Origin of the sequence: Streptomyces sp. NPDC001816, from assembly GCF_042892235.1 — a bacterium.
Classification (GTDB): Bacteria; Actinomycetota; Actinomycetes; order Streptomycetales; family Streptomycetaceae; genus Streptomyces.
In genome coordinates this window covers 114,074-169,717 of sequence record NZ_JBIATY010000011.1, presented here as the reverse complement: position 1 = coordinate 169,717, position 55,644 = coordinate 114,074, and the positions used below count along the sequence as shown (strand labels likewise).

55 protein-coding genes and 2 riboswitches (2 of these 57 only partly in view) are annotated in these 55,644 nt (G+C 71.2%); of the genes, 32 read left to right on the top strand and 23 right to left on the bottom strand.

Going from position 1 to position 55,644, the window contains the following annotated elements; all coding sequences use genetic code 11:
* Positions 1-291 carry the 5' portion of a hypothetical protein gene (locus tag ACFYZZ_RS33090; RefSeq protein WP_389183860.1) on the bottom strand. It extends 111 nt beyond the left edge of the window, so 291 of the gene's 402 nt are visible here — the first part of the coding sequence; its start codon is at positions 289-291; the stop codon falls past the left edge of the window.
* A 146-nt stretch (positions 292-437) separates the two neighbouring features.
* On the opposite strand from ACFYZZ_RS33090, the gene ACFYZZ_RS33085 reads away from it, so the two are divergent.
* The 6 genes from ACFYZZ_RS33085 (at position 438) to ACFYZZ_RS33060 (ending at position 7,535) form a co-directional block, all read left to right on the top strand.
* On the top strand, positions 438-1,058 hold the full coding sequence (locus tag ACFYZZ_RS33085) for a heme-copper oxidase subunit III (protein ID WP_386574347.1): 621 nt from the start codon (positions 438-440) through the stop codon (positions 1,056-1,058).
* A gap of 62 nt (positions 1,059-1,120) precedes the next feature.
* The gene (locus ACFYZZ_RS33080) at positions 1,121-1,933 is read left to right on the top strand and encodes a c-type cytochrome (protein WP_389183858.1); all 813 of its coding nucleotides are present in this window, start codon (positions 1,121-1,123) and stop codon (positions 1,931-1,933) included.
* Positions 1,930-2,988 (top strand): Rieske 2Fe-2S domain-containing protein, encoded by a 1,059-nt coding sequence (locus ACFYZZ_RS33075; protein ID WP_389183855.1) that lies wholly within the window; start codon positions 1,930-1,932, stop codon positions 2,986-2,988. Before ACFYZZ_RS33080 ends, ACFYZZ_RS33075 begins: the two co-directional genes overlap by 4 nt.
* Positions 2,985-4,616 (top strand): cytochrome bc complex cytochrome b subunit, encoded by a 1,632-nt coding sequence (locus tag ACFYZZ_RS33070; protein ID WP_389183852.1) that lies wholly within the window; start codon positions 2,985-2,987, stop codon positions 4,614-4,616. Before ACFYZZ_RS33075 ends, ACFYZZ_RS33070 begins: the two co-directional genes overlap by 4 nt.
* Before the next feature lie 118 nt (positions 4,617-4,734).
* Positions 4,735-5,799, top strand: a complete 1,065-nt coding sequence (gene trpD, locus ACFYZZ_RS33065; RefSeq protein ID WP_386574343.1) for an anthranilate phosphoribosyltransferase — start codon at positions 4,735-4,737, stop codon at positions 5,797-5,799.
* An 87-nt stretch (positions 5,800-5,886) separates the two neighbouring features.
* Positions 5,887-6,003: riboswitch (SAM riboswitch) on the top strand.
* A gap of 158 nt (positions 6,004-6,161) precedes the next feature.
* Positions 6,162-7,535, top strand: a complete 1,374-nt coding sequence (locus ACFYZZ_RS33060) for an aminotransferase class V-fold PLP-dependent enzyme (RefSeq protein ID WP_389183849.1) — start codon at positions 6,162-6,164, stop codon at positions 7,533-7,535.
* A 35-nt stretch (positions 7,536-7,570) separates the two neighbouring features.
* On the opposite strand, the gene ACFYZZ_RS33055 is transcribed toward ACFYZZ_RS33060, so the two are convergent.
* Entirely contained in the window at positions 7,571-7,852 is a 282-nt protein-coding gene (locus tag ACFYZZ_RS33055; protein WP_386574341.1) for an Lrp/AsnC family transcriptional regulator, read from the bottom strand.
* Positions 7,849-8,643, bottom strand: a complete 795-nt coding sequence (locus tag ACFYZZ_RS33050; RefSeq protein ID WP_389183845.1) for a rhomboid family intramembrane serine protease — start codon at positions 8,641-8,643, stop codon at positions 7,849-7,851. Before ACFYZZ_RS33050 ends, ACFYZZ_RS33055 begins: the two co-directional genes overlap by 4 nt.
* Positions 8,644-8,796: 153 nt before the next feature.
* Between ACFYZZ_RS33050 and ACFYZZ_RS33045 the strand changes: the two genes are divergently transcribed.
* The 5 genes from ACFYZZ_RS33045 to ACFYZZ_RS33025 all read left to right on the top strand — a co-directional run bounded on the left by ACFYZZ_RS33045 (position 8,797) and on the right by ACFYZZ_RS33025 (position 14,138).
* The gene (locus ACFYZZ_RS33045; protein WP_145875323.1) at positions 8,797-9,036 is read left to right on the top strand and encodes a hypothetical protein; all 240 of its coding nucleotides are present in this window, start codon (positions 8,797-8,799) and stop codon (positions 9,034-9,036) included.
* Between the two features lie 37 nt (positions 9,037-9,073).
* On the top strand, positions 9,074-10,417 hold the full coding sequence (locus ACFYZZ_RS33040) for an NYN domain-containing protein (RefSeq protein WP_389183842.1): 1,344 nt from the start codon (positions 9,074-9,076) through the stop codon (positions 10,415-10,417).
* Between the two features lie 212 nt (positions 10,418-10,629).
* A complete protein-coding gene (locus ACFYZZ_RS33035; protein ID WP_389183839.1) occupies positions 10,630-11,664 on the top strand; it encodes an NlpC/P60 family protein in 1,035 nt (344 codons plus the stop codon).
* Positions 11,665-11,901: 237 nt separating this feature from the next.
* Positions 11,902-12,915 (top strand): NlpC/P60 family protein, encoded by a 1,014-nt coding sequence (locus tag ACFYZZ_RS33030; RefSeq protein WP_389183836.1) that lies wholly within the window; start codon positions 11,902-11,904, stop codon positions 12,913-12,915.
* Between the two features lie 29 nt (positions 12,916-12,944).
* A complete protein-coding gene (locus tag ACFYZZ_RS33025; RefSeq protein ID WP_389183833.1) occupies positions 12,945-14,138 on the top strand; it encodes a hypothetical protein in 1,194 nt (397 codons plus the stop codon).
* Here the strand turns inward: ACFYZZ_RS33025 and ACFYZZ_RS33020 are convergent.
* Positions 14,126-14,668, bottom strand: a complete 543-nt coding sequence (locus ACFYZZ_RS33020) for a PadR family transcriptional regulator (protein ID WP_389183831.1) — start codon at positions 14,666-14,668, stop codon at positions 14,126-14,128. The genes ACFYZZ_RS33025 and ACFYZZ_RS33020 overlap by 13 nt on opposite strands.
* 90 nt (positions 14,669-14,758) lie before the next feature.
* Between ACFYZZ_RS33020 and ACFYZZ_RS33015 the strand changes: the two genes are divergently transcribed.
* A complete protein-coding gene (locus tag ACFYZZ_RS33015) occupies positions 14,759-16,078 on the top strand; it encodes an MATE family efflux transporter (RefSeq protein ID WP_389183828.1) in 1,320 nt (439 codons plus the stop codon).
* Here the strand turns inward: ACFYZZ_RS33015 and ACFYZZ_RS33010 are convergent.
* On the bottom strand, positions 16,042-17,259 hold the full coding sequence (locus tag ACFYZZ_RS33010) for a glycosyltransferase 87 family protein (RefSeq protein WP_389183825.1): 1,218 nt from the start codon (positions 17,257-17,259) through the stop codon (positions 16,042-16,044). The genes ACFYZZ_RS33015 and ACFYZZ_RS33010 overlap by 37 nt on opposite strands.
* Positions 17,260-17,355: 96 nt before the next feature.
* Between ACFYZZ_RS33010 and ACFYZZ_RS33005 the strand changes: the two genes are divergently transcribed.
* Together ACFYZZ_RS33005 and ACFYZZ_RS33000 are read left to right on the top strand one after the other, a co-directional pair.
* On the top strand, positions 17,356-18,498 hold the full coding sequence (locus ACFYZZ_RS33005; protein ID WP_389183822.1) for a glycosyltransferase family 4 protein: 1,143 nt from the start codon (positions 17,356-17,358) through the stop codon (positions 18,496-18,498).
* Between the two features lie 148 nt (positions 18,499-18,646).
* Positions 18,647-20,284, top strand: coding sequence for a GMC oxidoreductase (locus ACFYZZ_RS33000; RefSeq protein ID WP_389183820.1), 1,638 nt, complete (start codon positions 18,647-18,649; stop codon positions 20,282-20,284).
* Between the two features lie 19 nt (positions 20,285-20,303).
* On the opposite strand, the gene ACFYZZ_RS32995 is transcribed toward ACFYZZ_RS33000, so the two are convergent.
* The gene (locus ACFYZZ_RS32995; RefSeq protein WP_389183818.1) at positions 20,304-22,100 is read right to left on the bottom strand and encodes an AMP-dependent synthetase/ligase; all 1,797 of its coding nucleotides are present in this window, start codon (positions 22,098-22,100) and stop codon (positions 20,304-20,306) included.
* 301 nt (positions 22,101-22,401) lie between these two features.
* Here ACFYZZ_RS32995 and ACFYZZ_RS32990 point away from each other — a divergent pair, with 301 nt between their 5' ends.
* The 6 genes from ACFYZZ_RS32990 to ACFYZZ_RS32965 all read left to right on the top strand — a co-directional run bounded on the left by ACFYZZ_RS32990 (position 22,402) and on the right by ACFYZZ_RS32965 (position 27,622).
* A complete protein-coding gene (locus tag ACFYZZ_RS32990; protein ID WP_389183816.1) occupies positions 22,402-23,199 on the top strand; it encodes a metallophosphoesterase in 798 nt (265 codons plus the stop codon).
* A 136-nt stretch (positions 23,200-23,335) separates the two neighbouring features.
* Positions 23,336-23,776, top strand: coding sequence for an SRPBCC family protein (locus ACFYZZ_RS32985; protein WP_389183815.1), 441 nt, complete (start codon positions 23,336-23,338; stop codon positions 23,774-23,776).
* 242 nt (positions 23,777-24,018) lie between these two features.
* A complete protein-coding gene (locus ACFYZZ_RS32980) occupies positions 24,019-25,191 on the top strand; it encodes an ArsA family ATPase (protein WP_389183812.1) in 1,173 nt (390 codons plus the stop codon).
* Positions 25,192-25,248: 57 nt separating this feature from the next.
* Positions 25,249-25,779 carry a DUF5304 domain-containing protein gene (locus ACFYZZ_RS32975; RefSeq protein WP_389183809.1) on the top strand — a complete coding sequence of 177 codons (531 nt, stop codon included), beginning with the start codon at positions 25,249-25,251 and terminating at the stop codon, positions 25,777-25,779.
* A gap of 66 nt (positions 25,780-25,845) precedes the next feature.
* Entirely contained in the window at positions 25,846-26,799 is a 954-nt protein-coding gene (locus ACFYZZ_RS32970) for an ROK family glucokinase (RefSeq protein WP_386574322.1), read from the top strand.
* A gap of 64 nt (positions 26,800-26,863) precedes the next feature.
* The gene (locus ACFYZZ_RS32965) at positions 26,864-27,622 is read left to right on the top strand and encodes an endonuclease/exonuclease/phosphatase family protein (protein ID WP_389183806.1); all 759 of its coding nucleotides are present in this window, start codon (positions 26,864-26,866) and stop codon (positions 27,620-27,622) included.
* Here the strand turns inward: ACFYZZ_RS32965 and ACFYZZ_RS32960 are convergent, their stop codons facing one another.
* The 4 genes from ACFYZZ_RS32960 to ACFYZZ_RS32945 form a co-directional block, all read right to left on the bottom strand.
* Entirely contained in the window at positions 27,623-28,633 is a 1,011-nt protein-coding gene (locus ACFYZZ_RS32960; RefSeq protein WP_389183803.1) for a CU044_5270 family protein, read from the bottom strand.
* Positions 28,626-29,249 carry an RNA polymerase sigma factor gene (locus tag ACFYZZ_RS32955; protein WP_389183800.1) on the bottom strand — a complete coding sequence of 208 codons (624 nt, stop codon included), beginning with the start codon at positions 29,247-29,249 and terminating at the stop codon, positions 28,626-28,628. The genes ACFYZZ_RS32960 and ACFYZZ_RS32955 overlap by 8 nt, the downstream gene beginning before the upstream one ends.
* A 212-nt stretch (positions 29,250-29,461) precedes the next feature.
* Positions 29,462-30,025: a hypothetical protein gene (locus tag ACFYZZ_RS32950; RefSeq protein ID WP_389183797.1), complete on the bottom strand. Its 564-nt coding sequence runs from the start codon at positions 30,023-30,025 to the stop codon at positions 29,462-29,464.
* Entirely contained in the window at positions 30,018-30,797 is a 780-nt protein-coding gene (locus ACFYZZ_RS32945) for an alpha/beta hydrolase (protein ID WP_389183795.1), read from the bottom strand. Before ACFYZZ_RS32945 ends, ACFYZZ_RS32950 begins: the two co-directional genes overlap by 8 nt.
* A gap of 150 nt (positions 30,798-30,947) precedes the next feature.
* Between ACFYZZ_RS32945 and ACFYZZ_RS32940 the strand changes: the two genes are divergently transcribed.
* The 4 genes from ACFYZZ_RS32940 to ACFYZZ_RS32925 all read left to right on the top strand — a co-directional run bounded on the left by ACFYZZ_RS32940 (position 30,948) and on the right by ACFYZZ_RS32925 (position 34,774).
* Entirely contained in the window at positions 30,948-31,694 is a 747-nt protein-coding gene (locus tag ACFYZZ_RS32940) for a lysophospholipid acyltransferase family protein (protein WP_389184268.1), read from the top strand.
* 30 nt (positions 31,695-31,724) lie between these two features.
* Entirely contained in the window at positions 31,725-32,948 is a 1,224-nt protein-coding gene (macS, locus tag ACFYZZ_RS32935; RefSeq protein WP_389183792.1) for a MacS family sensor histidine kinase, read from the top strand.
* Positions 32,945-33,622 (top strand): response regulator, encoded by a 678-nt coding sequence (locus ACFYZZ_RS32930; RefSeq protein ID WP_386574315.1) that lies wholly within the window; start codon positions 32,945-32,947, stop codon positions 33,620-33,622. Before macS ends, ACFYZZ_RS32930 begins: the two co-directional genes overlap by 4 nt.
* Before the next feature lie 123 nt (positions 33,623-33,745).
* The gene (locus tag ACFYZZ_RS32925; RefSeq protein ID WP_389183790.1) at positions 33,746-34,774 is read left to right on the top strand and encodes a 6-phosphofructokinase; all 1,029 of its coding nucleotides are present in this window, start codon (positions 33,746-33,748) and stop codon (positions 34,772-34,774) included.
* Positions 34,775-34,791: 17 nt separating this feature from the next.
* Here the strand turns inward: ACFYZZ_RS32925 and ACFYZZ_RS32920 are convergent, their stop codons facing one another.
* Together ACFYZZ_RS32920 and ACFYZZ_RS32915 are read right to left on the bottom strand one after the other, a co-directional pair.
* On the bottom strand, positions 34,792-36,663 hold the full coding sequence (locus ACFYZZ_RS32920) for an anthranilate synthase family protein (protein WP_389183787.1): 1,872 nt from the start codon (positions 36,661-36,663) through the stop codon (positions 34,792-34,794).
* A gap of 89 nt (positions 36,664-36,752) precedes the next feature.
* On the bottom strand, positions 36,753-36,809 hold the full coding sequence (locus ACFYZZ_RS32915) for a trp operon leader peptide (protein WP_146468532.1): 57 nt from the start codon (positions 36,807-36,809) through the stop codon (positions 36,753-36,755).
* 105 nt (positions 36,810-36,914) lie between these two features.
* Here ACFYZZ_RS32915 and ACFYZZ_RS32910 point away from each other — a divergent pair, with 105 nt between their 5' ends.
* Positions 36,915-38,267, top strand: coding sequence for a class II 3-deoxy-7-phosphoheptulonate synthase (locus tag ACFYZZ_RS32910; RefSeq protein WP_389183784.1), 1,353 nt, complete (start codon positions 36,915-36,917; stop codon positions 38,265-38,267).
* A gap of 155 nt (positions 38,268-38,422) precedes the next feature.
* On the top strand, positions 38,423-38,665 hold the full coding sequence (locus ACFYZZ_RS32905; protein ID WP_389183782.1) for a bacterioferritin-associated ferredoxin: 243 nt from the start codon (positions 38,423-38,425) through the stop codon (positions 38,663-38,665).
* On the opposite strand, the gene bfr is transcribed toward ACFYZZ_RS32905, so the two are convergent.
* Positions 38,662-39,141, bottom strand: a complete 480-nt coding sequence (gene bfr / locus ACFYZZ_RS32900; RefSeq protein ID WP_389183779.1) for a bacterioferritin — start codon at positions 39,139-39,141, stop codon at positions 38,662-38,664. The two genes, ACFYZZ_RS32905 and bfr, sit on opposite strands and share 4 nt — an antisense overlap.
* 176 nt (positions 39,142-39,317) lie before the next feature.
* Between bfr and ACFYZZ_RS32895 the strand changes: the two genes are divergently transcribed.
* On the top strand, positions 39,318-39,950 hold the full coding sequence (locus tag ACFYZZ_RS32895) for a sulfite oxidase-like oxidoreductase (protein WP_389183778.1): 633 nt from the start codon (positions 39,318-39,320) through the stop codon (positions 39,948-39,950).
* Positions 39,951-39,968: 18 nt separating this feature from the next.
* Here ACFYZZ_RS32895 and ACFYZZ_RS32890 read toward each other — a convergent pair whose 3' ends face one another.
* The 6 genes from ACFYZZ_RS32890 to thiO all read right to left on the bottom strand — a co-directional run bounded on the left by ACFYZZ_RS32890 (position 39,969) and on the right by thiO (position 45,734).
* A complete protein-coding gene (locus ACFYZZ_RS32890) occupies positions 39,969-40,529 on the bottom strand; it encodes a DUF4396 domain-containing protein (protein ID WP_389183776.1) in 561 nt (186 codons plus the stop codon).
* A 63-nt stretch (positions 40,530-40,592) separates the two neighbouring features.
* Positions 40,593-41,498 carry a deoxyribonuclease IV gene (locus ACFYZZ_RS32885; protein WP_389183773.1) on the bottom strand — a complete coding sequence of 302 codons (906 nt, stop codon included), beginning with the start codon at positions 41,496-41,498 and terminating at the stop codon, positions 40,593-40,595.
* Between the two features lie 34 nt (positions 41,499-41,532).
* A complete protein-coding gene (pknB, locus tag ACFYZZ_RS32880; RefSeq protein ID WP_389183770.1) occupies positions 41,533-43,473 on the bottom strand; it encodes a Stk1 family PASTA domain-containing Ser/Thr kinase in 1,941 nt (646 codons plus the stop codon).
* 93 nt (positions 43,474-43,566) lie between these two features.
* Positions 43,567-44,361, bottom strand: coding sequence for a thiazole synthase (locus ACFYZZ_RS32875; protein ID WP_389183767.1), 795 nt, complete (start codon positions 44,359-44,361; stop codon positions 43,567-43,569).
* A gap of 3 nt (positions 44,362-44,364) precedes the next feature.
* The gene (gene thiS / locus ACFYZZ_RS32870) at positions 44,365-44,577 is read right to left on the bottom strand and encodes a sulfur carrier protein ThiS (RefSeq protein ID WP_389183764.1); all 213 of its coding nucleotides are present in this window, start codon (positions 44,575-44,577) and stop codon (positions 44,365-44,367) included.
* Positions 44,574-45,734 (bottom strand): glycine oxidase ThiO, encoded by a 1,161-nt coding sequence (gene thiO, locus ACFYZZ_RS32865; RefSeq protein WP_389183761.1) that lies wholly within the window; start codon positions 45,732-45,734, stop codon positions 44,574-44,576. The genes thiS and thiO overlap by 4 nt, the downstream gene beginning before the upstream one ends.
* Positions 45,732-45,843: riboswitch (TPP riboswitch) on the bottom strand. Its footprint overlaps the gene before it by 3 nt.
* A gap of 205 nt (positions 45,844-46,048) precedes the next feature.
* Here thiO and ACFYZZ_RS32860 point away from each other — a divergent pair.
* From ACFYZZ_RS32860 to ACFYZZ_RS32840, 5 genes are all read left to right on the top strand, one after another.
* On the top strand, positions 46,049-47,281 hold the full coding sequence (locus ACFYZZ_RS32860; protein ID WP_389183758.1) for an NAD(P)/FAD-dependent oxidoreductase: 1,233 nt from the start codon (positions 46,049-46,051) through the stop codon (positions 47,279-47,281).
* Between the two features lie 123 nt (positions 47,282-47,404).
* Positions 47,405-47,770 carry an Rv2175c family DNA-binding protein gene (locus tag ACFYZZ_RS32855; protein WP_094220178.1) on the top strand — a complete coding sequence of 122 codons (366 nt, stop codon included), beginning with the start codon at positions 47,405-47,407 and terminating at the stop codon, positions 47,768-47,770.
* Between the two features lie 90 nt (positions 47,771-47,860).
* Positions 47,861-48,508 (top strand): thiamine phosphate synthase, encoded by a 648-nt coding sequence (gene thiE, locus ACFYZZ_RS32850; protein WP_386574300.1) that lies wholly within the window; start codon positions 47,861-47,863, stop codon positions 48,506-48,508.
* Between the two features lie 126 nt (positions 48,509-48,634).
* Entirely contained in the window at positions 48,635-49,558 is a 924-nt protein-coding gene (gene metF, locus ACFYZZ_RS32845; protein ID WP_389183755.1) for a methylenetetrahydrofolate reductase [NAD(P)H], read from the top strand.
* A gap of 56 nt (positions 49,559-49,614) precedes the next feature.
* The gene (locus ACFYZZ_RS32840; protein WP_389183752.1) at positions 49,615-50,550 is read left to right on the top strand and encodes a hypothetical protein; all 936 of its coding nucleotides are present in this window, start codon (positions 49,615-49,617) and stop codon (positions 50,548-50,550) included.
* A gap of 13 nt (positions 50,551-50,563) precedes the next feature.
* Here the strand turns inward: ACFYZZ_RS32840 and ACFYZZ_RS32835 are convergent, their stop codons facing one another.
* The 4 genes from ACFYZZ_RS32835 to ACFYZZ_RS32820 all read right to left on the bottom strand — a co-directional run.
* On the bottom strand, positions 50,564-52,078 hold the full coding sequence (locus tag ACFYZZ_RS32835) for a phytoene desaturase family protein (RefSeq protein WP_389183750.1): 1,515 nt from the start codon (positions 52,076-52,078) through the stop codon (positions 50,564-50,566).
* A gap of 412 nt (positions 52,079-52,490) precedes the next feature.
* Positions 52,491-53,120, bottom strand: a complete 630-nt coding sequence (locus ACFYZZ_RS32830) for a TetR/AcrR family transcriptional regulator (protein WP_389183747.1) — start codon at positions 53,118-53,120, stop codon at positions 52,491-52,493.
* A gap of 47 nt (positions 53,121-53,167) precedes the next feature.
* Positions 53,168-55,252, bottom strand: coding sequence for a YhgE/Pip family protein (locus ACFYZZ_RS32825; RefSeq protein WP_389183744.1), 2,085 nt, complete (start codon positions 55,250-55,252; stop codon positions 53,168-53,170).
* Positions 55,224-55,644, bottom strand: the final stretch of a protein-coding gene (locus ACFYZZ_RS32820) for an ATP-binding cassette domain-containing protein (protein ID WP_389183741.1). Its footprint extends 425 nt past the window's final position; the window shows 421 of its 846 coding nt (coding positions 426-846); its start codon lies off the right edge, out of view; its stop codon occupies positions 55,224-55,226. The genes ACFYZZ_RS32825 and ACFYZZ_RS32820 overlap by 29 nt, the downstream gene beginning before the upstream one ends.

Genomic DNA, 55,644 nt, shown 5'->3' with positions numbered 1-55,644 from the left:
CCACGCATCCTGAGGCCGCCCCATCAACAGCAGCACAGGCGGGCAGTTGAACACCTCGTCCTTGATCTGCCGGCACACCCCCATGCCCCCCATGGGCACGGCCTCACCGTCGAGCACGCACACGTCGATGCCGCCCTTGGCCAGCTCCCGCAGCACGGCCTCAGGAGTCGCACACTCCACGAACTCGACCTGGGGCACGTCGGGAGCCGGCCTGCGGCCGGAGGCCAACCGCACCTGTTCCCGTGTGTTGGAGTCGTCGCTGTACACCAGCACCGTAGCGGTCGGCTGCATGCTTCCTCCGAGACGTCAGCGTCGTACGGACAGGGCCGTTCGGGGCGGATGTTACTCCCATGAACACCACGTCAACACCGGTTCGGCGGGCAGCAACACTCCGAACGGCACCCCCCGGAGTGAGGGCGGGATAAGCGACCGACATAATGTCGGTCGTGGCGACAGCAACGACAGTAGAAACCGGGCACGCGCACCCGTCGGTCAACCGACCGAACCTCACCAGCGTCGGAACCATCATCTGGCTGAGTTCCGAGCTGATGTTCTTCGCGGCCCTCTTCGCGATGTACTTCACCCTCCGGTCGGTGACCGGACCGGCGTACTGGACGGAGCAGGCACACGCGCTCAACGTGCCCTTCTCCGCGACGAACACCACGATCCTGGTGCTCTCCTCGCTCACCTGCCAGCTCGGCGTGTTCGCCGCCGAGCGCGGGGACGTGAAGAAGCTCCGTGGCTGGTTCATCCTCACCTTCATCATGGGTGCGATCTTCATCGGCGGTCAGATCTACGAGTACACCGAGCTGGTGAAGAAGGACGGGATCTCCCTGTCCTCCGGCCCGTACGGCTCGGTGTTCTACCTGACCACCGGGTTCCACGGCATGCACGTGACGGGCGGTCTCATCGCCTTCCTGTTTGTCCTGGGCCGCACCTACATGGCCAAGAGGTTCACCCACGAGCAGGCGACCGCCGCCATCGTCGTGTCCTACTACTGGCACTTCGTCGATGTGGTCTGGATCGGCCTTTTCGCCACGATCTACCTGATCAAGTAGCCGGGACCGCTCCCGCACATCCAGAAGCATCGACGCAGAAGATCCTGACACCGGGGTAATCCGTGAAAAAGCTCTCCGCACGACGACGCCATCCGCTGGCGGCGGTCGTCGTCCTACTCTTCGCGCTGGCGGCCACTGGGGGGCTGTACGCCGCGTTCGCGCCCGCGAGCAAGGCGCAGGCCGATGAAACCTCCCAGTCCCTGACCATCAAGGAGGGCAAGAGGCTCTACCAGGTCGGCTGCGCCAGCTGCCACGGCACCGGTGGCCAGGGCTCCTCCGACGGCCCGAGCCTGATCGGCGTGGGCGCTGCCGCGGTCGACTTCCAGGTCGCGACCGGCCGTATGCCGGCCGCCACCTCGCAGGGCCCGCAGGTCGTAAAGAAGAAGAACATCTACACCCAGGCCGAGATCGACCAGCTCGCGGCGTACATCGCCTCGCTGGGCGCCGGTCCCGAGGTGCCGACGAAGGAGCAGTACGGCCCTGAGGGTGCGGACATCGCCAAGGGTGGCGAGCTGTTCCGCACCAACTGCGCGCAGTGCCACAACTTCACCGGCAAGGGTGGTGCCCTCACCGAGGGCAAGTTCGCGCCGGACCTGTCGGGCGTCGACCCGAAGCACATCTACGAGGCCATGCAGACGGGCCCGCAGAACATGCCGTCCTTCCCCGACACCACGATGTCGGAGAAGAACAAGAAGGACATCATCGCGTACCTGCACGCGATCAACAGCAGCGAGACGGAGCAGCCGGGCGGCATGGAGCTGGGTGGCCTCGGTCCGGTCACTGAGGGCCTGTTCGCATGGGTCTTCGGCCTCGGTGCGCTGATCGCGGTAGCCGTCTGGGTCGCCGCTCGGACCGCAAAGGCCAAGAAGTCATGAGTAGCCAAGACATTCCAGAAGAGAACCTGCCCGCTGAGCAGGAGCACGCGCACGGCGTCGTGAGCGTCGCGGACGAGAAGAACCCGTTCGCGGACCCGGGGCTGCCGCCCCACGAGCACCGGATCCAGGACATCGACGAGCGGGCCGCCAAGCGGTCCGAGCGCGCCGTCGCCCTGCTGTTCACGGTGTCGATGCTGGCCACCGTCGGCTTCATCGCCGCGTACGTGGCGGTCCCGCAGGACAAGGCGATCTTCGTCTTCCCGCTGGGTCACATCAGCGCGCTGAACTTCGCGCTCGGTCTGACCCTCGGTACGGCGCTGTTCTGCATCGGCGCGGGTGCGGTCCACTGGGCCCGCACCCTGATGTCCGACGTCGAGGTCGCCGACGACCGGCACGCGATCGCCGCCTCTCCCGAGGTCCGTGCGCAGGTCCACGCGGACTTCAAGCAGGGAGCCAAGGAGTCGGCGCTCGGCCGCCGCAAGCTGATCCGCAACACGATGTTCGGTGCGCTGGCCATGGTGCCGCTCTCCGGCGTCATGCTGCTGCGCGACCTCGGCCCGCTGCCCGGCACCTCGCTGCGCCACACGCTGTGGGCCAAGGGCAAGCTGCTCGTCAACATGAACACGAACCAGCCGCTGCGTCCCGAGGACGTCGCCGTCGGTTCGCTGACCTTCGCCAAGCCCGAGGGCCTGGAGGAGGCACAGGAGGACTTCCAGAACGAGATCGCCAAGGCGGCCCTGATGATCGTCCGGCTGCAGCCGGACAACATCAAGGACAAGCGCGAGCTCGAGTGGTCGCACGAGGGCATCGTCGCGTTCTCGAAGATCTGCACCCACGTGGGTTGCCCGATCTCCCTGTACGAGCAGCAGACGCACCACGTGCTGTGCCCGTGCCACCAGTCCACCTTCGACCTCTCCGACGGTGCCCGAGTGATCTTCGGCCCCGCCGGTCACGCCCTGCCGCAGCTCCGCATCGGCGTGAACGACGAGGGTTACCTCGAGGCGCTCGGCGACTTCGAAGAGCCCGTCGGTCCTGCATTCTGGGAGCGCGGATGAGCACCAACGCGAACAACGAGCGACGCGGCAAGGCGCCCGCCGGCGAGCGCGTCGCCGACTGGGCCGACGGACGGCTCGGGATCTACTCCCTGGCCAAGTCCAACATGCGCAAGATCTTCCCCGACCACTGGTCGTTCATGTTGGGCGAAGTCTGCATGTACAGCTTCCTCATCATCATCCTGACCGGTGTCTACCTGACGCTGTTCTTCCACCCGTCGATGAACGAGGTGGAGTACCACGGCAGCTACGTCCCGCTCCAGGGACAGCTGATGTCCGAGGCGTTCAACTCGACCCTGCACATCTCCTTCGACGTGCGCGGTGGTCTGCTCATCCGGCAGATCCACCACTGGGCCGCGCTGATCTTCCTCGCCGGCATGTTCGTGCACATGATGCGCGTGTTCTTCACCGGCGCGTTCCGCAAGCCGCGTGAGATCAACTGGCTGTTCGGCTTCCTGCTGTTCGTCCTGGGCATGTTCACCGGCTTCACCGGTTACTCGCTCCCGGACGACCTGCTCTCCGGCACCGGTGTCCGCTTCACCGAGGGCGCGATCCTGTCGATGCCGATCGTCGGCACCTACATCTCGTTCTTCCTCTTCGGCGGCGAGTTCCCCGGTCACGACTTCGTCGCCCGGTTCTACTCGATCCACATCCTGCTGCTGCCGGGCATCATGCTCGGCCTGATGGTGGGCCACCTGATCCTGGTCTTCTACCACAAGCACACGCAGTTCGCGGGTCCCGGAAAGACGAACAAGAACGTCGTCGGCATGCCGCTGCTGCCGGTGTACATGGCCAAGGCCGGAGGCTTCTTCTTCCTGGTCTTCGGTGTGATCGCGGCCATCGCCGCGGTGACCCAGATCAACCCGATCTGGGCCATGGGCCCCTACCGCCCCGACCAGGTGTCCACCGGCGCCCAGCCCGACTGGTACATGGGCTTCGCCGAGGGTCTGGTCCGCTACATGCCGGGCTGGGAGATCAACTTCTGGGGTCACACGCTCGTCCTGGGCGTGTTCATCCCGCTGGTGCTCTTCGGCCTGGTCCTGGGCGTGATCGCGGTCTACCCGTTCATCGAGTCCTGGGTCACCGGCGACAAGAGCGAGCACCACATCCTGGACCGCCCGCGCAACGCCCCGACGCGTACCGCGTTCGGTGTCGCCTGGATCACCGTGTACATGGTCGGCCTGGTCGGTGGTGGCAACGACCTCATCGCCACCCACTTCAGCCTGTCGATCAACGCCGTGACCTGGTTCGTCCGGATCTCCTTCTTCGCCGGACCGGTCATCGCGTTCATCCTCACCAAGCGGATCTGCCTCGGCCTGCAGCGCCGCGACCGCGACAAGGTGCTGCACGGTCGCGAGACCGGCATCATCAAGCGCCTGCCGCACGGTGAGTTCATCGAGGTGCACGAGCCGCTCAGCCAGGAGCAGCTGCACACCCTCACGGCTCACCACCAGTACGAGCCGGCCGAGATCGGCCCGACGGTCGACGAGAACGGTGTCGAGCGCAAGGTGAAGAAGTCCGAGAAGCTGCGCGCCAAGCTCAGCAACGCCTACTACGGCGAGGACAACCAGATCCCGAAGCCGACCGTCGAGGAGTACAAGGAGATCACGAGCGGCCACGGCCACCACTGATCCCCGCGTCGCCACGCCACGCCGAGGGCCCCGTCCGCAACGCGGACGGGGCCCTTCGCCGTGTCCCGCGCTGGATAGGGTGGGACCACACTGTTCTTCTAGACACCCAGGAGCGGCCATGAGCGCTGTGACCCCCGCTGGAGGCGACACCGCGGCGGGCCGTTCCTGGCCCGCCCTGCTGAACGGGCTGCTGGACGGCCGGGACCTGTCCGCCGACGACACGGCCTGGGCGATGGACCTGATCATGAGCGGCGAGGCGACCGACGCGCAGATCGCCGGGTTCCTGGTGGCCCTGCGGTCCAAGGGCGAGACGGTGGAGGAGATCACCGGACTCGTGCGGACCATGTACGAGCACGCCAACGTGATCGAGGTACCCGGGCCGGCCGTCGACATCGTCGGCACCGGCGGTGACGGCGCCAAGACGGTGAACATCTCCACGATGTCGTCGATCGTCGTCGCCGGCACCGGAGCGAAGGTCGTCAAGCACGGCAACCGCGCCGCGTCCTCCGCCTCCGGGTCCTCCGACGTCCTGGAGAAGCTCGGGATCAACCTGAACCTGACCCCGAAGCGGGTCGCCGAGGTCGCCGAAGAGGCCGGCATCACCATCTGCTTCGCGGTGAAGTTCCACCCGGCGCTGCGTCATGCCGCCGCGGCCCGCGGCCAGTTGGGGATCCGTACGACCTTCAACGTGCTCGGCCCGCTCACCAACCCGGCCAGGGTGCGCGCCCAGGCGGTCGGTGTCGCCGACCCCCGGATGGCGCCGATCGTGGCCGGGGTCCTCGCCGAGCGCGGCAACTCCGCCCTGGTCTTCCGGGGCGACGACGGCCTGGACGAGCTGACGACCACGTCCACCTCCCGGGTGTGGGTGGTCCGGGACGGCAAGGTCACGGAGGAGAGCTTCGACCCGCGGGACGTCGGCATCGACCTCGTCCCCGTGGAGGCCCTGCGCGGCGCCGACGCGTCGTACAACGCGGAGGTCGCCCGCCGCCTGCTGGACGGCGAGCAGGGCCCGGTCCGGGACGCGGTCCTGCTGAACTCGGCGGCCGCCCTGGTGGCCCTCGACCCGACCGAGGCCCCCCTCGCCGAGCAGCTTCGCGCCGGCATGGCCAAGGCGGCCGTGTCGATCGACTCGGGCGAGGCGAAGCGGACGCTGGAGCGGTGGGTGGCGGCCAGCAACAAGTAGCGGGCGGCTGATCGCCGTCGTAGCGGGTGTCCCGGGATCCGGACAGAAGTTGCGCGGCGGCGATCAGCTCGGCTACGTTCCTGAACAGGTCATGAGTGACAGTCATGAGGCCCCGGCCGACTGTCCGGCAACCCTCCGTCCGTGGCGGGGTGCCCCGGGTGAAGACCAGGCCGCAGGCAGTGAGGTCTGCGGCAAGCGCGGACCCCTCGCACACCAGGGGTCCTGGTCGTCGAGGGAGCCTTCTGTGAGCAAGCGAATGCGATAGGGCGTAGAGCCCCGCCTCCGCGTACCCCTTTCACCTTCCCCACGTTCGAGCCGTACGCGCTCACGTGGTTCCGCCTTGCCTCTCACAGGAGCTCGCCATGTCCGTCTTCACCGCTGCCGCCGACCAGTCCGTTTGCCGTGACATTTCGGGGGCTCTGCCTGTTCTGGGCCGTGATGTCACCGTCCCGCTCGTGACCGGCGGCGAAGTCACCTACGCGGCGCTCGACTACGCGGCCAGCGCCCCCGCCCTCCAGCGCGTCTGGGACGACGTGGCGGCCTACGCGCCGTACTACGGCAGCGTCCACCGCGGCGCCGGCTACCTTTCCCAGCTCTCCACCGACCTGTTCGAGAACGCCCGCAGGACGGTCGCCGAGTTCCTCGACTGCCGCGCGGCCGACCAGGTGGTCTTCACCCGCTCGACCACGGACTCCCTGAACCTCCTCGCCGCAGCGCTGCCCGCCGACTGCCAGGTCTTCGTCTTCGAGACCGAGCACCACGCCTCCCTGCTGCCCTGGCGGGACGCCCGCGTCACCTACCTCAACGCCCCGCGCACCCCGCGGCAGGCCGTCGAGACCCTGGAGCGGGCCCTCGCCGACCGCGACCCTTACGGCCCGGCCCTGGTCTGCGTCACCGGTGCCTCCAACGTCACCGGCGAGCTGTGGCCGGTGCGCGAGCTGGCCGCCGCGGCCCACGCGCACGGTGCCCGGATCGTCCTGGACGCCGCCCAGCTGGCCCCGCACCACCCCGTGTCGGTCCAGGACCTCGACGTCGACTGGGTCGCCTTCTCCGGCCACAAGCTGTACGCCCCCTTCGGCTCCGGCGTCCTGGCCGGCCGCGCCGACTGGCTGGTCGCGGCCGAGCCGTACCTCGCGGGCGGCGGCGCCAGCCGCAAGGTGACCCGGCGCGAGGACGGGGGAGTGGCCGTGGAGTGGCACGAGAGCGCCGCCCGCCACGAGGCCGGCTCCCCGAACGTCATCGGCGCCTACTCCATCGCCTCCGCCTGCAAGGCCCTGACGGAGGCCGGCTTCGACACGCTGGTCGCCCGCGAGCAGCACCTGATCGCGAAGGTGCGGGCCGGCCTGGCCGAAGTGCCCGAGGTCCGGGTTCTCTCCCTCTTCGGGGACGACGCCCCGCGGGTCGGCGTGATCAGCTTCGTCGTGGACGGCTGGAACAGCTCCCACTTCGCCGCCGCCCTCTCCGCCGAGTACGGCATCGGCGTCCGCGACGGCCTGTTCTGCGCCCACCCCCTGGTCCGCACCCTCCTCGGCTCCGACCCCCAGGCCCAGGGCGAGTGCGGCGCCCCCGAGGCCACGCCGGGCGAGAAGTCCCTGAACGCGATCCGCGTGAGCTTCGGCGCGGGCACCCCCGACGAGCACGTGGAGCGCTTCGTCACGGCGGTGAAGGAACTGGTGACCGAGGGCGCGAAGTGGACGTACCGCACGGAGGAAGGCCGCTGCGTCCCGGCGGTGTGAGTCTCTGAACGCCTGGTGGGGCGGTCTTCAGCCGATCAGTTGTCCAAGCCGATCGAGAAGGCCGCCTCGAGGTCGTGCTGCGAGTACGTACGGAAGGCGACGTGCGTGTCCGTGGCCTCGACCCCGGGGATCTTGCTGATCCGCCCCGGGATCACGTCGGCCAGATCCTCGTGCTGCCGCACCCGCACCATGGCGATCAGGTCGTACGTACCGGTGACGGAGAAGACCTCGCTCACCGAATCCAGCGAAGCGATCTGCTCCGCGATCTCGGGGATCCGGTCCACGCTGGTCTTGATCAGGACGATCGCGGTGATCACGACGGGTTCTCTCCCTCGGGTGCCGGAGCCGGTGCGCACTTCACTTTAGTCGCCCGCCCGTCTCCCACCGCCACCCTTCCAAAGCCGCCCTTCGGGCCCTCCTTTTTCCGGTACCGCACCCACGCGTAACCGAACCCGACCCCGAAGCCGACCAGGTGCGCGAGGTAGGCCACCCCGGGCCCCTCACCGGAGCGCCCCGCCGCCAGCCACTGCAGCGCTGCCCAGAAGGGCAGCACCACCCAGGCCGGGAAGCGCATCGGCAGGAAGAACAGGAAGGGGAGCAGACTGGTGACACGGGCGCGGGGAAACAGATAGAGGAACGCGCCGAGGACCGCCGAGATCGCCCCGGACGCGCCCACCAGCGACTGCTCGGAGGTGGCGTTGGCGGCCGCGTAGCCCAGCAGGGCCAGGTAGCCGCAGCAGACGTAGAACAGGGTGAACTCCACCCGGCCCATTCGTTCCTCGGTCATCATCCCGAAGACGAAGAGGAAGAGCATGTTGCCGAGCAGATGCACCCAGCTGCCGTGCACGAACAGCGCGGTGACCGGGGTCAGGGCCTCCCGGACGGGCTCCTCGAACAGGTCCGCCGGGACCACGCCCCAGTGCCGGAAGTACGCGCGTTGCGCGGCCGGCAGCGCGTCCGCGGAGCCGTACGCCGGAGTGAGCCCGGAGGCCGGTCCGAGGACGAAGATCAGGGAGCACACGGCGATGAGGGCGTGCGTCATCGGCGCGGGGGTGTCCCGGAGCGCCCTGAGTGTGCGGCCGGCCGTCGTGCTCCAGGCGTTGATCATGACTACAGAGCATGACGTAAGGGGACGCAACCTGACAGACCGCCTCGCCGCCCCGGACGGACGGGCGGTGAGTACCCGCCAGGCCGTAGGGTTACGAGCCACACGCGTCGAGGAGCGGCGCGGACCGACCCGAGAAGGAAGCGAACAGTCACGATGACGGTTCCCCTGCCGACCGCCACGACGCGATGGCGCTGCACCCTCTGTGGCAACCTCACCCGCTTCGATGTGACCCGCTCGTCGAAGGTCGTCGAGTACGTCCACCTCGACCTCGCCGGTGAGCCGACGGTCGAGGAACGCGAGGTGGTCAGTGAGACCATCGACTCGGTCCGCTGTCGCTGGTGCAACGCGGTGGACCAGGTGGAACTCGTGGACAGGCCGGGCGCCGGCTCCTGAGCGGAGCGGGCCCCGTACAGGTATTGGGGTGTGACGGATGGTGGAGACCGCAGGCGGGGGGCCGGGCGACGGCACCGCTGAGGTGCTTGACCGTCCGCTGCCCGACGGCGTGCGCCGACGGGTCGTGCAGATCGTCGCGGACGGGTTCGGCGGCCTGACCGTCGCGGAACTGCCCGCCCAATTGCGGCAGTACGCCCGGTTCGCCCCGAACCGGCGGGCCAAGTTCGCCGGGAACGCGATGGCGGCCGCGCTGGAGACCGATCCGCTCTTCAGGCAGCGGATCGGGGAGAAGTTCAGAGAGGCGCAGCCGGAGCTGTCCGGCGCCCTGGACTCCGGCTCGCCGCCCCCGGCCGCGGACCCGCTCGACGTGGCGGCCGCGGCCTATGTACTGCGCCCGGCGGGCTGGGTGAAGCTGGTCACCGCGGCCGGCGAGGAGGCCCAGCGCGCGGACGCCGAGCGGGCCGACGAGGAGAGCCGGGCCGAGCTGGAGCGGCTGCGCGAGGAGCTGGCCGAGGCCCGGACGCAGACCCGGACCGAGACCGAACGGCTGCGCACCGAACTGGAGTCGGCGAAGAAGGAAGCGGAGTCGCTGCACCGCAAGCTCCGTGCCGCGCTCAGCGACGTCAAGCGCGGCGAGGCCGCGCTGCGCAAGGTCCAGGGCGAGATCGAGGCCGTACGCGCCGAGGGGCAGGCACAGCTGTCGGTCGCCGAGAGCGAGTCCCGCCGGCTCAAGGCCCGCCTGGGCGAGGCCGAGGCCGCGCTGGAGGCCACCCGCCGGGCGGCCCGCGAGGGGCGCAGCGTCGAGGACATGCGGGTACGGCTGCTGCTCGACACCCTGCTGGACGCCACCCAGGGGCTGCGGCGCGAACTCGCGCTGCCTCCGGTCTCCGTGCGCCCGGCCGAGACCGTGGACGCGGTCGAACCGGGACGTATGACCCCGAAGGACATCGCGGCCCGGGCCCTGTCCGAGAACGACCCGGCGATCCTGGACCAGCTGCTCGCGCTGCCGCAGGCCCATCTGGTCGTCGACGGCTACAACGTCACCAAGACCGGTTATCCGCAGATGCCGCTGGAGAAGCAGCGGCTGCGGCTCCTGGGGCAGCTCTCGGCGCTCGCCGCGCAGACCGGTGCCGAGGTGACCTGTGTCTTCGACGGTGCCGAACTGGCCGCGCCGGTGCTGCTCGCGCCGCCGCGCGGGGTGCGGGTGCTGTTCTCCAAGCCGGGCGTCACGGCCGACGAGCTGATCCGCCAGCTGGTGCGCGCGGAGCCGCCGGGCCGTCCGGTCATCGTCGCCTCGACCGACCGGGAGGTGGCCGACGGGGTCGCCAGGGCCGGTGCCCGTCCCGTCGCCTCTGCGGTACTTCTGAAGCGACTGTCCTGAAGGTCCGACACGCATACGCAATGCCCGAATTGGCCCGACTCTCACGCCACGTAGGGTCAATCACGCCTCACTGCATGTGAGTTATGTGCAAAGAATGCATTGCGTCACAGGGTTTTTTGCCGCGAGGATTTGAACTGATCACAGCTGGGTCACTAGGGTCTGGGCTCGAACCTCCGAACGGGTGATCACTCACAAGAAGGAGTTCGTCCTCCGTGGCGTCCCATCGTCGACCCAAGCAGCCGAGTCGCACGCGTGTCACCGTGCTGACCACCGCAGCCGCCGCTGCCGTCGCGCTCAGCGCGAACGCCGCCAATGCCGCCCCGAGCGAGAAGCTCGGCAAGGACGAGGTCAAGGCGAAGGTCGACAAGCTCTACGAGCAGGCGGAGCAGGCCACCGAGAAGTACAACGGGGCCAAGGAGAAGCAGCAGAAGCTGCAGAAGGAAATCTCCACCATCCAGGACAACGTGGCCCGCGGCCAGCAGGAGCTGAACAAGCTCCGCGACGGCCTGGGTTCGCTGGCGACCGCCCAGTACCGCTCCGGTGGCATAGATTCCTCGGTCCAGCTCTTCCTGTCCTCCAACCCGGACGACTTCCTCGACAAGGCCTCCACGCTCGACCAGTTGAGCAGCCAGCAGGTCGAGGCCCTGAAGAAGATTCAGGACAAACAGCGCGAACTCGCCCAGGAGCGGGCCGAGGCCACCGACAAGCTCAAGGACCTCGCCGCCACCCGCACCGAGCTGGGCAACAAGAAGAAGGAAGTCCAGGGCAAGCTCGCCGAGGCCCAGAAGCTGCTCAACACCCTGACCGCCAAGGAGAAGGCCGCGCTCGCCGCCGAGCAGGCGCGCGCCAACCGCTCCTCCACCGAGCGGGTGGACCTCGGCGACGCCCCGCCCGCCTCCGACCGCGCCTCGGCCGCCTTCTCCGCCGCCCAGAGCAAGATCGGCTCGCCGTACGTCTACGGCGCCTCCGGCCCCTCCTCGTTCGACTGCTCGGGCCTGACCTCCTGGGCCTACGCCCAGGCCGGCGTCTCGATTCCGCGCACCTCCGAGGCGCAGGCCAACGCCGGCACGCGCATCTACGACCAAAGCCAGCTCAAGGTCGGCGACCTCGTCATCTTCTACGGCGACTTCCACCACGTCGGCCTGTATGCGGGCAACGGCCAAGTGCTGCACGCTCCGCACACCGGCGCGGTGGTGCGCTACGAGGCGATGAGCAACATGACGTTCGAGTTCGGCGTCCGGATCTGATTCACCCGCGCGACGCTGACTCGGTGGCGCCCGAACGGGCGAATCCGATGAACCGAGACTGACTCCACGCCCCGCCCATGACCTGCGTCAGGGCGGGGCGTCGCGTGTGTGCGCCGCTCGACGCCGTTCGGCGCGGTCCTTCCGCACGGCTACTGTCTGCCGCGATTCCCCGGCGCAGGGGCCTCCCCGTCCCCGGCGCCGGGGAAGCTGTCTCTGTCCGCCAGCAGAAGGACTGCCGTGGGGTCCCATCGCCGCCTTGCACTGTCCGGGTTCAACCGGGGCGCCGGCGTCGCCCTGTGCGTGTTGTCGGCCGCGGCCGCCACGCTCGGCGCCGTACCCGCCCAAGCAGCGCCGCACGGGGACACCCGTGCCGAGGTGGACCGCCTCTACGAGGAGGTCGAGAGGGCGACCCAGGCCTACGACAAGGCCGACGAGCGGGCCGACGTGCTGCGCCGGGAGGTCCGGGACGACCAGGACCACATCGCCCGGCAGCAGCAGCGCATCAACACCCTGCGCGAGCGGCTCGGTTCGCTGGCCGGCGCCCAGTACCGCGCCGGCGGCATCGACCCGGCCGTCGCCCTGCTCTTCTCCGACGACCCCGACGACTACCTGGACAAGGCGGCCACCCTCGACCGCATCGGCGCCCAGCAGGCGGGCCGGCTGCGCGAGTTGAGCGCGGCGATGCGCGAGCTGGCCCAGGAGCGCGCCGAGGCCGCCGGGAAGCTCGCCGCGCTGGAGCAGAGCCGCAGGGCGGTCGCCACGCACAAGCGGACCGTGGAGAAGAAGCTCGCCAGGGCCCAGCAGCTGATCAACTCCCTGCCCGCCGCCGAACGCGCCGCCTACGACCGGGCCTCCCGCTCCGACGGCTCCGACCGCGTCGACCTGTCCGGCGCCGTCGCCCCCGACGCCCGCGCGGCGGCCGCCGTCGCCGCCGCCCGCTCCGCCCTCGGCCGCCCCTACGTGTGGGGCGCGACCGGCCCCTCCGGCTTCGACTGCTCGGGCCTGATGCAGTGGTCGTACGGGCACGCCGGCATCCATCTGCCGCGCACCTCCCAGGAGCAGCGGTACGCCGGCCGGCAGATCCCGCTCTCCCAGGCGCGCCCCGGCGACCTGGTCGTCTACCGCTCCGACGCCAGCCATGTGGCGATGTACGTCGGCAACGGCCAGGTCATCCACGCCCCCTACCCGGGCGCGCCGGTGCGCTACGACCCGGTCGGCATGATGCCCGTCTCCTCGGTCACCCGTCCCTGACCTCCCGCCGCGCACCGTACGATCGGGAAATGGCTGGTCGTAGAAGGGTGTGGCGCGCCGCGGCGGCGGGGCTCTGTCTGCTGCTCGCGGCGCCCCTCGCCGGATGCGGCGGCCGGATGGCGGCCGACCCGGCCACGGCCGAGGTGCAGCAGGTGCTCGACCGGCGCTCCGCGGCCCTGCTCGGGCACGACGAGACGGCGTACGGCAGGACGGGCACCCGGACCGCGTTCGTCCGCCTGCGCGCGCTCCCGCTGGCCGCCTGGGCCTACCGGGTGACCGCCGTGCACGGTGACGGCCCGGGCGCCACCGCCGACGCCGAGCTGCGCTACCGGATCGCCGGCTACGACCGGGCCCCGGTCAGCGTCCGCCGCACCCTCGCGCTCAGCCGCACCGCCGAGGGCAAGTGGTACGTCACCGCCGACAAGCCCGCGCGGAAGGCCGGGGAGCAGCTGTGGGACCAGGGCAGGGTGACCGCCGTCAAGGGCGCGCACAGCCTGGTCCTCGGGGCCGGTCAGAGCGCCGGCGACCTGCGCGCCTACGCGAGGCTCGCCGACCGCGCGGTCCCGGCCGTCTCCCGCGCGTGGGGCACGGACTGGACCCGCCGGGTCGTCGTCCTCGTCCCGCGCACGCTGGAGGGCATGGCGGGGCTGCTCGGCTCGCCCGCCGCCGGCTACCGGGGCATCGCCGCCGTCACCACCGGCGAGGTGGGCGGCGCGGGCAGGGCGCCCGCGGACCGGGTGGTCGTCAACCCGGAGGCGTACGCGATGCTGGGCAGCGTCGGCAAGCAGGTCGTGCTCACCCACGAGACCACCCATGTGGCCACCCGCGCGCACACCGACGCCGCCACCCCGCTGTGGCTCTCCGAGGGGTACGCCGACTGGATCGGCTACCTCGGCACCGGCCGCACCCCCACCGAGGCCGCACCGGAACTGGCCCGCGCGGTCCAGGACGGCAAGGTGCCCGCGAGTCTCCCCGCCGACAAGGACTTCGGCTTCAGCACCGACCCCGCCCGCCTCGCCCAGTCCTACGAGAGCGGCTGGCTCGCCTGCCGGATGATCGCCGACCACTGGGGCGAGGACCGGCTCGGCGCCTTCTACCGGGCCGTCGGCGCCCACCGGACGCGGGCGGGCGCGGTCGAGGAGGCGCTGAAGAAGGTGCTCGGGACCACGCCCAAGGCGTTCACCGCCGAGTGGCGCCAGTACGTGCGCGCTCAGCTGCGCTGACCTGGGACCTGCCCCAGCACCTCGATCGCCTCGCGCAGCCACTCCCGCTCGGCCGTGCCGGTGGCCCGGGCGACCCGCAGCATGCCCTGCCGGAACAGGTCACCCGCCTCCTCCGCGCGGACCGGCTCCCCGTCCCGGTAGAAGAAGCTCGCCGGGGCCTCCAGGAAGTCCAGGCGCCGGCGCAGCACCGCGGCCTGCTCGGCCGGGTCGTCCAGGTGCCGCAGGAAGGCGAGGACGGTGTTGAAGCGGACCTGGTCGGTGATTTCGGCCTGCTTGGGGGTGCGCAGCCGCTCCAGCAGGTCCGCGCGGCCCTTCCCGGTCAGGGACAGCACCCGGCGCGGGGCGGCGCTCGCGCCCTCCTCGGTGCGCTGGTCGAGCTTGCCCGCGGCGACCAGCCGGTTGATGGCCGGGTAGAGGGCGCCGTCGCTGACCGGCCGGACATGCCCGCTCAGCGCCTTGATGCGCTCCTTCAGCTCGTAGCCGTGCAGGGGTTCGTCGGCGAGGAACCCCAGGATCGACAGCTCCAGCACGCGAAATCCTCCTTGCAGTGGACGTGGGACCCATGCTAGCTCTTATCGAGCTACCTCTAAACGAGGTAGCTCGATAAGAGGGGGCTCCTTGTGAACGCACACCGCAGGCAACTCGTCTCGCTCGCCCACCCTGTCTACCTCTCGCTCCTCGCCTCGGTCGCCTCCGGGATCATCAACACCGTCTGGGTCTCCCGGCTCGGCGGCGGTGCCGTGGCCGCCGTCGCCGTCGCGACCAACACCGAGAACGTGCTGCTCGGCATCGCGCTGGTCTTCGCCTCCGGTACGACCGTTCTCGTCGCCCACGCCAGGGGGGCTCGCGATCCCGCCGCCCTGCGGGCCGCGGTGCACGGCGGCCGGGCGCTGTGCGCTCTGGTGACCCCGGTGGTCGTGGTCGGCGGGTTCCTGTTGCGCGAGCCATTGGCCCGCCTGGTCCTCGGCGGCGGTGACCCGGCGGCCCTGCACCTCGCCACCGCCTACTACGCGATCTCCCTGCCGGGCATGGCCGTCTTCTTCGCCCAGCAACTGGTCGACGGCCTTCTCAAGGGCGCCGGCGACACGCGTACCCCGATGCGGCTCGCCCTGCTGTCCAACGGGCTGATCCTGCTCTGCGACCCGGTCCTGATCCATCTCTACGGTGTCCGGGGCGCCGCGGCCTCGACCGTGCTGTGCCGCTGCGTGGCCCTCGCGGCGGGACTGCGCGCGCTCGGCCGCAACGCGCTGCTGCGAACGGCGGGCGGCACCCCTGCCGCCGAGCCGGTACCCGCCCCCCTGCGCCGCACCCTGACCACCGGCCTGCCCATGTCCGCCGACTTCACCGTGCGGCAGGGCGGGGCCCTGGTGCTGGTGGCGATCGTGGCGCGGCTCGGGGTGACGGCGGTGGCCGCCTACTCGATCGCTTACAAGGTCATGTACGTCGCCACCATGGCCTTCTACTCGGTACGGCAGGCCGCCGCCATCCACACCGCGCACACCCGGGGCGCGGGGCAGGACGCGCGCCGGGACATAGGCCGGCAGGCGATGCTCGTGTCCGGGGGCCTCGGCCTGGGCGCCGCCGCCCTGTTCGGCGCCACCGCCCCCTGGATCATGGCCGCTTTCGGCGCCGGGCCCGAGGTCGCCCACCAGGGTGTGCTGTTCCTGCGCTGCGTCGGCCCCTACCTGCTGCTGATGGCCTGCTTCATCGCGCTCGGCGGGGTCTTCGAGGGCAGTGGGGGAGCTCCGGAGCTGCTCCGGGCCACCCTGCTCGGCACCGCCGTCCAACTGCCCCTGGCGTACGCCCTCTCCGGGCTCGGCCTGCCCGGCGTCGGCCTGGCCCTGGCGCTCGCGATGGCCGTGCAGTGCGGGGCGGTGGCGGTGCTGTTCCGGCGGGCCCGCCGTCAGGAGGCCGAGGTCTCCTTCGCGGGAGTCGGCTGAGGGGCCGGTGGGGTCTCGGTGGCCGTGGGGACCGTGGCGCGCCACAGCCGGCGGGCCGCCATGAGCGTGGCGACGACGAGCAGGCCGTTGCGCAGGACGAGCAGCGTGATGCCGTACGTGTCGCTCACGACCACGTGCACGAAGCCGATCGGGAACTCCAGGACCGTCAGCAAGGTCGCGGCGAGGACCATCAGGGCGGGCGCGCCCATGCGGCTCGCCCGGAAGCACAGGCACACGGCGGCCAGGCCGATCAGCCACACCAGGTACTGCGGGCTGATCACCCGGCTGGTGACCGTGAACAGCAGCACCGCCGTCAGGGCCGCGTCCGCGAGCGTGTGCGCCTCGAACCGGGACGCCCGCCGCCGCCACAGCACCAGCCAGCCGATCGCCGCCCCGCTCAGCGCCATCGCGACGTTGCTGACCAGCCCGACGTACGGGCCGACGAACTCGATCGACCCGTAGTTCAGCAGCACCTGCCCCTGCCAGCCGTGGTGCCGGGCCACATGGAAGACCAGGCTGCCCAGCGACTCCACCTCCGTGCCCCGGTCCCGCTGGAAGGTGAGGAAGGCGAAGGCGCCCGGCATGGACACCGCGAACGCCGTCGCGACACCGCACGCGGTCACCGCGGCCGACGCCCACGCCCGCAGCCGGGTGGCGCCGACCAGCAGCAGCGCCGGCCACACCTTCAGCAGCGCCCCGAAACCCACCAGCGCCCCCATCACCCGGGGATGCCGGACCCCCGCGAGCAGGGCCGCGACGGCCACCGCGGTCACCATCAGGTCGTAGCGGGCGTACACCGTCGGGCCGAGCAGGGGCACGCCCACCACCCAGGTCCACACCCCGCGCAGTGAGCGGCCGGGCCGCCGGCCCGCGTGCAGCAGCAGGGCCAGCACGGCCAGGTCGGCCAGGCACACCAGTACGAAGAAGGCGTGCGGGTAGCTCAGGAACGGCAGGGCGGCGGGGGAGAGGATCGCGAGCGCGGCGGCCGGCGGGTACTGCCAGGTCACGTCGGCCAGCGGAAACGTTCCTTGGCGCAGCACCTCGTACCAGCCCTGGTAGATCACCGACACGTCGGTGGTCACGTCGGGGCCCGGGAAGACGTAGACCCCGAAGACGAAGAGCAGTAGCACCAGCCGGGTGGCGCACCAGGTCGCCAGCAGTCCCGCTATCTTCCCGCTCACCCGCACCCCTGTTCGTACACCGACCCCGGTCCGGCCCCATGATTCCCTGCCCACCTGTGCGTGTGCCACGAAGCGCGCCCGGTAGGGTCGGCGACGATGCACAAGACGCTGATCGTGACCAACGACTTTCCGCCCCGGCCGGGCGGCATCCAGGCCTTCCTGCACAACATGGCCCTCCGGCTGGAGCCCGGACGGCTGGTCGTGTACGCCTCCACCTGGAAGCGCGGTCGCGAGGGCGTCGAGGCCACGGCCGCCTTCGACGCCGAGCAGCCCTTCACCGTCGTACGCGACCGTACGACCATGCTGCTGCCCACGCCCGGCGCGACCCGGCGGGCCGTTTCGCTGCTGCGGGAGCACGGCTGCACCTCGGTCTGGTTCGGGGCGGCCGCGCCGCTCGGTCTGATGGCGCCCGCGCTGCGCAGGGCCGGCGCCGAGCGGCTGGTGGCCACCACCCACGGGCACGAGGCCGGCTGGGCCCAGCTGCCCGCCGCCCGGCAGCTGCTGCGCCGGATCGGGGACTCCACGGACACGATCACCTACCTCGGCGAGTACACCCGTTCCCGGATAGCGACCGCGCTGACCCCGGACGCGGCCCGGCGGATGGTGCAGCTGCCGCCCGGCGTCGACGAGAAGACCTTCCACCCCGGCTCGGGCGGCGACGAGGTCCGGGCGCGGCTCGGGCTCACCGACCGGCCGGTGGTCGTGTGCGTCTCCCGGCTGGTGCCGCGCAAGGGCCAGGACACCCTGATCCAGGCCATGCCCCGGATCCTCGCCGCCGAGCCGGACGCCGTGCTGCTCGTCGTCGGCGGCGGCCCCTACGAGCAGGACCTGCGCCGGCTGGCCCGGGAGACCGGCGTCGAGGCCTCGGTCCGCTTCACCGGCGCGGTGCCCTGGTCCGAGCTGCCCGCGCACTACGGCGCCGGCGACGTCTTCGCCATGCCCTGCCGCACCCGCCGCGGCGGCCTGGACGTCGAAGGCCTCGGCATCGTCTACCTGGAGGCCTCCGCCACCGGCCTGCCGGTCGTGGCCGGCGACTCGGGCGGCGCCCCCGACGCCGTACTGGACGGCGAGACGGGCTGGGTCGTCCGCGGCGGCGAGCCCGCCGAGGCCGCGGAGCGCATCATCGCCCTCCTCGCAGACGCGGAACTCCGCGACCGGATGGGCAAGCGGGGCCGCCAGTGGATCGAGGAGAAGTGGCGCTGGGACCTGCTGGCGGAGCGCTTGAAGGACTTGCTCTAGTACAGCCAACCCAGGGGCGCGGGGAACTGCGCGACCAGCCACGGCGGACCCGCACTCGCCGACGATGAGCACCCGTCCTCCCCAGATTGCGCCCCTGCTTACGGCGGAGCCCTTGGCGGAACGGGAAAATCCGCACATGCTGCGGCACATGACAGCAAAACTGATGCAGCGTCAGCTGAGTCGACGTCACATCCTGGGCATGATCGCCCTCCAGACCGCCGCCACGGCAGGTCTCACCCGCATCGGTCTTCAGTCCGCGCAGGCAGCCGAACCGGCCGCCGTCGACAACTCCCCGGCCATCGTCGTCGGTTCGGGCTACGGCGGCGCCGTGGCCGCCCTCCGCCTCGGCCAGGCCGGCATCCGCACCCTCGTCCTGGAGATGGGCCGCCTGTGGAACACCGCCGGCAGCGACGGCAAGGTGTTCTGCTCCACCAGCGCACCCGACCAGCGCTCCATGTGGTTCCGCACCCGCACGGAGGCCCCGCTGGCCACCTTCCTGTGGCTGGACCTCGTCAACAAGGACATCAGCCCCTACCCCGGAGCCCTCGACCGCGTGCACTACGACAACATGTCCGTGTACGTCGGCCGGGGCGTCGGCGGCGGCTCCCTGGTCAACGGCGGGATGGCGGTCACCCCGCTGAAGTCCTACTTCGCCGAGCAGTTCCCGACCGTGGACGCCGAGGAGATGTACGGCACCTACTTCCCGCGCGCCCGCTCCATGCTCGGCGTCAACACCATCGACCCGGCCTGGTTCGAGTCCACGGAGTGGTACCGGTTCACCCGCACCTCCCGGAAGGCCGCCGCCAACGCAGGCCTGAAGACCACCTTCGTGCCGAACGTCTACGACTTCGGCTACATGCAGCGCGAGGCCGCCGGTACGGCCACGAAGTCGGCGCTCGCCGGGGAGGTCATCTACGGCAACAACTACGGCAAGCGCAGCCTCGACAAGACCTACCTGGCCGCCGCCCTCGGCACCGGCAACGTCACCCTCCACACCCTGGAGAAGGTCAGGGCGATCACCAGGGCGGGCGACGGGTCGTACGTCCTGACCGCCGACCGCATCGACACCACCGGCAAGGTCGTGGAGACCAAGCAGTACAGCTGCACGTACCTGTTCCTCGGCGGCGGCAGCCTCGGTACGACCGAACTCCTCGTCCGGGCACGGGAGACGGGCACCCTGCCCGCGCTGAACGCCGGCGTCGGCGCCGGCTGGGGCACCAACGGCAACACCATGCTCGGCCGCGCCAACCACATGTGGGACACCGTCGGCGCCAACCAGGCGACCATGCCCGTCATGGGCATCGACGACTGGGCCAACACCGCCAACCCGGTCTTCGCCGAGATCGCCCCGCTGCCCATGGGGTTCGAGCACTGGATCAGCCTGTACCTGGCGATCACCAAGAACCCCGAGCGGGCGTCGTTCTCGTACGACTCCACGTCCGGGGCGGTGAAGCTCGGCTGGAGCCCGGCCCAGAGCGCCGTGTCGGTCGCCATGGCCAAGAAGCTCTTCGACCGGATCAACGCGGCCAACCTGACCATCTACCGGTACGACCTCTTCGGTTCGACCAGCAAGATCTTCGCGGACGACTTCACCTACCACCCGCTGGGCGGCTGCGTCCTCGGGAAGGCGACCGACGACTACGGCCGGGTCAAGGGGTACCCCAGGCTCTACATCACCGACGGCTCGCTCGTGCCCGGCTCGATCGGTGTGAACCCCTTCGTCACCATCACCGCGCTCGCCGAACGCACGATGGCGCGGGTCCTCGTCGAGGACACCGCGCCATGACGCGTCTTCAGCAGGCGTACTACTTCGCGTAGATCGCCTCGATCTCGTCCGCGTAGTCCTTCGCCACCACGTTCCGCTTGAGCTTCAGCGACGGGGTGAGGTGGCCCGACTCCTCCGTGAACTGGGAGGACAGAATGCGGAACTTCCGCACCGATTCCGCCTTCGACACCGCGGCGTTGCCGTCGTCGACCGCCGCCTGGATCGCCGCCAGCAGATCCGGGTCCTCGCGCAGCGACGCCGCGGTGGAGCCCGCCGGCTTGCCGTGCTCGGCCGCCCAACGGCCCAGGAACTCGTCGTCGATGGTGACCAGCGCGCCCACGAACGGCCGCCCGTCGCCCACCACCATGCACTCCGCGACCAGCGCGTGGGCGCGGATGCGGTCCTCGATCACGGCCGGGGCCACGTTCTTGCCGCCCGCGGTGACGATGATCTCCTTCTTGCGGCCGGTGATCCTGAGGTAACCGTCCTCGTCGAGGGTGCCGACGTCACCGGTGTGGAACCAGCCGTCGGCGAGCGCCTCCGCGGTCGCGCCCGGGTTGTTCCAGTACTCCTTGAACAGGTGCTCGCCGTGCAGCAGCACCTCGCCGTCGTCCGCTATCCGGATCACCGAGCCGGGCAGCGGCTGGCCGACCGTGCCGATCTTCTGCCGGTCCCAGGGGTTGAACGCGGTCGCCGCGCAGGACTCGGTCAGGCCGTAGCCCTCCAGCACCGTGAAGCCGATGCCGCGGAAGAAGTGACCGAGCCGCTCGCCCAGCGGGGCACCGCCGGAGATCGCGTACTCGCCCCGGCCGCCGAGGACCGCGCGCAGCTTGCTGTAGACCAGCCTGTCGAAGACCTTGTGCTTGATCTTCAGGCCGATGGACGGGCCCGACGGGGTGTCCTGCGCCTTGCTGTAGGCGATCGCGGTGTCCGCGGCCTTGTCGAAGATCGCGCCCTTGCCGTCCGCCTGCGCCTTGGCGCGCGCGGAGTTGTACACCTTCTCGAACACGCGCGGGACACCGAGGATCAGCGTCGGCCGGAAGGCGGCCAGCTCGTCGGTGAGGTGCTTGATGTCGGGGACGCAGCCCAGCTTGATCGGCGCCATCATCGGCGCGATCTGCACCAGCCGCCCGAAGACGTGCGCCAGCGGGAGGAAGAGGAGGACCGAGCACTCACCGGTGCGGAACAGCGGACGCAGCCGCTCCACGATGTTGCCGCACTCGGCGAAGAAGCTGCGGTGGGTGAGGACACAGCCCTTGGGCCGCCCGGTCGTGCCGCTCGTGTAGACGATGGTCGCCGGGTCGTCGGCCTTGGCGAGCGAGCTGCGCTCCCCCACGGTCGCGTCGGAGACGCCCTGCCCGAGCCGGCCCAGCTCTTCCAGGCCGCCGGCCTCGATCTGCCAGACGTGCTTGAGGGCGGGCAGGGTGTCGCGCACCGAGTCGACGGCGGCCGCGTGGCCGTCCAGCTCCACGATGCAGGCGGTCGCGCCCGAGTCGGAGAGGATCCACTGCACCTGCTCCGGCGAGCTGGTCTCGTACACCGGCACGGTGACCGCGCCCGCGCTCCAGATCGCGAAGTCGAGGAGCGTCCACTCGTAGCGCGTCCTGGACATCAGGCCGACCCGGTCGCCCGGCTGCACACCGGAGGCGATGAGCCCCTTGGCGGCGGCGTGCACCTCGGCGAGGAACTCCGTGGCCGTCACGTCCTGCCAGGCGCCGCCCACCTTGCGGGCGATGACAGCGACGTCGGGATGCTGCGCGGCGTTTCTGCGGACGATGTCGGTCAGATTGCCGTCCGCAGGGACCTCGTACAAAGCCGGAAGGCTGAACTCGCGCAAGACTGCTGCTCCTCATAGGGCGCCGGCGCCACGACACTGTGTGATGCGACGGTGCGGTCCAAGGCTCGGGCGGGTACTCAGGGTGCCAACCAGTTGGTTGAAACGCTGAGCACGACTGGACTGCCCGGACGTTACCCGCCGGTATGGCTTCTAGGACAGGGGGTCCCGGCGAGATGTTCGCTGCGTCACACGGGATGGCGTTCCTTCGCGCACAGTAGTCCACGGCTCAAGCGACCGGCGAGTAACCCCGGGTGGGGTCGCCACTGTTCACGCACATCCCACACGCCTACGCTTGATCGTCATGGCACCCACACGCTCCGGCAACCGAAGGACACGCGTTCATGTGGTCAGCGACGTGCATGGCAACGCCCGTGACCTGGCCCGGGCCGGAGATGGTGCGGACGCCCTGATCTGCCTCGGCGACCTGGTCCTCTTCCTCGACTACGCCGACCACTCGCGCGGGATCTTCCCCGACCTGTTCGGCAAGGAGAACGCCGACCGCATCGTCGAGTTGCGCACCGCGCGGCGCTTCGAGGAGGCACGCGCCTTCGGGGCCCGGCTGTGGGCCGGGATCGGCTCCGACCGGGCCACCGCCATCGAGAAGGCGGTGCGCAAGCAGTACGCCGAGCTGTTCGCCGCGTTTCCGACGCCGACGTACGCCACCTACGGCAATGTCGACATGCCGCCTTTGTGGAGCGAGTACGCGGGCCCGGGCACCACGGTGCTGGACGGTGAGCGGGTGGAGATCGGCGGCCGGACCTTCGGCTTCGTGGGCGGCGGGCTGCGCACCCCGATGCGGACGCCGTACGAGATCGACGACGAGGAGTACGCGGCGAAGATCGAGGCGATCGGCGAGGTGGACGTGCTGTGCACGCACATCCCGCCGGAGGTTCCGGAGCTGGTCTACGACACGGTCGCGCGCCGCTTCGAGCGCGGCAGCCGGGCGCTCCTGGACGCGATCCGCCGCACCCGCCCGCGCTACTCCCTCTTCGGCCACGTCCATCAGCCACTGGTGCGCCGGATGCGGATAGGGGCGACGGAGTGTGTGAACGTGGGGCACTTCGCGGGGACGGGCAGGCCGTGGGCGCTGGAATGGTGAAGCACCACAGGTGGGGCGCGATGGCAGGGCGACGGTGTGCAGGACAGTGTGAAGGACGGGGTGAAGGCTCCAGGTCGGCGGCGCGGTAGCCTTCACGCTGCACACTCTTAGGTCCGTATCTGGAGGAGCCACGGCGATGGCGGAACACACCAGTTCGAGCATCACGATCGAGGCGGCTCCGGCCGACGTCATGGCGGTGATCGCCGACTTCGCCCGCTACCCGGACTGGACCGGCGAGGTGAAGGAGGCGGAGGTCCTCAAGACCGACGACCAGGGCCGCGCCGAGCAGGTCCGCCTCGTCATGGACGCCGGGGCCATCAAGGACGACCAGACCCTGGGCTACACCTGGACCGGCCAGAACGAGGTCTCCTGGACCCTGGTGAAGTCCCAGATGCTGCGCTCCCTGGACGGCTCCTACATCCTCAAGCCGGCCGGCGCGGGCTCCACCGAGGTCACCTACCAGCTCACCGTCGACGTCAAGATCCCCATGCTCGGGATGATCAAGCGCAAGGCGGAGAAGGTCATCATCGACCGCGCTCTGGCGGGCCTGAAGAAGCGGGTGGAGTCGGGCGACTGAATTTTCCCACCCACCCACCCGTTCGGTCGGCTGAGATGCGGAGCGGCAGGGGCGCGTAAGCCGCGCTACCGCCGGCTGCAGCCGTATGTGCTTGCCGCGGGCAGTCGTGCCGCTGGGGCGGCACGGGTGGGCGCGGGCGGCAACCCGTCAGCGCCGGGCTGCGCGACCCACCCCCGGCCCGGCCGCAGCACCGGTGCCACCCCAACACCGCCGCCCCCTGCCCTCCGTTACCGTTCACCCTCATGCGCACCATCCTGATCATGGGCCCGGGCGGCAGCGGTCGCACGACCATCGCTGCCGCCACCGCACAGCGCGCCGCACGCGAAGGCACCCGCACGCTCCTCCTCAGCGCCGATCGCACCGACACCCCAGGCGTCGCACTGGGCACAGGAACAGGACCGACCCCGACCGAAGTCGCCCCGCTCCTCACCGTGTGGAGGCCCGACGCGGTCGACCGCTTCCGGCAGGACCTCACCGCCTTCCAGACCCGCGCCGCGAACGTCCTGGACCTCCTCGGCGCCGCCCGGCTGGACGGCGAGGAGGTCACCCCGCTGCCCGGCGCAGAGGAGCTGTCCTTCCTGCGCGCCCTCAGGGACGCCGCCCTCTCCGAGCGCTACGACCTCCTCGTCGTCGACCTCCCGCCCCTCCCGCAGGCCCTCCCCCTGCTCGCCCTCCCAGAGGAGCTGCGCCGCTACCTGCGCCGCCTGCTCCCGCCCGAGCGGCAGGCGGCCCGCGCCCTGCGTCCCGTCCTCGGCCGACTGGCCGGCGTCCCCATGCCCGCCGAGTGGCTGTACGAGACGGCGGCCCGCTGGGACGTCGAGTTGGCCGCCGTCGAGGCGGTCCTCACCGACCGGCGCACCGCCGTACGCCTGGTCTCCGAACCCGGCCCCGCCGGCGCCGACGCCGTACACACCGCGACCCTCGGCCTCGCCCTGCGCGGCCTGCGCACCGAGGCCCTGATCGCCAACCGCGTCCTGCCCGAGACCGCCCCCGACACCTGGCTCGCCGGCCTCCTCGCCCAGCAGCGCAAGACCCTGGCCGAATGGGCCGAGCCGTACGACCTCCACACCGTCCCCCACCTCGGCCGGGACCCGCACGGCACCGACGACCTGGACGCCCTCGCCGTGCCCGGCGTCAACCCCGTGCCCACCCCGGTCGAGTGGCCCGTCGTCGACTGCCTCGCCGAGGACGGCGTGCTCGTCTGGCACATCCCGCTGCCCGGCGCGATACGGGACGAGCTGGACCTGATCCGGCGCGGCGACGAGCTGGTGATCACCGCGGGCCCCTTCCGGCGGATCGTTCCGCTTCCCTCCGCCCTGCGCCGCTGCACCGTTGCCGGGGCCGCCCTGCGCGAGGGTGAGCTGCGCATCCGCTTCACCCCCGATCCCGACCTGTGGCCCGCCGCCGGACGGTGAACCGCGTACGCCCGTTCGGGTAACGTCGTAGGGGCGAACCGTAGTCAGGAGTCCGCCATGAGCGAAGAGCGTCCCGCACCCGACCCGGCCGAAGAGGTCCACGGGGTGGGGGTCCCCCCTGCCGGAGCGCAGTCGGAAGCCTGGGGGAGGGCGACCGACGACGACGCCTGGGCCACGGCCTGCGCCGAGGACCTCGCCGCCGAGAAGGCCCGCCGCCGCGCCGAGCAGGGCCCGCCCCCGGGCTCCGCCGCCGAGGAACTGCGCAGACTCGTGGACACCGTGGCCGACAAGCTGTCCGGTCTCCAGTCCCCGCTGCTCGGCGCCGTCGCCGGACCGGCGGCCCAGCAGGTGGTGCGCCAGGTCGTCCAGCAGGCGAAGGCCGCCGTCGAGCCCGTCATCGAGCGCAACCCGGACGTCTTCGACCACCTCGCCGCGGCCGGCAACGAACTGCTGGCCGCCTACCGCTCCGCGGTCCAGGCCCAGGAACACCGCTGGACCACCGGCGCGGCCGACCTGAAGGACGACCGGTCCGACCGCCGCGACCGGGGCGAGGGCACCGGCCCGGGCGAACGCATCGATCTGGACTGAAGCCCTCCCACGGCAGGGCCTCGGTAACATTGGCCGTAGCGGGGCTCGACCGAAACTGAGGGATTCATGGGACTCACCATCGGCGTCGACATCGGCGGCACGAAGATCGCGGCCGGCGTGGTCGATGAGGAAGGCAACATCCTCTCGACCCACAAGGTGCCGACACCGGGCACGCCCGAGGCGATCGTGGACGCCATCGCCTCCGCCGTCGAGGGCGCGCGCGCCGGGCACGAGATCGTCGGCGTGGGCATCGGCGCGGCCGGTTACGTCAACCGGCAGCGCTCCACGGTGTACTTCGCGCCCAACATCGACTGGCGCAACGAGCCGCTGAAGGAGAAGGTCGAGGCCCGCACCGGCCTCCCGGTCGTGGTCGAGAACGACGCCAACGCCGCCGCCTGGGGCGAGTACAAGTTCGGCGCCGGCAAGGGCCACCGCAACGTCATCTGCATCACGCTCGGCACCGGCCTCGGCGGCGGCATCATCATCGGCAACAAGCTGCGCCGTGGCCACTTCGGCGTGGCCGCCGAGTTCGGCCACATCCGCATGGTCCCGGACGGCCTGCTGTGCGGCTGCGGCAGCCAGGGCTGCTGGGAGCAGTACGCCTCCGGCCGCGCCCTGGTCCGCTACGCCAAGCAGCGCGCCAACGCCACCCCCGAGAACGCCGAGATCCTGCTCGGCCTCGGCGACGGCACCCCGGACGGCATCGAGGGCAAGCACATCTCCATGGCCGCCCGCCAGGGCGACCCGGTCGCCGTCGACTCCTACCGCGAGCTGGCCCGCTGGGCCGGTGCCGGCCTCGCCGACCTGGCCTCCCTCTTCGACCCGTCCGCGTTCATCGTCGGCGGCGGCCTCTCCGAGGAGGGCGAGCTGGTCCTCGACCCGATCCGCAAGTCCTACAAGCGCTGGCTGGTCGGCGGCAACTGGCGCCCGGTCGCCGACGTGATCGCGGCTCAGCTGGGCAACAAGGCGGGCCTGGTGGGCGCGGCGGACCTGGCCCGCGAACCCGACCCGATCATGTAGCGAGCCCTGGCCCTACCACGACGATGCCCGCCGCGTCCGGTCCCGGGACGGCGGGCACCGTCGTATGTTGATCGTCATGCTGCTTCCCAACTCCCGTACAGAGCCCGATGGTTCCGCGGTCATCCGGGTGCTCAGCTACAACATCCGCTCGATGCGCGACGACACCCACGCCCTGGCCAGGGTGATCACCGCCTGCGCCCCCGACCTGGTCCTCGTCCAGGAAGCCCCCCGCTTCTTCCGCTGGCGCAAGAAGCTGGCCCGGCTCGCGGCGGCCTCCGGCCAGGTCATCCTCACCGGAGGAGCGACGGCAGCGGGACCGGCGATCCTGTGCAACCTGAGAGCCACCGTCGAGCGCACGCAGGACGTACTCCTCCCGCTCACCCCCGGCCTGCACCGCCGCGGCCTCGCCACGGCGGTGGTCCGCTTCGGCGCGGCCCGTCTCGGAGTGATCAGCTGCCACCTCAGCCTGCAGAAGGACGAGCGCCACGACCAGGCCGGCATGCTCCTCGACCGCCTCGCGGGCCTGGGCGTGGAGCACGCCGTCGTGGGCGGCGATCTCAACGAACGCCCCGACGGCCCCACCTTCCGCCTCCTCGCCGACAGCCTCCAGGACTGCCGGACCACCGCCCCCTGGGGCGGCGAGTTCACCTCGACCCCCGCCAACCCCCACCAGCGCATCGACGCCGTGTTCGCCACCAAGGGCATCGAGGTGCTCGGCTGCGGCGTGCCGCTGGAGCAGCCGGGGATCACGGAGACAGACCTGAGGGCGGCCACGGACCACCTTCCGGTCCTCGCCGCCCTCAGGGTGCCCGCCACGGCGTAGCTACGGCCGCTGCTTCGCCTTGCCGACAACGGCCCAGCTGTCGAGGTAGGAGAGCTGGGTGTACTTCTTCATGGCCGGGCCGTCGCCCGAGGTGCGCTCGTCACGGAAGCCGAGGAAGGCGTACGTCTCCGGGTCGAAGATGAAGTAGCCGCCGAAGCTCGTGAACCCCGCCGGGGCCGTGGGGTCGTCGTACGTGATGGCCACGCCGGTGCGTCCCTTCGCGTCCTGCTGGTTCGGCACCGCCTTCACCCCGGGCACCATGCCGAGCGCCTCGTAGGCCGCCGGGCGCAGCCCCTGCGGCATCACCGGGACCAGCTTGAGGAGCCCCGCGAGGCTGAAATGGATCTGCGACCACTGCTCGTCGGTGATGTCGTCCAGCGAGTCGGTCTTCCCGTGGACGCCCCAGTTGCGGCCGATCGCGAGGATCAACTTCTTCGGATCGGTCGGCAGCTTCCGCAGCGTTCCCCAGTCCTGCGGCGGCCAGACGCTCTCGTTCTTCTTGAGCGGCGGCGACCACCACCCCTTGCCGATCTCCATGATCCAGGACGGCTTCGAGCCGTCCACCGAGCGCCAGTTCTCGTCGACGTAGCTCTTCGTCCTTCCGGTCTTCTGGTTGGTCTCCTTGATGATCTCCTTGGTGTAGATGAACTGGTCGTCGCGCGGGGTGACCGTCCGCTCGTGCTTGCGCTCGTAGGCGGCGGCCCCGTTCAGCACCATCTGCGCGCTCACGTTCCGCATGGCGGGCGCACTCGACGCCGGCGGGTTCGCCGTCCGCTCCCGGTTCGCGCCGTCATCGTCCCGTACGACGACCAGGACCCCGGCGGCGACCGCCGCGGCGAGCGCGCCGGTCAGGGCGATGCGCAGGACGGGGCGCCTCGGCCGTACGACCGGAGCGGGCCGGTCCATCGCGGCGACCAGCCGTGCCCGTACCCGGTGCCGGGTGGCGTCGTCGAGCGGGGGAGTCCCCGGGGCGTAGTCGCTCACTTCGCGCAGTTCGTCGATGTCATGCATGGGCGTCTGCCTCTCGGAATGCCGTCGGATCGGATCCGCCCAGTGCTTCGCGCAATCTGCTGCGAGCCCGGTGCAGCCGGGATCTGACCGTGCCGACCGGCACGCCGAGGGCCTGGGCCGCCTCCTCGTAGTCGAGGCCGGCCCAGGCCACCAGCAGCACCACGTCGCGGTGCCGGGCGGACAGCCCGGTCAGCGCGGCTGCCAGTTCCCGGCGCACCCCCGTGGCACCGGCCCTGGAAACCGCCCGGTCCGCGACCGGCTCCTCGTGCTCCACCGGCTCCGGCAGCCGCGCGAGCGCCTTGAACCGGCGCGCTTCGGTCCGGCGGTGCCGGCCGATGAGGTTCGTCGCGATGCCGAACAACCATGGGCGGGCGTCGTCCCGCCCGAGGTCGTAGGTGTGACGCCGCTGGAAGGCGGTGATGAAGGTCTCCGCCATCAGATCCTCCGCCGCCTCGGGACCGAGCCGCTGGGCCGCGTAACGGTGCACGGCGTCGGCGTACCGGTCGTAGAGCGCGGCGAACAGCTCGGGCTCGTCCCGGGACCGCGCGATCACGCGGGCATCACTCTCCTCGCGATCCTTGCCGCGGGTGCCGACGCCCGGTGGTCCGACGGTCATCGGGGCTCCTTTCGTTCGTCTGAACGCCTCGAAGGCTTGGGCTTGTTCGGGTTGTTCATCTCTCCTTCGCCGGTCGGCGGAATCGGGTTCCCTTTTCGGCGCACCGGCCGTGCGAGCCGGACCGCGCACCGGGTCCGGCGCGGGCGGCCGACCGTACGGAGATGCGTGAGGGCCCGTCCGGACTGTCTCCGGACGGGCCCTCAGCCGGTCTGTCAGACGACCGCGCCGTGTCCCGGTTCGTCGTCCTCGTCGTCGTCCGTCTTCATCCGCATCACCAGCGTGGCGAACCCGCCCAGGAACCCGCCGATCCCGAGGGTCGTCAGCCACCAGGTCATCTCCCAGCCGAGCAGCACGGCCACCAGGAGCAGGACCGGGCCGCCGACCACCCCGAGCCAGGCGAACCTCGCGGTCGTGTCGGCGGTGGGCAGCGGTGGCGGCTCGGGCGGTACGAAGTGGCCCTCGTCGTCCTCGTCGAAGTCGTCCTCGGACGGTTCCGGGGTGGTGTAGTCACGCGGGCCCACGCCGGGCGCGAACGAGATCGAGCTGCCGAGCGGCTTCGAGGGCCGCGGCTCCTCGGAGCCGGCCGTGCCCTCGCCCGGGGGCTCGGGTTCGGGCAGCGCGAGATCCTCCACCGGCCTGAAGGGCCTGGAACCCGGCGGGTCCGGTGGCTCCTGGCCGTACCCTGCGACGATCGCCTGCCAGGCGGCGTCCTCGTCGAAGGGCACGCCCTTCTCGTCCGGCTCGCGGTCCTCGCGGTCGGAGTCGTGCTCAGCCAACTGCGGCCGTCCCTTCCTTGCCGACACTGGGTGCGAGCCGGCCGATGAAGGCGAGGCTCTCCTCGAAGATCCGGTCCGCATCGTGGTCCAACGTCGCCACGTGGTAACTCTGTTCCAGCACGATCTCCGTTACGTCCACGGAGGACACCCGGCTCAGCACCCGGGCCGAGTCCGCCGCCGGGACCACATGGTCCTGGGCGCTGCGCAGCAGCAGCAACGGCTGGGTCACCTGGGGCAGCTCGCCGTCCAGCCGGCGCAGGAACGCCCGCAGGGAGTGCGCCGGGTGCAGCGGCACCCGGTCGTATCCGAGCAGCGCCGGGCCGCCCTTGGCGATGTCGCTGGCGATGCCCTTCGTCGTCCGCACCAGGTGCCGGGCCACCGGAAGGACGTACGCCGACAGGCCGTGCACCCGGGTCGCCGGGTTGACGACGACCACCCCGGCGACCCGCTCGCCGCCTCGGGCCGCCAGCCGCAGCGCCAGCGCCCCGCCCATCGACAGGCCCGCCACGAACACCCGGGAACACCGCTCGGCGAGCACCCGCAGCTCGCGGTCCACCTCCGCGTACCAGTCCTCCCAGCCCGTGACCTGAAGGTCCTCCCAGCGGGTGCCGTGCCCGGGCAGCAGCGGCAGCGACACGGTCAGGCCGTGCGCGGCGTGCTGCTCCGCCCAGGGGCGCAGCGACTGGGGCGAGCCGGTGAAGCCGTGACAGAGGAGAACACCCACCTCCCCGCCCTCGTGGCGGTACGGCTCGGCTCCGGGGAGAACCGGCACCTTTCGGGCTCCTGTTCCTGAGAACGGCATGAAGAACTGGCGGATGTGCTTCACCGTACGCGACCGCACTGACACCGACCAGGGTCGTCGGGGTCATTGACGGCGGTCCGGGTTAAGGTCTGATCGACGGAAACAGGAGGCACGCGGGTGTTGTACGGCACGATGAAGGTCGCCATCGGAGGACCGCTGAAGGTCGCCTTCAGACCCTGGGTGGAGGGCCTGGAGAACATTCCGGCCGAAGGCGCCGCAATTCTGGCGAGCAATCACCTGTCCTTCTCGGACTCGTTCTTCCTGCCCGCGGTCCTCGACCGCAAGGTCACCTTCATCGCGAAGGCCGAGTACTTCACCACCCCGGGTGTGAAGGGCCGCCTCACGGCCGCCTTCTTCAAGGGCGTCGGACAGCTCCCGGTGGACCGCTCCGGGGCGCGCGGCGCCGGCGAGGCCGCGATCAAGAGCGGAATAGAGGTGCTGGAGCGCGGTGAGCTGTTCGGCATCTACCCGGAGGGCACCCGCTCGCCCGACGGCCGGCTGTACCGGGGCAAGCCCGGCGGCCTCGCGCGCGTGGCGCTCGCCACCGGCGCGCCGGTCATCCCCGTCGCGATGATCGACACCGAGAAGATCCAGCCGCCCGGCAAGGTGATGCCGAAGCTGATGCGACCGGGTATCCGCATCGGCAAGCCGCTGGACTTCAGCCGCTACCAGGGCATGGAGCACGACCGCTTCGTGCTGCGCGCGGTGACCGACGAGGTCATGTACGAGATCATGAAGCTCTCCGGCCAGGAGTACGTCGACATGTACGCGACCGCCGCCAAGCGGCAGATCGCGGACGCGGCGAAGGCGGCCAAGGAAGCGGAGAAGGCCGCCAAGGAGGCGGAGAAGAAGCAGGCCGAGGGCTAGCGGGGGAAGCCGGGGGAGCGGGGGATTGCGGTGGTCAAGCGCGAGCGCGTGCTGAGGATGTCCGTCGAGCAGCCGATGTGGCGTGCGCTCGCCGGGTACCGCGTACTGACGATGCTGTACGCGATCGGCCTGTTCGTCTACCGGCACGACAAGTTCGTACGCCCCTCGGTCGCCATCGGCTACTACGTGGTCCTCTTCGTGTGGACCCTCGCCACGCTGCCCAAGGTCGCGAGCGCCGCGCACTGCACCCGGCGCTTCCTCGCCGCCGACCTGACCATCGCGCTCACCGGCGTCCTCCTCACACCGGTCGCCGCCTCTCACGCGCGCATCGTGGCGGGCACTCCGACACTGCCGTCGATATGGACAGCCGGCGCGGTCCTCGCCTTCGCGCTCAAGGGCGGCTGGCGCTGGGCGGCGCTGGCCTCGACGCCGGTCGCCATCGCCAACATCGTCCAGCGGGGCAGCCCGAGCCGGGCGACGATACACGCCGTCCTGCTGGTCTGGATCGCCTCCATGGCCATCGGCTACGTCGTGGAGGTCGCCCGCGCCTCCGAGCGCACCCTCGCCCGCGCCCTGGAGATCGAGGCCGCGACCCGGGAACGGGAGCGGCTGGCCCGGGACATCCACGACAGCGTGCTCCAGGTGCTGGCGATGGTGCAGCGGCGCGGCGCGGTCATCGGCGGCGAGGCGGCCGAACTGGGGCGCCTCGCGGGCGAGCAGGAGGTGGCGCTGCGCACGCTGGTCTCCGGCGGGCTGCTGCCGGTCTCCCGGGTGTCGGAGGACACGGCCGCCGGAGCCGTCGTCCGCGCGGTCGAGGAGCCGGATGACGAGCCGGCCGACGGCCCCGTCGACCTGCGCACCCTGCTCGCCCCCTACGCCGGCGCCCGGGTCAGCCTCGCCGAGCCCGGTGCCCCGGTGCCGCTGCCGCGACCGGCGGCGCGGGAGCTGGCCGCCGCGGTCGGGGCCGCCCTGGACAACGTGCGACGGCACGCCGGTGCCGAGGCCCGGGCCTGGATCCTCGTCGAGGACGAGCCCGACGAGATCGTCGTCACCGTACGGGACGACGGCCCCGGCATCCCCGAGGGCCGGCTCGCCCAGGCCGAGGGCGAGGGCCGGCTCGGCGTGGCCCAGTCGATCCGGGGCCGGCTGCGCGACCTCGGCGGCAGCGCCGAGCTGATCTCCGTCCCCGGGCAGGGCACGGAGGTCGAACTGACGGTACCGAAGGTCTCACGGGACAAGGCGGAGAAGCGATGAGCGAGCAGCAGGACCCGATCAAGGTGATGGTGGTCGACGACCACCCCATGTGGCGCGACGCCGTCGCCCGGGACCTGAGCGAGTCCGGCTTCGAGGTGGTCGCCACCGCAGGCGACGGCGAGCAGGCGGTCCGCCGTGCCAAGGCCGCCGCACCCGACGTCCTCGTGCTGGACCTCAACCTGCCCGCCAAGCCCGGTGTCCAGGTGTGCAAGGAACTGGTCGGCCACAACCCCGCCCTGCGCGTCCTGGTCCTGTCCGCGAGCGGCGAGCACGCCGACGTGCTGGAGGCCGTGAAGTCCGGCGCGACCGGCTACCTGCTCAAGTCGGCCTCCACCGAGGAACTCCTGGACGCGGTGCGCCGTACCGCCGTCGGCGACCCGGTGTTCACGCCGGGCCTGGCCGGACTGGTCCTCGGCGAGTACCGGCGCCTGGCCTCCGAGCCCGCGCCCGCCCCGGACGCCGACGAGCCGGGGGCGCCCCGGCTGACCGAGCGGGAGACCGAGGTGCTGCGGCTGGTCGCCAAGGGCCTGAGCTACAAGCAGATCGCCGAACGCCTCGTCATCTCCCACCGCACGGTCCAGAACCACGTCCAGAACACCCTCGGCAAGCTCCAGCTGCACAACAGGGTGGAGTTGGTGCGGTACGCGATCGAGCGCGGGCTCGACGACGCGTGAAACGGCCTGGTCAAGCCGCCTCCTGACAATTCACCGGAATCACCCTTCCTGCCTCTCGCTGTGTGACGCGCATCACCATTACCGTGACTGGGCGTCAGGCAACCGCGGCGAAGGGACATTTCCATGCGGGTCGGAGTACTGACCGGAGGCGGCGACTGCCCCGGGCTCAACGCCGTCATCCGGGGCATCGTCCGCAAGGGCGTTCAGGAGTACGGATACGACTTCGTCGGCTTCCGGGACGGCTGGCGCGGACCCCTCGAAGGCGACACCGTCCGCCTCGACATCCCCGCCGTGCGCGGCATCCTGCCCCGCGGCGGCACCATCCTCGGCTCCTCGCGCACCAACCCCCTCAAGCAGGAGCACGGCATCCGCCGGATCAAGGAGAACCTGGCCAAGCTGGAGGTCGAGGCGCTCGTCGCGATCGGCGGCGAGGACACCCTCGGCGTCGCCGCGCGGCTGTCCGACGAGTACGGCGTGCCCTGCGTCGGCGTGCCCAAGACCATCGACAACGACCTGTCCGCCACCGACTACACCTTCGGCTTCGACACCGCCGTGGGCATCGCCACCGAGGCCATCGACCGCCTGCACACCACCGCCGAGTCCCATATGCGGGTCCTCGTCTGCGAGGTGATGGGCCGCCACGCCGGCTGGATCGCCCTGCACTCCGGCCTGGCCGGCGGCGCCAACGTCATCCTCATCCCCGAACAGCGCTTCGACCTCGACCAGGTGTGCGCCTGGATCACCTCCCGCTTCAAGGCCTCGTACGCCCCGATCGTCGTCGTCGCCGAGGGCGCCATGCCGAAGGACGGCGACATGGTCCTGAAGGACGGGTCGCTCGACTCCTTCGGGCACGTCCGCCTCTCCGGTGTCGGCGAGTGGCTGGCCAAGGAGATCGAGAAGCGCACCGGCAAGGAGGCCCGCACCACGGTCCTCGGGCACATCCAGCGCGGCGGCACCCCGAGCGCCTTCGACCGCTGGCTCGCCACCCGCTTCGGTCTGCACGCCATCGACTGCGTCCGCGAGGGCGACTTCGGCAAGATGGTCGCCCTGCGCGGCACCGATATCGTCCGCGTCCCGATCGCCGAGGCCACGGCCAAGCTGAAGACCGTGGACCCGAAGCTGTACCAGGAGGTCGGGGTGTTCTTCGGCTGAGGACCGCCCCCGGACGGCTACACGGTCGTGCGGCGCAGCTGACCCATCAGCTCCCGTACGACCGCGGCCCCGTCCAGGCTCAGCACCGACTCCGGGTGGAACTGCACCCCGGCGAAGCCCGGACCCCGTACCGCATGCACCTCCCCGTTCTCCGCCCGGCTCACCTCCACCCCGTGCGCGGCCAGCTCCCGTGCCGCCTCCTCGTCGCAGTGCGCCACGAAGCTGTTGTAGAAGCCGACGGTCTGCGCCTTCCCGAACAGGTCGATCGTGGTCTGTGCCCCCTGGTAAGGGATCTCCTTCCGGACGATCTCCAGCCCCAGCTCCGCCGCGATCAGCTCGTGCCCCAGGCAGACCCCGAGGACACCGTGCCGGTGCACCCCGATCACCTCGGCGGCCAGGGCACGCAGGAAGCGCATCTTGGGGTCGTCCAGATCGCCGGGGTCACCCGGGCCGGGCCCGAGGACGACGGGTCCTTCGTGCGCGAGCACGGCCTCCCGCAGCCCGGGCTGGTCGTACCGCCGGACGGTGACGTCCAGCCCGCTCGACCGCAGCACATGCGCGAGCATCGCCGTGAAGGTGTCCTCCCCGTCGACCACCAGGGCATGCCCCTCCAGCGCCGCCGACCGCTCCTGCATCCGCAGCCAGAACGGCGCCAGCGACGAGCGGCGCCCGTCCAGCGCGGCCTGCACCCGGGGGTCGTCGGCCAGCCGGGGCCGCTCCCGCTCATCGCGCGGCCGGGACGGCCGTACCCCCAGGGCCGCCAGCACGCCCGCCGCCTTCGCGTGTGTCTCGGCCACCTCGCCGGCCGGGTCCGAGCCGCGCACCAGCGTCGCGCCGACCGGGACGCGCAGCCGGCCGTCGGCCGAGATGTCGGCGGTGCGGATCAGGATGGGGGAGTCGAGGGTCTGAGCGCCCCCGGAGTCCCGGCCGATGAGGGCCAGCGCACCGGCGTAGTAGCCGCGCCCGACACCGTCCCGCCCGAGGGGCTCGTACCGTTCGATCACCCGGCACGCGTTCTGCACCGGCGACCCGGTGACCGTCGCCGCGAACATGGTCTCCTTCAGCACCTCCCGCGCGTCCAGGGAGGACTTGCCGCGCAGCTCGTACTCGGTGTGCGCGAGGTGTGCCATCTCCTTCAGCCGCGGGCCGACGACCACCCCGCCCATGTCGCCGACGGTGCACATCATCTTCAGTTCCTCGTCGACGACCATGGACAGCTCCTCGATCTCCTTGCCGTCGGCGAGGAAGTCCAGCAGGTGCTCGGCCGTCGGCCCCTCGGCCGGATACCGGTACGTCCCGCTGATCGGGTTCATCACGACCGTGCCGCCGGACATCCGCACATGCACCTCGGGACTGGCACCCACCAGCGTCCGGTCCCCGGTGTGCACGACGAACGTCCAGTACGCGCCCCGCTCGCTCTCCAGCAGCCGCCGGAACAGCGCCAGCGCGTCGGCCCGCCCGAACCCGGGGATCTCACCCTCGTACGTCCGCCGGATCACGAAGTTCGCGCCCTCGCCCCGGCCGATCTCCTCGCGCAGCACCCGCCCGACGATCTCGCCGTACTCGTCGTCGTCGACGTCGAAGCCCCCGCCCTCGACCCGCACGTCGTGGCCCGGCAGCGACCGCAGGGCCTCGGCCAACGGGACCTCGTACGACTCCTCGGGCGTCAGCACCAGCAGCGGCGTGCCGTCGTCGCGGACGTCGAAGCCGCGCTCGCGGATCTGCCGGAACGGCACCAGCGCGAGGCCCTCGTCGGGCAGGTCGGCGAGGCGGTCCCGCGAGGAGACGGGACCGAGCAGCACCTCCACCGTGTGCTCGTCGCGGCCCGGGGTGCGACGGCGCAGCAGGGCGAAGGGGCGGGGGTCGTGCAAGAGGTTCTGGAGATCCATGGGTGATCCTTCTCGATGGAGAGGAACGACCCCGGAAACACCGAAGGCCGCCCCTCGGGCGGCCTTCGCGAAGTCTTGAGTACGCGCAGTCAGCGGGCCGCCGGATGAGCGGTCCACCACCAGTTCTGGTTCGAAAGCGCGAACATGCGAGGAACCCTACCGCACGGCCGTGGCGTCCATGAGGCAAGCACTCCGTCTCACCAGTCGAGCCGGAGGAAAATATGGCGACACGACCCCGTAATGTTTACGAGGTGACCGTGAACGCTAAGACCAGCCCGAGCGCTGGCAACACCTGGCGAAACCTGCCCGCGGCGCAGCAGCCCGAGTACCCCGACGTCGAGGCTCTGCGCGCAGTGATCGCGGACCTCGAGTCGTATCCGCCGCTCGTCTTCGCGGGCGAGTGCGACCAGCTGCGCGCCCGGATGGCGGCCGTCGCCAAGGGAGAGGCGTTCCTCCTCCAGGGCGGCGACTGCGCCGAGGCCTTCGACGCGGTGTCCGCCGACCACATCCGCAACAAGCTCAAGACGCTCCTCCAGATGGGCGCCGTCCTGACCTACGCGGCCTCGGTGCCCGTGGTGAAGGTGGGCCGGATCGCCGGCCAGTACTCCAAGCCGCGCTCCAAGGGCACCGAGACCCGTGACGGCGTCACGCTGCCCACCTACCGCGGCGACTCGGTCAACGGCTTCGACTTCAACGAGGCCGCTCGCATCCCGGACCCCGAGCGCCTGAAGCGGATGTACAACGCGTCCGCCTCGACACTGAACCTGGTGCGTGCCTTCACCACCGGCGGTTACGCCGATCTGCGTCAGGTGCACGCCTGGAACCAGGACTTCGTGAAGTCCTCCCCGTCCGGTCAGCGCTACGAGCAGCTGGCGCGCGAGATCGACAACGCGCTGAACTTCATGCGGGCCTGCGGCACGGACCCGGAGGAGTTCAAGACGGTCGAGTTCTTCTCCTCGCACGAGGCGCTGCTGCTGGACTACGAGTCGGCGCTGACCCGCGTGGACTCGCGCACCGGCCGGCTCTACGACGTCTCGGCGCACATGGTGTGGATCGGTGAGCGCACCCGGCAGCTGGACGGCGCGCACATCGAGTTCGCCTCGCAGATCCGCAACCCGATCGGGATCAAGCTCGGCCCGACGACGACGGCCGAGGAGGCGCTGCAGTACATCGACCGCCTCGACCCCGAGCGGGAGCCGGGCCGGCTGACCTTCATCGTCCGCATGGGCGCCGACAAGATCCGCGACAGGCTCCCCGAGCTGGTGGAGAAGGTCACGGCGTCCGGCGCGACGGTGGCCTGGGTGACCGACCCGATGCACGGCAACACCTTCGAGGCGGCCTCCGGGCACAAGACCCGCCGCTTCGACGACGTGCTCGACGAGGTCAAGGGCTTCTTCGAGGTCCACAAGGGCCTCGGCACCCACCCGGGCGGCATCCACGTGGAGCTGACCGGTGACGACGTCACCGAGTGCGTGGGCGGCGGCGACGAGATCTTCGTCGACGATCTGCACCAGCGCTACGAGACGGCCTGCGACCCCCGCCTGAACCGCAGCCAGTCCCTGGACCTGGCGTTCCTGGTCGCCGAGATGTACCGGGACCAGTGATCATTGGCGATCGCTAATCGCATTGGGGCGCGGATCACACCGGATCCGCGCCCCCACGCACTTTTGCGGGTTCGGCATGGCGGGTAAGGTTAGGTAAGCCTCACCGATCAAGCGGGACGGCGCCACCTATCAATCCCGTCGGGAGGTGAATCCGCGTGTACGTCTGCAGTTGCTTCGGCATCACCGAGGACCAGGTCAAGAAGCACGCGGAGGACGGCGCCTGCACCCCCCGGCAGATCGCCTCCGCCTGCAAGGCGGGCACGGACTGCGGCTCGTGCGTACGGCGTATTCAGGCGATCCTCGGCCGCGGCGCCTGCCCGCGCCGTGACCTGGCGGACCAGGGCAAGCCGGTCCTTGCGGAGCTGTCCGGCCCCGCCGGCCTGGACGAGGCCGCCTAGCTCTCCGGCTGCTCGATCACCTGCGCGATGTACAGCGCCTCTCCGAGCTTCTCCAGCAGCTCCAGCTGGGTGTCGAGGTAGTCGATGTGGTGCTCCTCGTCGGCGAGGATGTCCTCGAAGATGTTCGCCGACGTGATGTCGCCCTTCTCGCGCATCATCTTGATGCCCCGCCTGAGCCGGTCGATCGCCTCCACCTCGATCTGCCGGTCGGCCTCGAACATCTCCTTGACGGTCTGGCCCACCCGCACATGGAACAGCCGCTGGTAGTTGGGCAGCCCCTCCAGGAACAGGATCCGGTCGGTCAGCACCTCGGCGTGCTTCATCTCGTCGAACGACTCGTGCCGCGTGTACTTGGCGAGCTTCGTCCAGCCCAGGTTCTCCTGCATCTTCGCGTGCAGGAAGTACTGGTTGATCGCGGTCAGCTCGCCGGTGAGCTGCTCGTTGAGGAACTCGATGACCTCGGGGTCGCCCTGCATGGCAGCGGCTCCTTCCGCACGGTGGGACGGGTGGCGTATGCGGCCGCATGATTGCACCGGCGGGGAAGATCGTCCAGTAAGTGCGTACTTAGTAAGTACACGACGACTTGATATCAGTTGTCCGATTTGCGGAACGGTGGTCAAGGGCACTGCCCCAGGTCTGTCAGGATGGACACATGGGTCATCCGGTGGAGCGCGAATCTGGAGCAACGGCAGGGTCCGAGCTTCCGCCGGGGCAGCGACTCCAGCGCGGCTGGCCGGTCACGCACTACGGGCCCGTGCCGAAGTTCCGGCCCGAGCGCTGGGAGTTCCGGGTCTTCGGCAGCACCGCCGACGGTGACAAGCGCACCTGGAACCACGAGGAGTTCACGGCCCTGCCGTACACCACCGTGGTCGCCGATCTGCACTGCGTGACGAAGTTCAGCATGGTCGGCGCCGAGTGGGGAGGCGTCCCGGCCCGCGCGATCCTGGACCTCGCACCGCCGGCGCCGGACGTCACCCATGTGATGGTCTGGGCGGAGTACGGATTCAGCTCGAACCTGCGCCTGTCGGACTTCGCCTCCGACCGCACGATCTTCGCCACCCACAAGGACGGCGAGCTGCTCACCGCCGAGCACGGCTTCCCGGTCCGCCTGATCGTCCCCCACCTGTACGCCTGGAAGGGCCCCAAGTGGGTGCGGGGCGTGGAGTACATGACCGCCGACCGCCGCGGCTTCTGGGAGGAGCGCGGCTACCACAACGTCGGCGACCCCTGGAAGGAGCAGCGCTACTCCTACCAGGAAGAGCCCGGGGACGGCCCCGAGCTCTGACTTCTCCTGGCGTGCCGGTCAGTGGTGGTACTGGTGCACCACCGCGTGGCCCTTGCCGCGGCCGATCGTCCACTTGTTGACCGGTGTGGTCACCACGAAGGCGATCACGAGCGAGATCACCAGCGAGATCCAGAACAGCGCGTCGCCCAGCGTGGCGTCCATCGCGGACGGCCAGACCACGATCACCCCGTTGTCGATCAGCTCCATCACCACGATGGACAGGGTGTCCGCGGCCAGCGCCACCCGCAGGGCCGTACGGAAGTCGACACCGGCGCGCAGCACCCCGCGCAGCGTGAGCGAGTAGCCGAAGAAGAAGGCCAGCACGATCGCCAGCAGCATGGTCGGCAGGTTTCCCCATCCGAACGCCGTACCGACGACCATGCCCAGCACCTCGCCGATGGCGCAGCCGGTGAGGCAGTGCAGGGTGGCCCGGGCGGCCACGGACCAGGAGGCGGCGGGCGCGTGGTGGTGCGCGTGCGCTTCGTGCTGGTGGTGTTCGTGCGTGTCGTGCTGGTGGTGCGCGTGTGTCTCGTGCTGCTGGTGTGCTGCGTGCGCCTCGTGCTGCATGACGACCCCCATGTCAGGTAACGGTTCCTGCATCGAGCAAGAACCGTATACCCCCCAGGGGTATTCCCCAACAGGTTATCCGTCGCGCAGTTTCTTCAGTCGCTCCACATCCGCCGCGTGCCCCTCCTTGCCGCCGGGGGTCTCGATGATCAGCGGCACGCCCTCGGTCGCCGGGTGGGTCATCAGCGCCCGGAACGGGTCCTCGCCGATGTGGCCGGAGCCGATGTTCTCGTGGCGGTCCTTGTGCGCGCCGACCACGTCCTTGGAGTCGTTGGCGTGGATCAGCTTCAGCCGCCCCTCGCCGACGGTGTCGACCAGCAGGTCCAGGGTCTGGTGCATGCCGCTCGGCCCGGTCAGGTCGTGCCCGGCGGCGAAGATGTGGCAGGTGTCCAGGCACACGCCCAGCTTCGGATGGGCGTCCAGCGCCTCGAAGTACGGCCCGAAGTCCCAGGTCCGCGAGCACAGCGAGGCGCCCTGTCCGGCGGTCGACTCCAGCAGCAGGTACGGATCGTCGTCGTGGGTCAGCTCGTCCAGCAGCGGCAGCAGGTGCTCGCGCACCTGCCGCAGCGCCACGGCCCGCTCCCGCCCGCCGGTCGCGCTGCCGGTGTGCACGACGACGCCGAGCGCACCGATCTCCCGCCCGCGCCGCAGCGAGTGCCGCAGCGACTCCACCGACTTCTCCACGGTCGCCTCGGTGTGCGAGCCGAAGTTGATCAGGTACGGGGCGTGCACATACGCCGGGATCGACTCCTCGGCGCACGCCTGGCGGAACGCCTCGTCCTGCCGGGGGTTCCCGGCCGGTGTGGCCCACCCGCGCGGATTGGCGACGAAGACCTGCACGGTCTCCGCCTTCAGGTCATGGGCGTACGACAGGCCTACGGAGTGCAGGCCCCCGGCCACGGGGACGTGACCGCCGACGGGGTTGCGGGAGGGACCGGTTCCGGGGCTGCCGGAGAGGGGGCGGGACTGCTCGATGCTCACCCGTTCAGGGTGTCACGCGGCGCGCCGCCCCCGGTCACCGGATGGTGATCGTGATCGTCGACCCCTTGGGCGCCTTCTCGCCGCCGTCCACCGACTGCTTGCTCACGGTGTCGCCGAAGATCCCGAGCAGGCCCCGGTCCTTGTCGACCTGGAAACCGGCGTCCTCCAGCGCCTTCGTCGCATCGTCCACGCTGTCCCCGACGACGTCCGGCACCTCGATCATCTCCGGGCCCTTGGACAGCTTCAGCGTCACCGTGTCGCCCTCGGCGACCTGCTTGCCGCCGCTTTCCGGGTCCTGCTCGGCCACCTGACCCTTGTCGTAATCGGAATAGACCTGCTCGGTGGAGACGATCACCTTCAGGCCGGCGTCCTCCAGCTCCTGCTTGGCGTCGTCCAGGTCGTCACCGGTGACGTCCGGTACGTCGACCGGGTTGCCCTTGCTGACCAGGAGCGCGATCGCCGAGCCCGCATGCCGCTTGATGCCCGCCTCCGGGTCGGTGCTGATCACCGCGCCCCTGGGGACACTGTCGCTGAACGCCCGGTTGACCATGCCCGGTTCGAGACCGGCCGCCTTCAGCCTGGACTGCGCCTTGCCCAGCGGGACGCCGTTCAGATCCGGCACCTTCACGATCTCGGGGCCCCGGGAGACGACGAGCGTCACGGAGTCGTTGCTGCGGATCCGGGCCCCGGCGGCCGGGTCGGTGCCGATGACCGCGCCGCGCTCGACCGTGTCGCTGTACTCGAGCTCGACCCCCTTGACGTGGAGCCCGGCCGCCTTCAGCTTGCCCCGCGCCTGCTCCTCGGTCTTGGAAAGCAGCTGCGGGACCTTGGTGAACTGCCCCGAGTTGATGTACCAGACGCCGGCACCCACACCGAAGACCACCAGGATCGCGGCGATGAGGGTGATGAGCCCGCGCCCGGGCCGCGCCGACCGTCGTCGGGACGCGACGGGCGGGCTGTCCAGCCGACTGGTGTGCTGGACGGCCGCCGCAGGGTCCTCGTCCTCGTTCACGGGCAGCAGCCGGGGCACGGTCAGCGAGCGCGGGATCACGCTCGTACGGTCCGCTGAGATGTCGCGGTGCTCGTGCTCCGCCGACAGCGCCTGCGGCGGCAGCGCGTCCAGCTGCTCGGCGCTCAGAGCGGCCCGCGCCCGCAGCACCTGGCCGAGCAGCGCCGCCGCGTCCTGCGGCCGGATGTCCGGGGTGCGCGCGGTGGCCGAGGCCACCAGCTCGTCCAGCTCGTACGGCAGCCCCGGCACCAGTGCCGAGGGTGGCGGCACGTCCTCGTGGATGTGCTTGTACAGCACCTGCGCGGGGGAGTCCCCGGAGTGCGGCTTGCCGCCGGTCAGCATCTCGTAGAGCACCACACCGCACGCGTACACGTCGACGCGCGGGTCGGCGGTGCCCTGCTCGATCTGCTCCGGCGCGAGGTACGACACGGTCCCGAGCACGGCACCCGTCGTGCTGGTCACGGTGTCCACGGACCGCACCAGCCCGAAGTCGGCGACCTTCACCCGGCCGTCGTCCCCTATCAACACGTTCTCGGGCTTCATGTCCCGGTGCACGAACCCGGCCCGGTGCGCGGCGCCGAGCGCGGCCAGCACGGGCTCCAGGATGTCCAGCGCGGCCCGCGGCTGCAGCGCGCCCCGCTCGCGCAGCACGTCCCGCAGGGTGCACCCGGCGACGTACTCCATCGCCAGGTACACGTACGACCCGTCGGTCCCCTGGTCGAAGACCTGCACCACGTTGGGGTGGGCCAGCCGGGCGACCGACTTGGCCTCCCGGATGAACCGCTCCACGAACGACCCGTCGGCCGCCAGGGTCGGGTGCATCACCTTGAGCGCGAGAACGCGGTCCAGGCGGGTGTCCAGGGCCCGGTAGACCGTGGCCATCCCGCCGACCGCGATCCGCGCATCGACGCGATAGCGTCCGTCGAGCACCTGCCCGACGAGGGGGTCCTGAAGGGTCGTATCCACGCAGGCGAGTGTACGAGGAGTGACCGACAGTCCCGCCCGCTCGGCCGTTCCGGGGACGGAATGCAGCAGAGCTGTGACCCTGGTGGCACGCGGCTAGAACGCGGGGCGCTCCGGATCCAGGTGCGCGCGGCCCTCGGCCGGGGAGGAGGCCTCCGCGAAGTGCCTGCGCGGGATGCGCCCGGCCAGTCGGGCCAGCCGTCCCGCCTCCACCGCGTGCTTCATGGCGGCGGCCATCATCTCGGGCTCCTGCGCCCGCGTGACGGCCGAGGCGAGCATCACACCCGCACAGCCCAGCTCCATCGCCAGCGCCACGTCCGACGCCGTACCGGCCCCCGCGTCCAGGATCACCGGCACGCGCGCGTGCTCCACGATCAGCTGGAAGTTGTGCGGGTTGCGGATCCCCAGCCCGGAGCCGATCGGCGAGCCCAGCGGCATCACCGCCGCACAGCCCACGTCCTCCAGCTTCCGCGCGAGCACGGGGTCGTCGTTGGTGTACGGCAGCACCGTGAACCCGTCGTCGACCAGCGTCTCCGCCGCCTCCAGCAGCTCCACCGGGTCCGGCAGCAGCGTCCGCTCGTCGGCGATGACCTCCAGCTTGATCAGGTCGGTGCCCAGCGCCTCCCGGGCCAGCCGGGCGGTCAGCACGGCCTCCCCGGCGGTGAAACAGCCCGCCGTGTTCGGCAGCACCCGGATGCCCAGCTTCTCCAGCACCGACAGCACCGAGCCGTGCACCGTGGGATCGACCCGCCGCATGGCCACCGTGGTCAGCTCCGTGCCGGAGGCGACCAGCGCCCGCTCCAGCCCGTCCAGGCTCGGTGCGCCGCCCGTACCCATGATCAGCCGGGAGCCGAGGGCCACACCGCCGAGGACGAAGGGATCGTCGGCCATGGGTCAGCCTCCTTGGACGGCGGTGAGGACTTCGACACGGTCGCCCTCGGTGAGGGCCGTGGTCGCCCACTGCGCGCGCGGGACGACGGTCTCGTTGACGGCGGCGGCCACCCCGGACGGCGCCCTGGTGAGGGTCTTCACGAGGGCGTCCAGCGCGGTGCCGGGGGCGACCTGGTGGCGCTCCCCGTTCACGGAGATGGTGACGGAGATGTTCATGCGGGCTGCTCCACGAGTGCGGCGCCGAAGCGCTCCGGCGTGAACGGACGGGCCTCCTCGGGCAGTTCACCGCCGACCAGCAGCTCCGCCAGCACGTCCCCGGTGACCGGCGTGAGCAGCACCCCGTTGCGGTAGTGCCCGGTGGCCAGCAGCAGCCCGTCGAGCCCGGACGGGCCGAGCAGCGGCGCGTTGTCCGGGGAGCCGGGGCGCAGCCCCGCCAGGGTCTCGGTGAGGGGCAGCTCGGTGATCCCCGGCACCAGCTCATGTGCGTCGCGCAGCAGTTCGTACACGCCCCCGGCGGTGACGGTCGTGTCCCAGCCCAGCTCCTCGCTGGTGGCGCCGACGACCAGCTCGCCGTTCTCCCGGGGCACCAGGTAGACATGGCTGCCGCGCACCATCGCCCGCACGGTGCGGCTCAGGAAGGGTGCGTACCGGCGCGGCACGGTCAGCCGCAACACCTGGCCCTTCACCGGCCGCACGGGGGGCAGTACGTCGTCCGGGACGCCCGCCAGACGCCCGCTCAGGCTGCCGCCCGCGAGGACGACCCGCGCCGCGCTCAGCGTGGCGCCGTCCGCCGTGGTGACCCCGGTGGCCCGGTCCCGGACGACGTCGAGCCGCTCGGCCCAGGACCGGTGGAAGACCACCCCGGCCCGCTCGCACGCGGTCACCAGGGCCGTGGCCAGCCGCCTCGGGTCGATCTGGTGGTCACCGTCGACCCGCAGCCCGCCGCGCACCCCGGGCGCGAGCATCGGCTCCAGACGCCGGCACTCCCGCCCGGACAGCCACTGCGACTCCAGGCCCGAACGCTGCTGGAGCGCGTGCAGTTCGCGCAGGTGGGCGCGGTCGTCGGCGTCGAGCGCGACGGCGAGCGTGCCGCAGCGGCGGTAGCCGAGGTCGTGGCCGGTCAGCTCGGTCAGCTCGGCCGCGAAGTCCGGGTAGCGGCGGGCGGACTCCAGGTTCAGGGCGAGCAGTGTCTCCTCGCCGTAGTACAGCTCGGAGACCGCGGCCAGCATCCCCGCCGCGACCCGTGCGGCCCCGCCGCCGGGCTCGGGGTCCACCACGGCCGTGGCGAGCCCGCGCTGCGCGGCCCGCCAGGCCGTGACCAGGCCGATGATTCCGCCCCCGATGACGAGGACGTCGGACGTACGTGACGACATGGGCGTCCAGCCCCTCCCTTCGCCGGCATGACCCGGATCAGGTTCGTACGGTCGGAGGCCGCCAGCCTCCCTCTCAGCCCGGTGCGTCCGGGCTCCCGCGAGTGCTTGTACGGTGGCCACCCTAGCCCGCAGCGCTCGTCACCCGTAAGGGAGCCCCGGTCGTCCATGGCAGAGATCTGGGCCGATTACGCGGGCGGCGACGTCGTGCGCGGCCATTTGGTCGGCACCCGGCCGGGCGCCGGGACCAGCGTTGTGGAACAGATCACCGAGCACGCCCACTGACTGACGAATTATCAGTTGTCTATGGTGATCGGGTGAGCGAGCAGACAGCACGACAGGGCACGTCACAGGGGCGGCGCGTGGTCGTCGCGGGCGCGGGCATGGCCGGGGTGCAGACCGCGGTCGCCCTGCGCGAGCAGGGCTTCACGGGCACCGTCACGCTGATCGGCGCCGAGCCCCACCAACCGTACGACCGGCCGCCGCTGTCCAAGGCCGTGCTGCTGGGCAAGGCCGAGGGCTCCGCCTTCGACGTCGACTTCGAGTCGCTCGGCGTCGAACTGCGGCTCGGCTGCGAGGTGCTGGGCGTGCGCCCCGGCGACCATGAGCTGGACACCGAGGCCGGGCCCGTCCCGTACGACGTGCTGGTCCTCGCCACCGGCGCCGAACCGATCACGCTGCCGGGCACCGAGGGCGTGCCGGGCGTACACCTGCTGCGCACCCTGGACGACGCCGAGCGGCTGCGGCCGGTGCTCGCCCGGCAGCACGCCATCGTGGTCGTCGGCGCCGGCTGGATCGGCGCCGAGTTCGCCACGGCGGCCCGTGAGGCCGGCTGCGCGGTGACCGTCGTCGAGGCCGCCGACCGGCCGCTCGCGGGCGCGCTGCCGCCCGAGGTGGCCGCCCCGATGGCCGCCTGGTACGCCGACAGCGGCGCCGAGCTGCGCACCCACGCGCGCGTGGAGCGCGTCGAGCCCGGCGCGGTGCTGCTCGCGGACGGCACGCGGCTGCCCGCGGACGCCGTCGTGGTCGGCATCGGCGCACGCCCCGCCACCGCCTGGCTGGCCGGCTCGGGCATCGAGGTGGGCGCGCACGGCGAGGTCGTGGCCGACGCCCACCTGCGCACCTCCGTCGAGGACGTGTACGCGGTAGGCGACTGCGCCTCCTTCCCCTCGGCGCGGTACGGCACCCGGCTGCTGGTCCACCACTGGGACAACGCCCTGCAGGGCCCGCGTACGGTCGCCGCGAACATCCTGGGCGAGACCCCCGTGGTCTACGACCCGGTGCCGTACTTCTGGTCCGAGCAGTTCGGCCGCTTCGTCCAGTACGCCGGCCACCACCCCGCGGCCGACCGCATGGTGTGGCGCGGCGACCCGGCGAGCCCGGCCTGGACCGTCTGCTGGCTGCGCGAGGACCGGCTGGTGGCCCTGCTGGCCGTGGGCCGGCCGCGTGATCTGGCCCAGGGCCGACGCCTGATCGAGGCGGGCCGCCGGATGGACGCGACCGCACTGGCTGACCCCGGACGGCCCCTGAAGGATGCCACGGCCGGCTGATCAGCGCCCTGGGGGACAGCGCCCCGAAAGGGGCGCGGGGAACTGCGCGACCAGCCACAACGAACCCGCAGACGACGCACGACCGATCGCGGCCGAACCAGCGGAGCGCCTACGCTTGTCCCTGTGACCGAGATTGACGCAAAGATCGATGCTCTCGTCCCCGCCTGGCTCACCCTCCCCGACATCGCCGAGATGCTCGACGTCGAGGTGACACGTGTGCGGCAGCTGGTCAAGGAGGGCCAGCTCATCGCCGTACGCCGAGGTGAGAACCGGGCGCTGCACGTCCCCGCCGCCTTCATCGACGGGGACAAGGTCGTCAAGGGCCTGTCCGGGACCCTGACGCTGCTGAGGGACGACGGCTTCACGGACGAAGAGATGATCGAGTGGCTCTTCACCCCCGACCCGACCCTGCCCGGCACCCCCGCACAGGCCCTGAGCGAGAATCGCGGCACGGAGGTGAAGCGCCGCGCCCAGGCGCTCGCCGTCTGAACCGACCCGCACCAGGGGTGGCGTAGGGGCTCCGGCCCGTACGCCACCCGCTCGCCCGCCCATGGACACCGACGACGGGGGGACCCACGCATGTCCGACACCGCCCGCAGCAGCCTCGCCGAGGCCCGCCTCTACCTCTGCACGGACGCCCGCCGCCGGCAGGGCGACCTGGCCGAGTTCCTGGACGCGGCCCTGGCCGGCGGTGTCGACATCGTGCAGCTGCGCGACAAGGGGATGGAGGCCGCCGAGGAGCTGGAGCATCTGGCGGTCTTCGCCGACGCCTGCGCCCGGCACGGCAAGCTGCTCGCGGTCAACGACCGGGCCGACGTCGCCCACGCCGCCTCCGCGGACGTGCTCCACCTCGGCCAGGGCGACCTCCCGGTCCCCGCGGCCCGCGCGATCCTCGGCGGCGACGTCCTGATCGGCCGCTCCACGCACGCCGAGTCCGAGGCCGCCGCGGCCGCCGTCCAGGAGGGCGTGGACTACTTCTGCACCGGCCCGTGCTGGCCCACCCCCACCAAGCCCGGCCGACACGCCCCGGGCCTGGACCTGGTCCGGTACACCGCCGCCCTGGGCACCGACCGCCCCTGGTTCGCGATCGGCGGCATCGACCTCGGCAACCTGGACGAGGTACTGGACGCGGGGGCCCGCCGGGTGGTCGTGGTCCGCGCGATCACCGAGGCCGACGACCCCGGAGCTGCCGCGGCGGAGTTCGCGAAGCGACTGCGCCAGGCCTAGCTCCGGACCAGGGTCTGTCCACTTTCTGTCCACGTTTTTGTCCAAGGGGTGGACAGGAACCCGGCAATTCGGGCAAATTACCGGTACTCGGTTGGGGGACCGCCCGCCCCTGGCTAACCTGCCGGTATGGCCCTCGGAACCGCATCCACCAGGACTGATCGCGCACGCACCGTGCGCGAGATCCTCGCCACCGGCAAGAAGACGTACTCGTTCGAGTTCTACGCGCCGAAGACCCCCAAGGGCGAGCGGAACCTGTGGAACGCGCTGCGGAGGGTCGAGGCGGTGGCCCCCGACTTCGTCTCGGTCACCTACGGTGCCGGCGGCTCCACGCGCACGACGACGGTCAAGGAGACCCAACAGATCGTCGTGGACACGACGCTCACCCCGGTCGCCCACCTCACCGCGGTCGACCACTCCATCGCCGAGCTGCGCAACATCATCGGCCAGTACGCGGACGCCGGCATCCGCAACATGCTCGCCGTCCGCGGCGACCCGCCCGGCGACCCGATGGGCGACTGGGTCGCGCACCCGAGCGGCCTGACGTACGCGGCCGAACTCGTGCGGCTCATCAAGGAGTCGGGCGACTTCTGCGTGGGCGTCGCCGCCTTCCCGGAGATGCACCCGCGGTCCGTCGACTGGGACACCGATGTCGCGCACTTCGTCGACAAGTGCCGTGCGGGCGCCGACTACGCCATCACGCAGATGTTCTTCCAGCCGGAGTCGTACCTGCGGCTGCGCGACCGGGTCGAGGCCGCGGGCTGTGACACCCCGGTCATCCCCGAGGTTCTACCTGTCACCAGCGTGAAGATGCTGGAACGGCTGCCCAAACTCAGCACGGCGCAGTTCCCGGACGCCCTGAAAGAGCGGATCCTCACAGCGAAGGACGATCCGGCGGCGGTACGCTCCATCGGTATCGAGTTCGCCACGGAGTTCTGCGCACGGCTGCTGGACGAGGGAGTGCCCGGACTGCACTTCATCACCCTGAACAACTCCACGGCGACCCTGGAAATCTACGAGAACCTGGGCCTGCACCACCCCCCGCAGGCCTAGACCGGCCGCACCGCGATACGACACACTGCGTAGCGGTCACTGGGAGAGGGGCGTACATGGGCTGGACGGTCCTCTACATCGCGTTCGGCATCGTCGCACTGTGGTTGCTGGGCGAGGTGCTGCTGCAGTACAAGGCACGGCTGCGCTGGCGGCTGCTCGCCTTCGTCGGCTTCCTCGGTGTCGTGGTCGGCGTGCTCATGCCGTCCGTCATCGTGATCGGTGGGGGCGCGATCGCCTTCGCGATCGGGCAGACCTACGTCACGCTGTCCTTCCGCCGCGGCTTCGCCGCAGGCTGGGCGATCAAACATCCCGACGCCGAGGCCGAGGGCGGGGGCAGCAAGCGCCGCCGCGGCAAGGCGGACCGCCACGACCCGAGCCTGGAGGTCTCCGACCTGGAGGCCGCCGAGGGCGAGGAGCCGGACGCCGACTACCGCCGTGACCAGCTGGCCTACGGCGACGACGACTACGACCGCGACGACGTCTTCACCCCGGGCCGCCCGACCGACCCCACGGCCGCCGAGGCCACCACCGTCTACGAGCCCCAGCCCCTCCCGGACGACACGGGCTCCTACGGCGTCTACGGCGACACCGCCTACGCGGGCGCCGCCCAGGCCCAGGCGCAGGCCGCCGAGCAGAACTACGCCTACGACTACTCGGGCTACGCCCAGCAGGGCTACGGCTACGACACCGGCGGCCAGCAGCAGGGCTACGCCAACTACTCCGACCCGTACGTCGGCACCCAGTCCTACGGCGACACCTCGTACGGCACCGGCTACGACCAGCAGCAGTACGCCCAGCAGGGCTACGGCCAGGACCCGTACGCCACCGGCGGCTACGGCGAGACCCCGGCCGGCGGAGTCTGGGTCCCGCAGCAGCGCAACGACGAGACCTACGGCGGCCAACTCCCGCAGGAGCAGCAGCCGTACCCGTACCAGGGCCACGGGCAGCAGCCCCAGCCCGGCTCCGGGTACGACGAGCAGTACCGCTTCTGAGGCCTGCCGCGGCTCACTGCGAGCCGCGGAACTCCGGCCCCTCCACGATCAGCCCGGCCACCAGCGCACCCGACATGCCGGCGTGCGGGAGCCCGCCGCCGGGATGCGACCAGCCGCCCACTCGGTACAGCCCGGGCAGGCGCGTGGTGTTAGCCGGGTGCAGGAAACGGCCCCGGCCGGCGGCGAGCGCGGGAGCGGGCACGCCCCCGGACCGGGCGCCCGTCTCCTCCTCCGTGTGCACGGGTGTGCGCACCTCGTGCCACAGCAGACGCTCCCGCAGCCCGGGCACCGCGCGCTCGGCGGCCTCGACCAGGAAGTCCGTGTAGCGCCGGACCGTGCCCTCGTCCTCCCAGGCGGCCTCGGTCGACACCACGGCGGACACCACCGCGGACTCGTGCGCGCCGTCCGGTGTGAGCGCGGGGTCGTCCGGGCGCAGCACGGTCACCGTCGGACACACCGGCCGGTCGCCGCCGGGCGACGCCAGGTGGTCCAGCTCGGTCTCGGCGTCCGGTGCGTGCACGACCGTGCGGTGGACGGCTCCGGGCTCGCGCCCGCCCCGCAGGGCCAGCAGGGCCGTGAACCGTCCGGGCCGGGGCGAGACCGGGGCATCGGCCCGCACGTCCCCGTCCGCGTCCAGCGGATGCTCCGTCAGGGCCCGCAGCCGCGCCGGGTCCACGTCCGCCACCACATGGTCAGCCTCGGCCACCGAACCGTCGGCCAGCTCCACCCCCGCGGCGCGGCCGTCCTTCTCCAGGATCCCGGTCACCTCGGCGCCGAAGCTGAACTCGACTCTCCGCTGCAGGCACCGCTCGTACACCGCGCGCGCCAACTCCCGGATGCCCCCGCGCACGTACCAGGTGCCGAAGGCGTGCTCCATGTACGGCAGCACGGCCGCGCTCGCCGGAGCGGTCCGGGGATCGAGGCCGTACCCGAGGACGTGACTCTCCAGGAGGGCCGCCAGGCGCTCGTCGCGCAGCTCCCAGGCACCGATCTCGGCCGGCGTGCCCGCCCGGCGAGTGCGCAGCAGCCGCTTGTGCGGGACGGCCGGATACGGCTCCCGCTCGGCCAGCACCAGCCAGTTCGGCCACAGGGGCTCCTCCAGCAGCGGCCGGCGCGTACGGTCCCAGGCCTCGCGGGCCCGCACCAGGAAGTCGCCCCAGCGCTGCCCGGCCCCCGCGCCCAGCGCCTCGTCCAGGGCCGCGACGACACCCGCGCGCGAGGCGTTCGGCAGGGACACCTGCGTGCCGTCCGCGAAGACGTGCCGCGCGGCCGGGTCGACCTGGACCAGCTCGACGACGTCCTCCAGCGGCTCCTTGCCGGTCTTGACGAACAGATCGCGGTACACGGCGGGCAGCGTCAGCAGCCCGGGGCCGGTGTCGAAGGCGAACCCGTCCCGCTCGAAGCGGCGCACCGCGCCGCCGTACGTCTCCGTACGCTCGTACACCGCCACCCGGTGGCCCGCGACGGCCAGCCGGGCAGCGGCCGCCATCGCGCCCATCCCGGCGCCGATCACCGCAATCCGTGCCATGCCTGCGACTTTATCGACCGCCACCGACAACGCGGCCCGCGGGCGGTCAGCCGGGCGGTCCGGGCACCAGCCGGGCCGGCGGCGTGGGCCCGTGCACACACGCCTGAGTACCCGTACCTAGGCGCCGAGATGAGTACGCGCGCGGATGGGGCGGGACCTGCGTGAACGGGAGAGTGGAGGCACGGCAAGGGGCGCGGACCGGCACCGCCGACACGGGGCGGCGGAGCGGCGCCCGCGCCCTGGCCGCTCCTTCCGCCGATCCGTCGGCGGAAGCGAGGCACGGGGGGCCCGGGGCAGACCACCACGGGGGACCCAAGGGGGAATCCGTACGGGGGAGTACGGGAAGTACGGGGGAGTGGGAAGGCGCCGGTCCGGCAAGCGGACCGGCGCCTTCCTCGTGCTCCGGGTGTGCTCAGGCCTTCCCGCTCACGCGCCCCTGGAGCAGCCGGGACAGGGCCGCGTGCACGTCGTCCAGGGAGCGCTCCGGCTGGAAGGACTTCCAGTCCAGGGCGGCCACCAGGACCATGCCGACCAGCGCGGCCGCCGTCAGCTGGACGTCGATCTCGTCGCTGAACTCGCCGGCCGCCACGCCCTCGCGCAGCACCCCCTCGACGACGGCGACGGCCTCCTGCCGCACCACCATCAAGGTGGACTGCCAGGCGCGGTTGGTGCGCCACAGCTCGGCCACGTAGAGCTGGGTGAAGGCCGGGTAGCGGTCGATGAAGACCAGTCCCGCGCGGACCATCGCGTCCAGCGCGTCCACTTTGTTGCCGCCCTCGGCCGCGGTCCGCTCGGCCGCATCCCGCAGGGAGGCGGTGAGGAGGCCCACGCCGTGCCGCAGCAGCTCCTCGAAGAGGACCGACTTGCTCGCGAAGTTGTAGTAGACCGTGCCCTTCGCGACTCCGGCCCGCTCGGCGATCTCGTCCACCGTGGTGGCGGAGAAGCCCTGCTCGGCGATGAGCGTGACGGCCGCCTCGTAGAGCTTCTGCCGGGTTGCCTCGCGGCGCGTGCTGCCGCCGGACGTGGCGCTGCTGCTTTCCATGGCCCTGATTGTCACAGGTACGCGCGCGTGCAGGGGCGTCTTGAGGATCACAGGCTCAGCTCCGGGTGCAGCCGGTCCAGCGTCCACACCTGGCGGCGCCGGGCCGCGAGCGCGGTCAGGGCCAGGGCGCCCGCGGTGAACGCGGCCAGCACCCAGCACGCCAGCCACACCGGGCCGAGCCCGCCGCCCGTGATCAGCCGGCGCAGGGCCGCCACGATGTAGCTCATCGGCAGGAACGGGTGGAGAGCGTTGAAGAAGCCCGGGCTGGTCTGCACCGGGTAGGTGCCGCCCGCCGAGGTCAGCTGGAGCATCAGCAGGGCCAGCACGAGGATCCGGCCGGCCGCGCCGAAGCGGGCGTTGAGCCACTGCACGATCGCGGCGAAGCACGCCGCCACCAGGAACAGGAAGCCGACCGTGCCGGCCGCCCGCGTCATCTGCAGCCCGATCGCCCAGTGCAGCACGGACATCAGGGCCACCGTCTGCAGCACGCCCACCGCGGCCACCGGCAGCCAGCCGGCCAGCGCGATCCGCCAGCCCGGCGCACCGGCCGCCAGGGCACGCCGGTTGAGCGGCGGGATCAGCATGTACGCCACCATCGCGCCCACCCACAGGGACAGCGGGATGAAGTAAGGGGCGAAGCCGGTGCCGTAGTTGGGCGCCTTGTGCAGGTCGTGGGTGGCGAGCTGGACCGGGTCGGCCATCACGCCGGTGCGCTCGTCGCGGTCCTGCTTGTCGTAGTCGGGGATCTTCTTCGCGCCGTCGTGCAGACCACCGGCGAGCTTTCCGGAGCCGTCGACCAGCTTGTACATGCCGCCGCTCAGGGTCTGGGCGCCCGACTCGGCCGTCCCGATGCCCTGGTCGAGCTTGGCCGCGCCGGTCCCGGCGGTGCCCAGTCCGGCATGGAGCTTCTCGGCGCCCGCGGCGACCTGGGCCGCGCCGCCGTTCAGCTTGTTGATCTTCGTGACGGCGTCGTTCACGTCCTCGTAGAGGTGCGGCGCGCGCTCGGCCAGGGCCTGAGCCTGCGTCTGCAGCTTGGTGAGGTTGGTCCGCAGCGTCTTCAGGTCGCCGTTCTGGTCGGCGATCAGGGCGTTGAGGTCGTCGGCGACGGTGGCCACGTCGGCGGCCGCCTGCCTGGCCTTCTTCAGGTCGGGGCAGATGGGGTCGGGGATCGCCGCGTTCGCGCAGCGCGCCTGGTAGACCTCGTCCAGGACGGCCGCGGACGCGTGGGCCGCCCGCGCGGCGCCCGGCGCGAGCTTCACCAGGTCGTCGAGGTTGTGGCGGACCGCCTCGGCCGAGTCGGCGACCAGCTGTGCGGTGTCCCCGATGGTCTTCTCGTTGTCCTTCAGGAAGGGGCCGGCCTTGCGGTAGACGCCGTTGACGTTGTCGGCGAGGGTCTGGGTGCCGTCCGCGACCCGCTGCGAGCCGTCCTCCAGGTCGCTCGCGCCCTGGGTGAGCTTCGTCAGGCCCTTGGAGAGCTTGCCGCTGCCGCTCTTGGCGTCCTTCAGGCCGTCAGCGAGGTCCTTGGACCCCTTCTCCGCCTTCCCGAGACCGCCCTTGAGCCGGTCGGCGCCCTCGGCCGCCGTCACGGTCTTGTCGTGGATGCCGGAGAAGGAGATGAAGATCTTGTCCAGGAAGGTCCGGGACGTTTTGGTGGACGCGGCCCTGCGGACCTCGTTGAAGACCGTCCGGGAGATCTGGCCGACGATGTAGTTGTTCGCGTCGTTCGTGCGCACCCGGAGCGCGCCCGTCTCCGGGGAGTCGCCCGAGCTGGAGGCGATCCGGTCGCTGAAGTCGGCCGGCATCGTGAGGGACAGGTAGTAGGTGCCGTCCTCGACGCCCTTGCGGGCCTCGGCGTCGCTCACCTCGTGCCACGCGAAGGTCTTGCTGTCGCGCAGCCCGGACACGATGTCGTCGCCGGCCGTGATCTTCTTCCCGCCCGCCGTGGCGCCCTTGTCGTCGTTCACCAGGGCCACCGGGATGCGGTCCAGACGGCCGTACGGGTCCCAGAACGACCACAGGTACAGGGCGCCGTAGAGCAGGGGCAGCACGAGCAGCGCGACCAGGGCGGCGCGCGGCAGCTTCCCGCGTCCGAAGCGCCGCAGCTCAAGCGCGGCCAGCCTGGGCGAGCGCATCGGCCTCCTCCTTCGTGTCGTTCTTCTCGGTCTTCTCGCTGTTGTCGTCGCTCTTCGCTTCGCTTCGGTCGCTCTTGTCCGCGCCGCGCAGGTCGCTCGTGTCCTCGCTGCGCAGGTCGCTCTTGTCCTCGCTGTGGAGGGTGGGGACGACGATGCAGCCCTCGGGGGCGGTGCGGCACACCGCCACGACCGTGGTGCCCGCGCGCGCTATGGACCGCAGCAGGTCCCAGACCTCGGCGCGCTCGGCGTCCGAGAGCTTCGTCTCGACGTCGTCCACACCGAGCAGCCCGGGCCGGCCGAGCAGGGCCAGCGCGATGGACAGGCGCAGCTCCTCCAGCCGCTCCAGATCGCGTACGGCCGTGCGGGGGCCCTTGGGGAGCGCGTCGAGGTCG

Coding starts and splice junctions, on each gene's coding strand:
- ACFYZZ_RS32930 (WP_386574315.1), top strand. CDS start 32,945: ATGAGCGAGCAGCAGGACCCGATCAAGGTGATGGTGGTCGACGACCAC.
- thiE (WP_386574300.1), top strand. CDS start 47,861: ATGTCCGACACCGCCCGCAGCAGCCTCGCCGAGGCCCGCCTCTACCTC.
- metF (WP_389183755.1), top strand. CDS start 48,635: ATGGCCCTCGGAACCGCATCCACCAGGACTGATCGCGCACGCACCGTG.
- ACFYZZ_RS33000 (WP_389183820.1), top strand. CDS start 18,647: ATGACAGCAAAACTGATGCAGCGTCAGCTGAGTCGACGTCACATCCTG.
- ACFYZZ_RS32895 (WP_389183778.1), top strand. CDS start 39,318: ATGGGTCATCCGGTGGAGCGCGAATCTGGAGCAACGGCAGGGTCCGAG.
- thiO (WP_389183761.1), bottom strand. CDS start 45,734: ATGTCGTCACGTACGTCCGACGTCCTCGTCATCGGGGGCGGAATCATC.
- ACFYZZ_RS33060 (WP_389183849.1), top strand. CDS start 6,162: ATGTCCGTCTTCACCGCTGCCGCCGACCAGTCCGTTTGCCGTGACATT.
- ACFYZZ_RS32840 (WP_389183752.1), top strand. CDS start 49,615: ATGGGCTGGACGGTCCTCTACATCGCGTTCGGCATCGTCGCACTGTGG.
- ACFYZZ_RS32970 (WP_386574322.1), top strand. CDS start 25,846: ATGGGACTCACCATCGGCGTCGACATCGGCGGCACGAAGATCGCGGCC.
- ACFYZZ_RS33045 (WP_145875323.1), top strand. CDS start 8,797: ATGACGGTTCCCCTGCCGACCGCCACGACGCGATGGCGCTGCACCCTC.
- thiS (WP_389183764.1), bottom strand. CDS start 44,577: ATGAACATCTCCGTCACCATCTCCGTGAACGGGGAGCGCCACCAGGTC.
- ACFYZZ_RS33005 (WP_389183822.1), top strand. CDS start 17,356: ATGCACAAGACGCTGATCGTGACCAACGACTTTCCGCCCCGGCCGGGC.
- ACFYZZ_RS32980 (WP_389183812.1), top strand. CDS start 24,019: ATGCGCACCATCCTGATCATGGGCCCGGGCGGCAGCGGTCGCACGACC.
- trpD (WP_386574343.1), top strand. CDS start 4,735: ATGAGCGCTGTGACCCCCGCTGGAGGCGACACCGCGGCGGGCCGTTCC.
- bfr (WP_389183779.1), bottom strand. CDS start 39,141: ATGCAGGGCGACCCCGAGGTCATCGAGTTCCTCAACGAGCAGCTCACC.
- ACFYZZ_RS32875 (WP_389183767.1), bottom strand. CDS start 44,361: ATGGCCGACGATCCCTTCGTCCTCGGCGGTGTGGCCCTCGGCTCCCGG.
- ACFYZZ_RS32985 (WP_389183815.1), top strand. CDS start 23,336: ATGGCGGAACACACCAGTTCGAGCATCACGATCGAGGCGGCTCCGGCC.
- ACFYZZ_RS32825 (WP_389183744.1), bottom strand. CDS start 55,252: ATGCGCTCGCCCAGGCTGGCCGCGCTTGAGCTGCGGCGCTTCGGACGC.
- ACFYZZ_RS32955 (WP_389183800.1), bottom strand. CDS start 29,249: ATGACCGTCGGACCACCGGGCGTCGGCACCCGCGGCAAGGATCGCGAG.
- ACFYZZ_RS32990 (WP_389183816.1), top strand. CDS start 22,402: ATGGCACCCACACGCTCCGGCAACCGAAGGACACGCGTTCATGTGGTC.
- ACFYZZ_RS32925 (WP_389183790.1), top strand. CDS start 33,746: ATGCGGGTCGGAGTACTGACCGGAGGCGGCGACTGCCCCGGGCTCAAC.
- ACFYZZ_RS32890 (WP_389183776.1), bottom strand. CDS start 40,529: ATGGGGGTCGTCATGCAGCACGAGGCGCACGCAGCACACCAGCAGCAC.
- ACFYZZ_RS33070 (WP_389183852.1), top strand. CDS start 2,985: ATGAGCACCAACGCGAACAACGAGCGACGCGGCAAGGCGCCCGCCGGC.
- ACFYZZ_RS32960 (WP_389183803.1), bottom strand. CDS start 28,633: ATGCATGACATCGACGAACTGCGCGAAGTGAGCGACTACGCCCCGGGG.
- ACFYZZ_RS32975 (WP_389183809.1), top strand. CDS start 25,249: ATGAGCGAAGAGCGTCCCGCACCCGACCCGGCCGAAGAGGTCCACGGG.
- ACFYZZ_RS32830 (WP_389183747.1), bottom strand. CDS start 53,120: ATGGAAAGCAGCAGCGCCACGTCCGGCGGCAGCACGCGCCGCGAGGCA.
- ACFYZZ_RS33075 (WP_389183855.1), top strand. CDS start 1,930: ATGAGTAGCCAAGACATTCCAGAAGAGAACCTGCCCGCTGAGCAGGAG.
- ACFYZZ_RS33050 (WP_389183845.1), bottom strand. CDS start 8,643: ATGATCAACGCCTGGAGCACGACGGCCGGCCGCACACTCAGGGCGCTC.
- ACFYZZ_RS32965 (WP_389183806.1), top strand. CDS start 26,864: ATGTTGATCGTCATGCTGCTTCCCAACTCCCGTACAGAGCCCGATGGT.
- ACFYZZ_RS32920 (WP_389183787.1), bottom strand. CDS start 36,663: ATGGATCTCCAGAACCTCTTGCACGACCCCCGCCCCTTCGCCCTGCTG.
- ACFYZZ_RS32835 (WP_389183750.1), bottom strand. CDS start 52,078: ATGGCACGGATTGCGGTGATCGGCGCCGGGATGGGCGCGATGGCGGCC.
- ACFYZZ_RS33025 (WP_389183833.1), top strand. CDS start 12,945: ATGGCTGGTCGTAGAAGGGTGTGGCGCGCCGCGGCGGCGGGGCTCTGT.
- ACFYZZ_RS33085 (WP_386574347.1), top strand. CDS start 438: ATGTCGGTCGTGGCGACAGCAACGACAGTAGAAACCGGGCACGCGCAC.
- ACFYZZ_RS33040 (WP_389183842.1), top strand. CDS start 9,074: ATGGTGGAGACCGCAGGCGGGGGGCCGGGCGACGGCACCGCTGAGGTG.